Raw genomic sequence first — 57671 nt, 5'->3', positions numbered from 1 at the left:
TGATAAAGATAATAGACAATAAAAAGATATCTGAAAAGAGAGTTATTTTAAAGCACAGATTGATTATTCGTCAGTCCTGCATTTAAAGAAATGCACAAAAAAATTAAAAAAATAATTTAAAAGCTATTGATTATTTTTAAAAAAGATGTTACAATATATCTGTAAGCGGTTACAGATTGTGCTTATTGACAGTCTATTTTAGATTGGATGATATAAAAACTGTAGCTTTTATTTGTCGAGAAACTGTAAGCGGTTACAGTTATACTTTATTAAGCTTAAATTTGGTAAGTAATCAAGAAAAACACTAAAAATGTATTTTTTAATAAAATATTTGTTGCATCAATACTTGCTGAATTTAAGTTGAATTTTTGGTTTATGTATGGTAAGTGAAAGGTACTTATCTAGGAAAAACTAAAAGGGGGTGCTAGACAAAAAACTTCAATTGCAATTTTTTAATCATCATAAAATAAAAAAATAGGAGGAGCGTTTGTATGAAAAAAATATTGAGTTTATTAATTTCGACGATCTTAATAATTGCTTTAGTGACAGGATGTTCATCAAGCAATAACGGAAATAATAGCAAAACAAGTCAAAATGGAACACCTTCTAGTCAAAATAGCAAAATAACCATAACGGTGATGCAAAGCAAAACCGAAATACAGTCTGATCTTCAAACTATAATTGATGATTATAATAAATCACAAGATAAAGTAGAAGTAAAACTTTTAGGTACTTCAGGAGATAATTTTGCTACTGTATTACAATCGCAGTTTTCTGCGTCACCAGAAAAAGCACCTACGATATTTACTATTGCTGGACCAGATACTCCTAAATTTCAACCATATATGGCTGAAATAAAAGATTCAAAAGCTGCTGAAATGCTGGCAGATGGAGTAAAAGATGATGTTACTGTTGATGGTAAGTTATATGGTCTTCCTTCAGCGGTTGAAGGATATGGTTTGATTTACAATAAAAATTTATTTAAAGAAGCAAACATAGATCCTGCATCAATAACAAGCATCGATGCATTAGTAAATGCGTGTGAAAAATTGTCAAAATTAAATGGTGTTGTAAAACCTATTGCTTTTGCAAAAGAGACGTACTTCTCATTTATACATCCTTTTAACTGGGCTTTTGCAGTTGATCCAAATTACAAGACAGATATAGAGAAACTTGACAAAGGACAAATAACTATGAAAGACATACCGAGTGTAGTACAATGGATAAAAGATATGGATAAAATAAAACCATATACGAATAAGGCGCTTGATTCATACGATGATCAAGTGGCAGGATTTGCAAGCGGTAAATATGCTATGATACACCAAGGAGATTGGGTACAATCAGTTTTGGATCAAGATAAACCAAATTTTGAATATGGAATTATTCCATTCCCGACAGGTGGAAATACAAAATTAGCTGTTGGTACTGCTACTGCATGGCGTGTAAATAAATATGCAACACCAGAACAACAAAAAGCTGCAATTGAATTTTTGGATTGGTTGATTACAAGCGATAAAGGACAAGAATATTCTGCAGATACTTTGAAGTTTATTCCAGCATATAAAGGAGTAAAGGCTCCAAAGGCTCCACTGGCAGCGGAAGTTGCTCAGTATGTTGACAAAGGCCAAATTATTCCATGGGTGTACAACAATTATTTCCCTAACGGAATAGATGTTGATGGTTCTAATGTCATTCAAAAGTATTATGCTGGACTTATAAAAAATGACGATCAATTCTTATCAGAATTGACAAATGTTTGGGTTCAAGATGCTGGCAAGTAATTAGCTTATAGGACATACTTCTTTTGCACATGGGCGAGAAGTATGTCCTAATTTAAATCAATGTGTATACGATAGGAGTGAAAATATGAAAAAAAATAGCAATACAGTGACGTTTTGGCTATTTTTAATACCATCACTATTTATCTTTATAAATGTAGTAATAATTCCTTTTATATTAGGCATAATTTATTCTTTTACAGATTGGGATGGTTTTTCGTTTTTTGGTTCAAAATTTATAGCATTTAGCAACTATTTAAAGGTGTTTAGAGATCAGAATTTTTTAAGCGCATTTTTATTGACTTTTAAATATGCGATTATTATGGTGATAGTTTCAAATATAATTGGTTTCTCTTTAGCGCTTCTTGTTACAAGAAAAATGAAGACTAGAAACATTTTAAGATCGATTTTCTTTATGCCTAATTTAATAGGTGGCTTGATATTAGGATTTATATGGCAATTTATATTTACAAAACTGTTTGTTCAGTTGGGAACTGTGTTACACGCCTCAAATATATTCTTTAATTGGATAAATGATCCTAATATGGCCTTTTGGAGCATTGTGATTGTATCAGCATGGCAAATGTCAGGATACGTGATGATCATATACATTGCCGGGTTGGAAAGCATTAATCCAGACATAATCGAAGCATCTCTTATTGATGGTGCAGGACCTGTGAGAAGGCTATTTAACATCATACTACCACTTACTGTTCCTTCTTTTACCATAAGCCTTTTTATAACTTTGTCAAATTCATTTAAGCAATATGACACAAATTTATCGCTTACAAACGGCGGACCTTATGGTACGACAGAATTATTGACGATGAATATTGTGCAAACGGCATATAAGCACAATCAATATGCCATAGCTCAATCAAAAGCTGTTGTATTTTTTGTCGTAATCATGGTTATTACACTTGTACAGGTGTATTTAACAAAGAAAAGAGAGGTTGAGATGTGATGGAAAAAGCCAAGAAGAATATGACTATTTTAGAAATATTCGGTTGGGTATTGACACTATTTGTTATATTTCCTGTTTATATTATGATTATTAATTCTTTTAAAGATAGAAAAGAAATATTTACAAGTGAATTAAGTCTACCTAAGGCTTTAAATTTCACATATTATGTTCAAGCAATACAAAAGATGGACTTTTTGACTGCTTTAGGTAATTCTCTGTTTATTACAGTTACGAGTGTTGTGTTTATAATTGTATTGTCGTCAATGGCGGCATGGGTTCTTGAAAGAAATAAAACGACTATTTCCAATATTATATTTTATACATTGGTTGCGACAATGTTGATACCATTTCAATCTGTCATGATACCATTAGTGCAGTATTTAAGTAAATGGCAGATTCCGGGGACGAATTTTTCGCTGATTGATACGAGATATGGGCTTATTTTTATGAATATAGGCTTTGGCATAGGTATGTCTACATTTTTGTTTCATGGATTCATTAAAAATGTTCCGCTTGAAATGGAGGAAGCTGCAACAATTGATGGATGCAATAAATTTCAATTGTTTTGGAGAATAGTTTTTCCCAATCTTAAGCCTATTATTGTTACTGTAGCTATATTAAATGTTATATCACTTTGGAACGATTATTTGCTTCCGTCATTGGTTTTACGCAGTCCTAACCTTAGGACTATTCCGCTGTCGACGTTTTTCTTTTTTGGAGAGTTTACCATAGAGTGGAATTTGGCATTAGCAGGTTTAGTGCTGACGATAATACCGGTAATTATATTTTATCTGTTCTCACAGAAATACATTATTAAAGGTGTAATGGCTGGAGCAATAAAATAAGTTGTCGACTTTATTTAGAAAGCGTGGAGGTTCAGATGAAAAAATCAATATATCCTTATGATGCATGGAAAATAAGAGAAAGCAAATTCGACATAGAAACAAATTATCGAAATGAAACTATTTTTTCTTTAGGAAACGGTTATTTTGGTGTGAGGGGTACATTAGAAGAAGGTTACTCAGGCCCTAATGGCACATCGTTTAACGCAACATATATTAACGGATTTTATGAAATCTACGATATAAATTACGCAGAGGGTGGATATGGTTTTCCAAGTTACGGCGAAGCAATGGTAAATGTTGCTGATAGCAAAATTGTAAAATTGTTTGTAGATGATGAGCCATTTGACTTGTTAAAAGGCAACCTAATTGAATACGAAAGAATACTTGATATGAAGGAGGGTTTCACAGAAAGAAAGGTTGTTTGGGAGACTGAAAAAGGGAAAAAGCTGGAGATAACTGTAAAAAGATTAATTTCTTTTAAAAGGCAACATTTAGGTGTTATAGTTTTTAGATTTAGACCGTTAAACTTTAGTGGGAAGATAAAATTGATTTCCGAAGTTGATGGAAATATATATTACGGGAATGAGACAGATGACATGCGAGTAGGAAACAACATGAGAGGGAAAGTCGTAAATACCATTGACAGTCATATTGACGGATATATGGGATGGCTAATGCAAGCTACAAAAAGAAGTAAGCTAAAATACATTTGTTCTGTAAACCATGATGTAAAAACTGATTGCCATTATGAACTTAAAAATTACAAATCGGATGATAAAATAGGTTTTGAATTCTCTATTGATGCTGAAAAAGATAAAATTTTTCAGCTTGATAAGTTTGTTTCGTACTACACATCAAGAGAATGTTTAGAAGATAAGCTTGTTGATAGTTCGGTCCATGAGGTCATAAGTGCTAAATCGGATGGAGTAAATATCATCTTTAAGGAACAGTTTGATTATTTAAAAGAATTTTGGGCAGATGCAGATGTGGAAATAGATGGCGATATTTCTATGCAACAAGGCATAAGGTACAACGAATTTCAATTGCTTCAGTCTGTATCAAAAAATGATATTGCGAATATATGTGCAAAAGGTCTTACAGGTGAAGGTTATGAAGGACACTATTTTTGGGACTCTGATGTCTATATCATGCCATTTTTTCTCTACACAAAACCAGACATCGCTAAAAACTTTGTAATGTTTCGATACAATTTATTAGATGCGGCCAGAAAAAGGGCGAAGGAATTGGGATATAAAGGTGCCCTTTATCCCTGGAGGACGATAGATGGACCGGAATGTTCATCTTATTTTCCCGCTGGAACTGCTCAATATCACATAAACTCTGATATAGTTTTGGCTATAAAAAAATACGTTGATGCAACTTTAGATTACGAATTTTTGTACAAGTACGGTGCAGAAATTATTTTTGAAACTGCAAGACTTTGGATAAGCATAGGTGCATATATTCCTTTGAAAAATAATAAGTTTTGTTTGAATTGCGTAACAGGACCTGATGAATATACGGCATTGGTTGACAACAATGCGTATACAAACTATATGGCACAAATGAACTTAGAGTATGCATACTTTGTTGCCAAGGAGATGGCTAAAAAAGCTCCGGAATATTATGATAACATCAAAGAAAAGATTGGACTTACTGATGAAGAACTAAATGAATGGAATGACGCAGCACAGAACATGTATTTACCTTATTCGGGTGATTTTGGAATTATTCCACAAGATGATAGCTTTCTTTATAAAGAGAGATTAAATGCAAAGGATTTAGAAAGCGAAAAACCCTTGTTACTTCACAGACATTATCTAAATATATACAGATATCAGATATGTAAACAACCTGATGTACTATTGCTTATGTACCTAAGAAGAGAATTATTTAGCATTGATGAAATTAAAAGAAATTACGATTACTATGAGCCAATAACGACTCATGATTCATCGCTTTCACCAGCCATATTCAGCATTCTTGCAAATGAGATCGGATATTATGATAAAGCCTACGAATATTTTATGATGACGGCAAGAATGGATCTTGATGATTACAACGGGAATGTGAAAGATGGGATACACACTGCTTGCATGGCTGGTGCTTGGAGCGCAATCATAAGTGGATTTGGTGGAATGATGACATATCCTGATGGACTTCATTTTATGCCTAATATACCCAAAAGCTGGAAGTCATTATCGTACAACATTAGATATAAAAATTGTAAAATGCATGTAAGCATTACCCAAGAAAAAGCGTCATTTTCATTGATTAAAGGTGAGATGCTGAAAATTCACATTTACGATGAAGAAATAACGCTTTTGAAAGGCGACAAAGTTGAAAAAGAGGTGAAAAAAGTTGATAGACAAAAGTGTTAAGCATAAAGGCGTGATATTTGATTTAGATGGTGTGATTACGGATACTGCTGAATACCACTATTTGGCGTGGAAAAAGTTGGCTGATGAATTAAATGTATATTTTGACAGAGAAATAAATGAAAATTTGAAAGGTATTAGCAGAATTGAGTCGTTGGAGATAATTTTAAAGAAAAGCAATAATTTTTTTAGTGAAGAAGAAAAGTATTATTTGGCAGATAAAAAAAATGAATACTACAAAGAGATGATAAATAGAATGACACCTAAGGATTTACTTCCTGGTGTAGTAGACTTAATAAGAGAATTAAAAGATAGAGGAATAAAAATAGCTGTGGCTTCTGTAAGCAAAAATGCAAAAACCGTGCTTTCAAATCTTGGCCTCATTGAGACATTTGATTACATTGTGGATGCAGAAAAAATAAAAAATGGCAAACCAGATCCGGAAATTTTCTTAAACGCTGCCGCTGGAATTGACGTTGAACCTAAATTATGTATAGGAATAGAGGATTCTAAAGCTGGTATTGAAGCCATAAATAGGGCAGGAATGGTATCTATTGGAGTTGGCAATTATGAAACAGTGAAAGGGGCAGATATTGTCTTAAAGGACTTAAGCGATCCATTGCCAATATTAAACTTGCTATAAAATAGTAATAATAACCTCCCAAAGGAATAAATTTATTATAGATTCGTAGTTGGGAGGTTATTTTTTGTGAAACTATATTATATCAAAAAAAGCGTCATCATAAACTTGTTAGCGGTTTTTGTACTAGCATTTATATCTATTTTGTACACAAATTATGGTGTTCCACCTGTTATAAGTACATTATTAAATATAAATATGCAGCTTCCGATTTATAGCGTTGATATTCCTGACAAAAGGGTTGCTATATCGTTTGACGCATCATGGGGAAGTGATAAGACAGAAAGACTTTTGCAGATATTAAAAGATAAAAATGTAAAGGCCACGTTTTTTTTGACTGGGCTTTGGATTGATAAATATCCTGATCTTGTAAAAAAAATTTATGAAGAAGGTCATGATGTGGAAAACCACAGCAATACACATCCACACATGACGCAGTTAAGCGATTTAGAAATGACAAATGAGATAAAAGCTTGTGAGGAGAAACTTGTAAAGATCACTGGACAAAAGCCTTACTTATTTAGACCTCCATACGGCGACTACAACGATAAAGTCATTGAGACAGCAAAGAGTTTAGGATATTATACCATACAATGGGATGTAGATTCGCTTGATTGGAGAGGCCTTGACACCGAGGCGATAATAAATAGGGTATTGCCAAACGTTAAAAAAGGTTCCATCATCCTCTTTCACAATAATGGTCAATTTACACCTGAGGCGATACCGTACATTATTGATAAACTGAAAGAAAATGGATATCAAATAGTTCCTATAAGTCAGTTAATATATAAGGAAAATTACTATATTGATCATGAGGGCAGGCAACATAAAAAACAATAAAATTTTATTAAGTTATGCAATAATAATTGCAAAAAAATAAAATTAATGATATTATTTTGATAATGTTGAGAAAAATAATATCAATTTTTTTGCGATACTTTGTATTGAGGTTGGGTGGTTCAATGAAGTTTATTTATGTAAAACGATTAAATATTTTAATAAACCTGTCATAAATGCTCTTCTCTGTTAATATCTATATTTTAAGAAGATACACATGATGGAAGGGAGAGTAAACAGATGGCAGGTAATATATTGGGGAATAATATGGTTAATGTATCTGGTAAAATTGTAAGCGAATTGGAGTTTAGTCACGAGCTTTATGGGGAGCAGTTTTATAATTTTACGCTTGAAGTGCCAAGACTAAGTGACGCAAAAGATATGCTTCCGATTACTATTTCAAACAGACTATTTGAAGGCATAAATTTAACTCCAGGCACTAAAGTGAAAATAGAAGGACAACTTAGATCATACAATAGGCAATCGCCAAATGGTGGTAAAAATAGGCTGATATTGACTATTTTTGCAAGGGATATTATAGTCGTAGGTGATGATGAAAGCACTAAAAATCCTAATGAGATTTTTTTGGACGGATTTATATGTAAAGAGCCTGTTTATAGAACAACACCATTTGGGAGAGAAATATCAGATTTGCTTGTGGCTGTCAATAGACCATACAGCAAGTCAGACTATATTCCAGTAATCGCATGGGGAAGAAATGCCAGATTTTGCGAAAAGCTGAAAGTAGGCGATCGCATAAAATTGTGGGGAAGGGTACAAAGCAGAGAATATCAAAAAAAAGGAGATAATAACGAGATTATAACGAGAACAGCCTATGAAGTATCCATAACAAAAATGGAAAAAGTCAATAAAGAGGATTTGATTTTGACACAGCAATAGATATTTTACATACAAAAGGAGAGATTGTCGTTGAAAAACGGTTTGATTCAAATATACACAGGCGATGGGAAAGGCAAGACGACTGCTGCTATAGGCCTTGGCATAAGAGCTTTAGGCAGAGACTTTAAGGTATATATGGTTCAATTTTTAAAAGGGAGAGATACGGGAGAGCTTTATGTTTTAAAAAACATAGATAATTTCAAGGTTTTTAGATTTCAGTCAAGTGAAAAATTCTTCTTTCAGATGGATGAGAACGAAAAAAATGTACTTAGAGATGAGATGCATGAGGCTTATAAATTTATAGAAAATGTCATTAAAAATGAAGAGTGCGATATGCTTATATTAGATGAAATAATGGGGGTAATACAGAACAATATTTTTTCTGTGGAAGATGTGCTTAAACTCATGAAGGAAAAGCCAGATACAATGGAGATGATTTTAACAGGCAGAAATGCTCCTAAAGAGCTTATTGATAATGCAGATCTTGTGACAGAGATGAAGTTAGTTAAACATCCTTTTGAAAAAGGTATTTCTGCTAGATATGGAATAGAATTTTAAAACCCGGCTAAGCCGGGTTTTTTAACCTCTTAAATCGTCCAATAGTTTAGTTTTTTCTCTGGTCTTTTCGTCTTTGATTTTGACAATTTTAGCAGGGACGCCAGCTACGACGGTGTTTGGCGGTACGTCTTCTGTGACGACAGACCCTGCTGCTACAACAGCATCGTGACCAACTCTGACACCTTCTAGAAGGACGGCATTAGCTCCTATAAGCACATTATCTTCAACTATAACAGGTATACTGCTTGGTGGCTCCAGCACGCCTGCTATGACTGCACCAGCGCCAACATGGACATTTTTCCCGATTATTCCTCTTGCACCGATAACGGCATTCATGTCTATCATTGTATTTTCACCAATTTCAGCACCTATATTTATTATAGCACCCATCATGATTACTGCATTTTTTCCTATTTTTACTCTATCTCTTATGATAGCGCCTGGTTCGATACGGGCATTTAAGTCTTTTATATCAAGTAATGGTATTGCTGAATTTCGCCTATCGTATTCAAGGTGATAATCCTTAATCTTGTCTTTGTTTTCATCTAAAAGTTTTTTAACATCTTCTAATTCTCCCAAAATTATTTTAAAATTGTCAGTGCCAAAAACTTTAAATATCTTTTCGTCTACATCTATGTTTCCATTTATATAGGCTTTTACTGGTGTTGATTTTTTAGATTCCTTTATGAATTTTGCTATTTCATAAGGATTTGTCAATTCATCTTTTGAATTCAAAAGTCATCATCCTTTCTTGACAAGTGATTCCATGTCGTAAAGTCCAGGTTTTTGATTTATTAAAAACTTAGCTGCTAAAAGTGCGCCATTCCCAAATATTTCTCTCGATCTTGCAGAATGGCTGATTTTAATGATTTCGTCATGACCAGCGAAAATCACTTCATGTTCGCCTACTACGGTACCACCCCTTAACGCATGGATTCCTACTTCATTTTTATCTCGCTTATCTACATTTGAATGTCTTCCATACACATATTCCATTCTATCGCCTAAAACGCTGTTGATGGCATCTGCAATAAGCAAAGCTGTTCCGCTTGGCGAATCTTTTTTCATATTGTGGTGCATTTCAAGTATTTCTATGTCAAAATTATCACTTAAAACTTTTGCAGCTTCTTTGACTAAACTTATAAGTACATTGATGCCTAACGACATGTTAGCAGACCTAAACACGGGAATATGGTTAGATGCTTCTTTTAAAGAGTTAATTTCTTCTTCATCAAGCCCTGTTGTTGCAACGACAACAGGTAAATTTTTGATTACAGCGGCTTTTAACAATTGCGGCACAGCGGTGTGATATGAAAAATCTATCACTACATCGGCATCAACATCTACTTCATCAAGGCTTTTGTAGACGGGAAATCCGCATTGACACTGATTTTGATCGATTCCAGCAACAACTTCAAAGTCTTGATTCTGTGAAGCCATGCTTGCGATTACTTTGCCCATTTTTCCACAGCAACCATTTATTATCACTCTTATCATTAATACAGCCTCCTCATATCAGTCCAAATTCTTTTAACGTAGTTTTCAGTGCATTTAAATTCTTTTCGGACATATCGACTAAAGGAAGCCTCAATGGTCCGACATTGAAACCCATTAAATTCATTGCCGTCTTGACTGGAATTGGATTAGTTTCTATGAACATGACGCTATTTAAAGGATTTAATTCCAATTGCAACTTTCTTGCGGCTTCTATATCTCCATTCAAAAATAGCATTACCATTTCGTGTATTTTTTGAGGCACGATATTTGCGGTGACAGAAATTACACCTATGCCTCCTAATGAAAGTATCGGCACGACTTGATCATCGTTTCCTGAATATATTTCAAATTTATCGCCCATTATCCTGGCTATCTCAGCTATCTGAACTATATCGCTACTGGCCTCTTTTACACCAACAACATTGTCAACGTATTTGCATATTTCTAAGTATGTTTCTGGTTTCACGTTCATTCCTGTTCTACTTGGAACATTGTATATTATTATTGGCTTATCGACATTTTTGGCGATTTCCGTAAAATGTTTGACAAGTCCTGCTTGAGTAGTCTTATTGTAGTATGGTGTTATGACAAGCAGAGCATCAGCACCGACAGATGAAGCATATTTACTTAGTTCAATGCTGTGACGCGTATCATTGCTGCCAGTCCCAGCTATGACCGGGATGCGACCATTTACTTTATCAACTGCAAATTTAATTGTATCCATTCTTTCTTTATCTGTCATCGTTGACGATTCACCAGTTGTGCCACATATTATTATGGCATCTGTACCTTCTTTTATATGCCATTCTAAAAGTTCCTCTAACTTATTAAAATTAACTCCATCTTCAGTGAATGGGGTAACGAGGGCAACACCTGAACCTTTAAATACTGGCATTATTAACCATCCTTTCTCAGATCATAAAGACATCATTTAATCAAAAGCTCAGCAATTTGCACAGCATTAGATGCGGCGCCTTTTCTGATATTATCTGCAACAATCCACATATTTAATCCGCTGTATACTGTTTCATCACGTCTTAATCTACCCACAAATACTTCATCGTGACCTGTTGCGATTGTCGCAACTGGGTATATGTTGTTTTCTGGATCGTCCATTAAAACTACTCCAGGGGCATTTTTTAAAATGTTCTTTAAGTCTTCCATTTGATAAGGTTTTTCAAATTCAATATTGATGCTTTCACTGTGCGAATTCTTAACGGGCACTCTAACCGTCGTAGGTGATACCTTTATAGAATTGTCACCCATTATCTTTTTTGTCTCATTTATCATTTTAAGCTCCTCTTTTGTATATCCATCAGGTAAAAATACATCTATATGAGGAATACAGTTATTTGCTATAGGGTAAGGGAAACATTGATTTTTTTCGCCATTTAATGTTCTTTCAAGGTCATCAACGCCTTTTTTGCCTGCACCAGATACTGCTTGATATGTTGAGACGACAATTCTCCTGATTTTGTATCTGTCATGAAGGGGCTTTAGCGGGACTACCATTTGAATCGTTGAACAATTAGGATTTGCTATTATGCCTTTATTCCATTTAATATCTTGTGGATTTACTTCAGGAACTACCAGTGGTACATTATCATCCATTCGCCATGCGCTGGAGTTGTCAACGACTGTTACTCCTTTTTCTGCTGCTATAGGAGCGTACATTTTACTTACTGTAGCGCCTGCTGAAAATAATGCTATCTTTATATCTCTATCAAAGCTTTTTTCTGTCAATTCTTCTACAGTGTATTCATTTCCTTTAAATGTAAGCTTTTGGCCGGCAGTTCTTTTTGAGGCAAACAAATATAAATTGTCCACCGGGAAATTTCTCTCTTCTAAAACTTTAATGAACGTTCTTCCTACGAGGCCTGTTGCACCTACGATTGCTACATTGACTCCCATTATTATCCTCCTTAAAAATAAAAATTCAATGATATAGTGCAATAAAGTAATTTTGTTATTTAAAATATATCATTATTATTATATGAAGTCAATAAAATAAGGTTATACAAAAATAACCCCTAAAAGAGGTTATTTTTGTGACTTTGATGCTTTTTCAAGCGATTTAATGTCTGTCTCTAAAACGCTTGTTTTGATTTTAGTGATGGTTCCGTCTTTTGATTGTACAGCTTTTTCTAATTCGCTAAGACCTGCATCAAATTTATCTGAGGCGTTTTTAGCGTCTTTAGGTAGTTTTATCCTTATGTTTTTCCAAATCGCTTTTATCTCATCTATATCTTTTAATGCAATATCCCACTTGCCTAAAGATGAATTAAACTCAATGTCCCTGCTGTAAAATCTGAGCTTTTTAATGTCAGGAGGGGATGTCGTCTTAAAGTAATTTTCGATTTCAGGCACAAATTTGTAGACATTATTTGCAGCGATCATTGTATCATCTAATGATTTACTGGAAGACTTTGTCGTTAGAATATTTATCGCTGTGCTTACATTGTTCAGCAAATCGGTACTGGCTCCAGCTTTTGTAGCAATAGGGCTTAAAACATTCCAATTTGTATGTATATCTTTTACGGTTTTATCTATTGTGCTCCACGATTTTTCTTCTGGTGACTGTTTTTGCTGTTTTTTATTAGCACCTTTTTCATTAGATTTTCCGCCTCCTTGGCTTTTTGATGAACTTTGCTTTTTATCCTGAGGCGCTAATGTTGTGGTTGATTGTTGAGCGCTTTTGCCACTTTGGGATTCTTTAAGTTTTTTAGCTTCTTTTATTATTGTGTCGATGTCGCTTTCGATTTTGGCAAGCTCTTTCGGTGTAGACATTTTTTGAGTCGTGCTGGGTTTTTTCTGCGGAATGGGCTTTTTTTGTTTATTCTTGCAAGCAGAAAGCTGAAATACTGAAATAAATATCAATAATAGACAGACAATTTTACGATATTTTTTCATAGAATCACCTCAATAGATAGTATTGCCAGGATGTTTTAATTTAATGAACAGATAATTTTTTTAAAATTTGTAAGGTTGTAAATTTTTGTACTTGCATAAGAAAATTATGGTATAATATAATTATAACGTAGTAGCTAAAGGCTACATGAAAGGAGAGTGCGTATGTGGAATTATAAAATTAAAAAAGTGTCTGTTTTTTCTGTCTTTAAGTTCACATTGTTATACGGTGTTATAATTGGAGCTGTTTTAGGTTTAATTGGGGGTCTATTCGGGAGTATAGGAGATGCTAGATTCTTTGGTTTAGGTGTCTTTGGAGGACTCATATTTGGCATAATTTATGGGGTGATGCTGGCGCTAATTAGTGCTTTTGGGACATGGATTTTCAATCTCATATCTGGTGTTATAGATGGAATAGATATTGAGCTTGAAAAAAAGGACGAATGATATTGTTATGTTGAATTTCATGTGTTATAATTTTGTAAAGTCATACTTTTAGATGGGCAATGGTGTCCTCAATGAAGGAAGATAGAGTCCTTAATTGAGTACACCTATTTTTAATTTAAGGAGGATTGCTATGGGAAACAAATACAGTGCAGAAGACGTATTGAGGATTTCTAAAGAACGTGGTGTTGAGTTCATTCATTTGCAGTTTAGTGACATCTTTGGCGTCATGAAAAATGTCTCGATTCCTATTGAGGAGCTTGATAAGGCTTTAAATAACGAAATAATGTTTGACGGATCATCAATAGACGGATTCGTCAGAATCGAAGAATCTGATATGTATTTAAGGCCAGATACCGATACATTTGTAATATTCCCATGGAGGACAACAAGTGGTGTGGAGGCAAGGCTTATTTGTGATATATACAATCCTGATGGTACGCCTTTTGAAGGTGATCCAAGGTATATTCTTAAGAAAAATTTAGAAGAAGCAAAAAAATTAGGCTACACTATGAATGTGGGACCAGAATGTGAATTTTATCTGTTTTTGACAGATGAAAAAGGAAATCCTACTACAATCACTCAGGATGCAGCAGGATATTTTGATATGGCACCAGTTGATTTAGGAGAAAGCGCTCGAAAGGAAATGGTTTCTACACTAAAAGAAATGGGATTTGCAATAGAGGCATCACACCATGAAGTAGGACCGGGGCAGCATGAAATAGATTTTAAATATGATGATGCGCTTGCAACGGCAGATAATGTCATGACATTTAAAATGGTAGTAAGGATAATAGCGCAAAAGCACGGACTTCATGCGACGTTCATGCCTAAACCTGTGTACGGCATTGCAGGTTCTGGTATGCATTTGAATCAGTCACTCATGAAAAACAGTGAAAATGCTTTTTACGATCCAAGCGACCAGATGGGTCTTAGTAAAGATTGCTATTACTACATTGGAGGCCTTTTGAAACATGCAAAAGCATTAACATCTATAACAAATCCTACAGTAAATTCATACAAAAGGCTTGTATCAGGCTTTGAAGCTCCTGTATACATTGCGTGGTCCGGAAGAAATAGAAGTCCCCTCATACGGATACCTGCTAAAAGAGGAAATTCAACAAGGATAGAGCTTAGATCACCTGATCCTTCCAATAATCCGTACTTAGCATTAGCTTGTTCGTTAGCTGCAGGACTTGATGGCATAAAAAATAAGATAATGCCACCGCCATCTGTTGACAAAAATATTTATGAGATGGACGAAAATGAACTTAAAGAGTTAAACATAGAAAAATTGCCTGACTCTTTAGAAGAGGCTTTAGTCATTTTAGAAAAAGACGAAGTAATAAAAAATGCGTTAGGTGAACACATATACAACAAATATGTTGAGGCAAAATGGTCTGAGTGGGATTCCTACAGGACTTACGTCACAAGGTGGGAGATAGACCAATACCTTACTAAGTTTTAAGGTAGGTGTTTTCATGAGTCAGTGGCGCATCATAATTGCTGATAGCAATGACTACAGCAGAAGCACACTTAAAGGAATGCTTTTGTCCAGTGGACATCTGGTATATGAAGCGAGAGATGGTGGAAGCGCAGTTAGGCTGTCTCGCTCCTTGATGCCTGATCTTGTTTTGGTAGATATGGGTATTGTGGGAATGAATGCTTATGAAGTAGCGCATATAATAGATAGCGACAATGTAGCACCTGTCATATTGATGACGCAGACCATTCAAAGAGGCTTTATCGAGGAAGTAAAAAACTATTCGGTATTCGCTTATTTGCTAAAACCAATCGATAAAGCAGTGTTATTAAGTTTGACTGAATTTGTGATAGAAAATCACAAGAAATATTTGTCTTTAAAAAATGAAATAGAAAGTTTAAAGAAACAAATAGAAGCCCGCAAGAAAATAGAGAAAGCTAAAGGTCTTTTAATGAAAGTAAAAAAATTAGATGAAGATGAGGCTTACACACTGATGAGGAAGATGAGCATGGACTCAACTCTTCCTATGGAAGTCATAGCAGAGAGAATATTGACTAAATACTCGTAAAATAAGCTTAAGCACAAATATGTTTTTAATAGCAAAAAGGCTATAGGAGAATTCCTACAGCCTCTTTATTAAAATACATTAAGTTTTAGTTTTTTCCTTCTAACCCAATGCTTTAATACTTTTGAAAGCCAAGGCATTACATAGTAGTCGAGACCAAATGCTCTTCCAGCGCCGCCCATTATGGCTATGGCAGTTATGACGTACCACCAGTTGTTGAATGTCGCCATACCTGATAGGTAGAAATTAATATGAAGGAATATGGTTCCAAGTGCAGCAATAAACGTAAATAGTCCTACAACAAGCAAAAGACCAATGCCTATTTCAGACAATGTTATCACTGATTGGAAGAATACGGCGTGAGGGAATATAAATTTTTCCATAAACCATCCATACCATGCAGGTACATTTTGCATTGGAGCTGAAGACGCACCAGCGGATAATTTAACTGATGACAGCCATCCTTCTTGTATGTGCTGTATGCCACTTATTATCCACATTAAACCTAAGAAAACCCTCATAAGGGATAGCCAGAACATATTTGTAGTAACAGCTACATGGTTTTCAATTATGCTTAATTTGCCTTTATCAGGCACATCTATAAACTGATCTCTTATATATTGAGCACACATGCCGAGACCACTTAAGCCAAATAGATAATGCATATTTACAATGTGCTTCATAAATGTAGCTGGGTATCCGGAGAGTCCACCTATGCCAGATAGTTCGGCAATCGCAAACCTTCTTCCTACGGATACCATATTTCCGTGAAGATTTAGTTTAAGTTCTTTCTTTGGCGTATTTTTAATGGAAGCGGCAATATTGTATGCGGCGGCATCTGCAGACTGCAAAGCAGATTCAACCAAAGCAGGCATAGGTTTTCCGTCTTCTCCTACATATGAGGCACTGTCGCCGATAGCATATACGTACGGATTAGATGATTCCATGTATTTATTTACTACGATTCTTCCTTTTTTATCTGTATTAAGCCCAATATTGGCAACGAAGCTATTTCCTTGAATGCCGCCTGTCCAAATTAGCGTTTTTGTAGGAATTTTTTCTCCTGTTTTTAATGTTATACCATCTGGTGTAACGCTGGTGATCATGGAATTTGTCTTGACTTCTACCCCGTTTTTGTTGAGGAAATTTACTACTTTTTGAACTAAATTTTCTCTGCTGACTGTAGGTAAGATTTTAGGCAATGCTTCCACAAGAGATAGTTTAACTTCATTTCTTGGGATTTTGTATTCTTTACACAGCCTATTTACCCATTCCATGAGTTCACCTATCATTTCAACTCCGGTAAAACCGCCGCCACCGACTATGAATGTAAGCATTTTTGCTCTCTTTTGCTTGTCAGTTTCATATTGTGCCTTTTTAAACATTTCGCGAATGTGCTTGTTTATTTTTTCAGCGTCTTTTAAAGACCACAACGTGAAAGCGTGCTCTTTCATGCCAGGAATTCCAAAATAGGCTGGTTCACTTCCACAAGCTATTATAAGGTAATCATAATCGTATTCAGATGTTTCTGAATACAATTTCTTGTTTTCTATGTCAACTTTGGTTATTTCATCTTGTACAATCTTAACGCGTGTGTACTCCAATGCTTCTTTTAATGAAACTTTTACACCTTCAGGTTTTATCCTATTTCCAGCCACTTCATGTAGCTCTGTAAGGTATGTCTGACTATCATTTTTTTCGATAAGCGTTATTTCCACATCGTCGTTAAGCAAATATTTATCAAGTTTTTGTGCAGCGGTAGCTCCTCCGAATCCTCCGCCTAACACTATTACTTTAGCACCCATATAAAAACCTCCTGTTAAAATTATCTATCATCTTGATTATAGCATAATTATTTAACAAACAAAAATTTTACAGTAAATGATATCAGTTGATTAAATATAAAAAAACAAATATAATAAATTATGATGTGTTTTATAGGATTGGAGGGCATAAAACTGTCTGCTAAGAAAATTGTATATGTTTCTATATTGGTTTCACAAGCTTTAGTTTTGAATATAGTTGAAAGCTTTATTCCCGTTCCAATCCCTGTTCCAGGGATAAAGATCGGGCTTGCTAATATAGTTACTTTAGTAACGATATTGATGTTTGGATTTAAAGAATCCCTTATTGTGGTCATTCTGAGGACATTGTTGGCACAATTGCTTGTCGGAAATTTAACGTCATTTTTGTACAGTGTATCCGGTGGTATTTTGAGTGCATGTATTATGTTTTTTGTCTACAAGAGATACAGCAAATACTTTAGCTTAGTTGGTGTAAGTGTTTTTGGCTCTGTTGCCCACAATGTAGGTCAATTGTTTGTTGCGGCGTTAATTATAAACAATTTTCTTATATTCTCCTATTTACCTGTGCTTATGATTGCTGGAATCATAATGGGTGTCTTTACAGGACTTGTGGCTAATTATTTTAAAAAATACATCAAAAATGTTAAATACGATTCTAAGTGGTAGGTGTTTGTTTTGTTTGACAAATATGAGTTTGTAAAAGAAGATATGAAAAAGATAGATGAATTTATTTTGGCAAATGTCAAGACTAACTCTCCAACCATAAAAAAAGCGATTGACGATTTGGTTTTGTCTGGGGGCAAAAGGATAAGACCCCTTCTTGTCATCGCTATTGCCAGAATGGGCGAATACAGTGAGGAGAAAATCATTCCAATAGCAGCTTCTATAGAGATAATGCACATGGCCACGCTTATACATGACGATATCATTGATGATTCAAAGATGAGGCGTGGACAAAAATCGGTTCAAAGCAAATACGGTAAAGAAACAGCGGTTTTTACTGGCGATTTTTTATTTAGCCAAGCATTTAATTTGATAGCTGATATTATTTCAAAAGAAAATTTAAAATTAATTGCGAAGGGCGTTAAGGCTATTTGTGAGGGAGAGATTGAACAATTTGATAATAGATATAATCTGGATTTGAGCATTAAAAAATATCTAAAAAGAATTTATAGAAAAACTGCTTTATTATTTGCAATTAGCTGTGAATCTGGTGCATCGCAGGCAGGACTTCCAAAAGAAATGATAAGAGCTATGCGGCATTTTGGTTTAGAAATAGGTACGGCATTTCAGATTGTCGATGATATTCTTGATTACGAAGGTGTAGAAAGAGTTGTAGGAAAGCCTTTAGGCAGTGATCTATTAAACGGAATATACACATTGCCTCTTATCTATGCGCTTAAAACGGATCGCAAGAAGGTAATTAAGGGGATTTTGAGGAAGAGAGATTTAAGTAGAAGAGATGTAAACTGCATAATAAAGGAAGTAAAGTTGAGTGGCGGCATAGACTATGCAAAAGAACTTGCTCTCAAATATGTAAAAAAAGCTGTTAAGTATTTGGAAGTCATACCAGATTGTGAGCAGAAAAGCTTAATGATGGATATTGCTGATGATGTATTGAAGAGGAATCATTGATTTTTGATAAGCATGATAAAAGGACATTTTCAAAAAAATGTCCTTTTACTCGAATGTGCCTTTTTTTACGATTTCATGGAATTTAATCATAAATTGGCCTTTTGCTATGACTGATGAAATGTTTAAATTTTTGTCCAGAACTACCAAATCGGCATCAGAATTTTCTTTTATGCAGCCCTTTTTAGGGTATAGAAGAAGCACTTTGGCCACATTTTCAGTTATTATTTTTATGGCAGCTTCAAGTGGTAAGACACCATTTGCAATTATTTCTTTTAAATCTCTATAAAGCGTTAATGTACTGCCAACCATGACTTTAATAAGCTTTTTGTTTTCATCAAATACAGGTATGCTTCCGTTGCTGTCAGAGCTCATGGTCACGTTATCTAACGGAAGATTGTTTTCTACAATTTTTCTTACTGCATCTATTGGTTTAAGTGCAGTTTTGGAGTTTTCATCAGGTTTTATATCTGATGTTAAGTCGATACGGCCTCCCATCTTTAAAAATTCCATCGCTTGTGAAAAAAGATGACCATTTCTATTTACATGAGTTGGAATAAACTGTGTGACTGGTATTTCAGTATTTTTGACGATGTCTATAACAGGCGTAAGACCTCTTATGCCATCGCCAACGTGCAAATGTACAATTCCTGGTTTATTTCCTAAGAGCCCACCAACTCTGGCTTCTGCTGCAAGTTTTGTAAGATCTTCTTCTGTTGGCTGAGCTGATCTGTGATCAGAAATGGCAATTTCGCCAGTGCCTAACACTTTATCAATTATTGCTACGTCAGATCTGACGCTATTAGTAAGTGTTCTTGTAGGAAGCTCATAAGCACCTGTGTATATATACGTGGTAAGGCCTTCTTCATCCAATGCCCTTGCTTTTGCCAGCAATTCTGTCATGCTTCTTGTTATGCCATCTGCACCTAAAAGTCCCACAACTGTTGTGATTCCAGCTTTTGTGAGTTCTGTTAGCTTTATCTCAGGGGTTCTTGTTGCAGGACCTCCTTCGCCACCGCCGCCTGCAATATGCACATGTTGATCAATAAAACCAGGCAGAATTATATGCCCGCTTAAGTCGATGGTTGAAAGTTCGGGAAGATCTCTTATATGGATGTCTTTCGCTATTTTGACAATCCTTTCGTTACATGTAAGTAAGTCCATTTTGCCGATGTATTTTGGTGCATAAACTTCTGCGCCTTTTAATAATAAGAACATTTTTTTCACCTTCTATACAGTTTTTTTCTTGCAAATTAGTTTGTACAAAATCGTTATTATTTATGTTATCATTAAATTGTATCGAAACAAATTGAGAGGTGTTGAAGATGGTGAATTTTTCAGTAGATAAAAATAAGACTACTCCACTTTATATACAGATTTTTAATCAATTTAAAAAATATATTGAAAATGGCAGCATCCCACCAGGTTACAAGTTGCCAACCATACGTTCATTAGCTAAAGAGTTGGGTGTAAACAATGTTACTGTCATAAATGCGTATAGGCTACTTGAGGCAAACGGGTATATAGAAAAAAGAGTCGGCAGTGGAACGTATGTATCTGAGACTGTTAGACAATCAGAAATGCCTATCGAAGACATAAAAGCTTTGGAACATGGACAGATACTTGTAAATAAAAACATGATAAATTTTTCTTCATCGTCTCCAAACCCTGAGCTGTTTCCGGTTGAAGATTTTAAAGTAATTATAAACAAAGTTTTGGAGAGAGATGGTGGATACGCATTTGAATATCAAGATACAAAGGGATACATGCCACTTAGAAAAGTCATTGCAGAGTTCATAAAGAAAGATGAGGTAAGCATTGATTACGAAGATGTACAAATTATCTCAGGCGGACAACAGGGGATAGATGTTGTATCAAAAGCGTTGATAAATTTTGGTGATTGTGTTTTTGTTGAGTCACCTACGTATTCATGGGCCATAGCATCTTTTAAATCAAGAGGTGCTGAAATTGTGGATATAGAACTTGAAAATGATGGAATTAATGTATATATGTTGGAGGAGAAACTGAAGATTTTCAAACCAAAATTGATTTACACAATGCCGGTTTTTCAAAATCCAACAGGAATTTCGTACAGCGTGGAAAAGATGAAAAAACTCATCGAGATTGCATACAAGTATGATACTTATATTGTGGAAGACGATTTTTCAAATGAGTTAAACTTCAGCAATAATAAGCATTTGCCATTAAAAGCCTATGACAAATACGATAGGGTAATATATATAAAAAGTTTTTCTAAGATATATATGCCGGGATTGAGATTAGGGTTTATATTATCTCCTAAAAATCTTATAAATTCTTTTGCTGAAGCCAAATATGTTACAGATTTATCAACTTCCGGTTTGATGCAAAGAGCATTTGAGATCTATTTGAAAGAAGGAATGTGGAAAAAACATGTAGAAGTATTTAAAAATACCATGAAGAATAGGTTTGATGAGATGAAACGTCTTTTGGCTGACAATAGCTATTTTGAGATTAATATTCCAGATGGAGGGTTTTATTTTTGGATAAAATTGAAAGAAAATATTTCTTCAAAAATGATATATTTAAAATGTATTGAAAGAAATGTTTCTATTGTTCCAGGAAGTATATTCTTTTCTAATAAAATAGATGATTCGCATATAAGATTAAGCTACGCGTCGTGTGAAGTAGATAAAATAAGAAAAGGCATACTAACTATTGAAGAAGTCATTAAAGATATTGATGAGGCGGGAAATAGTGAATATATTCCAATCGTTTAAAAACGCTTTAACGCGTTTTTTTTTTGAATTAAAAAAAAGCAACTACAAATAATAAATATGCAAAAATAACTGAGGAGGAGGTAAAAATATGGCATTAACTCAAAAAGAACTTGGATATATTTCGGATGAACTTGCATCAGAGCAATTGATAATAAAGAAGTATCAGACGGCTGTGAATCAAGTGACAGATCCACAGCTTAAAAATGTGTTTCAAAAAAATATAAATGTGCATCAAAATCATTACAACTCTTTATTAAATTTATTGAAATAGGAGTGATATAGATGGGTAGAAAAAGTGCAAAGGTAAATACTACTGCCATGAATTCAGCAGCTATGCCGGATATGTCAGGTGGCAGTATTAGCAAACAGATAGATTCATATACAAATTCCAATTTAAAAAATGTGTCGACAAATGCTACTACAACTGGCAGCATAAATGCTACAGGTATGCCTAATGATTATTCGCCGGTAGGTAGCATAAGCAGGGCGATCGACAATACCACGATGCAGAATCTAAACAGTGCAAGCGGTAAGAATCAAGCTTATACAGCGAGTGTATCTCAAACTTCGCCGCTCACTGATAAAGACATAACTGCAGATTGTCTAAAGTCAGAAATATTGCTGCTACAATCTTACAACAGCGCTTGTATAGAAAGTGCAAATCAAAATGTATATTCCAGCATTAAGAATATACTAAATGAAGAACACGATGTCCACTATGAGATATTCAATTTGATGAAACAAAAAGGGTGGTATCCTGTAAGCAATGCAAATCAACAGGATATCGTTAATACCAGAAATATGTTTCAAGGATAAATGAGGCCTTTATGGGCCTCATTTACTTTTGTAGGAAATTTATACAGTTGAAGATATATGCTTGCCAATGTTATCATATATATTGAAAATGTACAAGGGGGATTTTGGCATGCATATAAAGAAATTTTTTGTTATGCTGATAGCAGCTTTTATAGTTTTATCTTTGTTTTTATTTAATTTCGCTAAGACCAGCGCGTCAGCAAGAATTGTATACGCTTATGCGACACATGATTACGATGCAGATAATAGTTCTTACGATTCTTTTATACAAAATGAATCAAACATCAATTATGTAATAACGTTTACTTATGGGATTGACGAAAATGGTAATCTAAATGGTACTGAAAATGATGTGATAAAAGATGAAGCAGTAAAAGACAACGTGACACCTCTTTTGCTTATTCACAACATGCGGGGAGGGACATTCGACAATAGCTTGATACATTCGGTTTTAACTAATGTATCTGCCAGAAATAATTTGATTGATAACATTGTAGGTGCAGTAAAAAGTGGAGGGTACAAAGGAGTTAATATTGATTTTGAAAATGTTGGATACAACGACAGACAAAACTACGACCAGTTTTTATCGGATTTGAAATCAAAATTGGCAGCAAGCAATTTGATGCTTACTGTTGCTATACCTGCTATGACTGCAGACAGCCCATCGAGTTTTTGGGCGGGAGGATTTGATTATGCGGCAATATCCAAAGTAGCTGATAAAATTATCATAATGGCTTACGATCAACATTGGTCTGGTGGAAGCAGCGGTCCGATTTGCTCGTTTGATTGGCTTCAAAATGTTACTAACTATGCTTTGTCTACAATTGATAAGGATAAAATAGTTATGGGGCTTCCGGCATATGGATATGATTGGTCTTCGGCTGGTACGACTTCTGTTACTGAAGATGATGTAAAAAATTTGATTGGCATGTACGGTGGCAATGCCTTATGGAATAATGTATATAAAGAACCGTACTATATTTATTACAAAAATGGAGTAAAGCATACAGTATGGTTTGAAAATTCCTACAGTTTTAAGCTAAAATTAGATTATCTTTCATCAGTGGGGATAAACAGCATATCTTTCTGGAGGCTTGGTTACGAAAGCCAGGATTTTTGGGCAGCTATTGAAGGCAATACAGTTGATTATTTTGGAGACATATTTGCAAGCTGGGCGAGGGATGATATCAACGATATGGCGATGCTTAAATATGTCTCCGGGTATGGTGATGGTACATATAGACCTAATAATTACATAACAAGAGCAGAATTTGTTACATTGCTTTTAAGAGTAATGGGAATTAGTGAAGAGCCTGGTGAAGGATTTTGGGATACGCAGCAGAGTTTTGCAAGAGATGCCATAGCGACAGCGAAAAAACTTGGAATAGTAAGTGGTTACGACGATGGCAGCTTTAGGCCTAATAACTACATAACAAGAGAAGAAATCGCTGCTATAATTGCTAAAGCTTACGGTTACAAGCCGTATTCTAGTAGTTCATTTATTGATATAAACGACAGCTTCGCTAAATACGATATCATCGCTTTGTCAAATAGGGGGATTATATCTGGATACGATACATATCACTTTATGCCAAAAAATTTTGCGACGCGGGCAGAAGCTACAGCGATACTTCATAGACTTCTAAAAAAATAAGGAGCTTTAGCTCCTTATTTTACATCTTTTTTCTTTTGTTGAGTTTCGGCATTCTTTTCTGCTTTTTTATTCATTTTGCATTTTCCATCAAATATTGCGCCTTCGTCAATAATGAGATTTTGAACCTCTATGTCACCGTATACTTTTCCAGTGGATGTTATCTGCACTTGATTTTTTATTGTAAGATTTCCGACTATCTCTCCTGAAACTGAAATATTGTCAGCTTTTACATCAGCTTCTATTTTTGAATTTTCACCGACAATTAAATTGCCTTCTACTTCAACTTTTCCAGTAACTAATCCGTCGATTCTCATAGTGCCCTGAGAAGAAATGTTTCCTTCTATTTTTGTGTTTTTGCCAATTATTGTATCGATCTTATCAGTATTTACATCAAATGTATTAGCATCTTTTCTTTGAAACATAGTACACCTCCTTTTGGGTTTTGGCAACTATCATACGTCACTTGGTAAGATATTTCATAGGATCGACTGGATTGCCATTTAGCCTTATTTCAAAATGCACGTGTGGCCCCGTGCTGCGACCTGTGCTACCTGATTTTGCTATGACATCACCCCTGTTTACAGTTTGTCCTACTCTTACTAACAGTTGAGAATTATGACCGTAAACAGAAGTGATTCCATAACCGTGATTTATCATGACTACATTTCCATATCCGGAAAGCCATCCTGCATAGGTTACAATGCCTTTGCCCGCCGCTTTAACAGGTGTACCGTATCCTACGGCAATGTCTATTCCAGGGTGAAACTCTGAGCTTTCTCCATAAGGGGATGTGCGACTTCCGAATGGTGATGTTATAGGTCCTACAACAGGATATGATGATGGCAGCGATGCGAGATAATCCAATCTTTTGCTTATATCATCTATCAGAGTTTTGTATTCATATGTTTTATTATCTATTTCGCTTGAAAGCTCATTTGTGGTTTTTTCATCTAAAGTTAAATCCCTTGAATCACGTGTTATGCCGCCACGGCTCGTTTCTGGTGAACTTAGTCCTACCATTCGCCTGACTTTTTGCTCTAACTCGTCAAGACTTTTCATCTTGTCACTTAACTTCTTGGCATTATCATTAAGCATGGCGATCTTTTTGCCTTGAGATTGGTTTAAGTCCTGCATTTCTGCTATTTTTTGATTTTTTTCTGCGATTATCTTGTCTTTTTCATGAACTGCGGCGTAAAGATATGCGTATTTTCCTGCAAAATAAAAAAAGGTTGAAAACAAGCCTATCAAAAGCACTACCGCTGCAAATATATAAGCTTTTAAAGCAGACCTTTTTATTTTAAAGCTTTTTATGTCTTTTTTAGAATTTGGTACAACCATGATATTTATGTACTCATCTTTATTTTTTATATGCATTTAATCCAGTAACACCTCCTTCATAAAATAGCCAATTAACTATATTCTACATAAAGTTCAAAATTCCTGCTATGATAATAAATTAACAATCAATTTGAGGGTTTTTAAAATTAGCGAAATATAGTTTTTTTGAATATTATGAGTACAAAATAAAAATTTCACAGGAGGTATTTGTATGGCGACGATTATATACCCACCTACTATTAATTTTAACTGGCTTTATCAGAGGCCACAGCAGCTATTGAGTCGTATGTCTGAAAGGAATTATACAGTTTACTACGTTAATAAATCTTTTGATGACAGCTACAATAGAGGAATAATAGAAGTAAGGAAAAATTTATACATTGTAAATGGTGTAGATATTGGTAGTGTAAAATTTAGAGAAATTCCTATAGTATGGATATCATATCCTCCAAATTACAATTTTCTAAAAATGTTCAAGAAAAAATATGTGATATTTGATTCTATAGATTATCCTTCAGAAGAATTTACAGAGTGGAAACTTAATTTTGAAGAAGTGCAGAAAGCTGCCAACATAGTATTTGCTTCATCTGAAAAACTATTTAATATAAATATTAAAGTCAATAAAAGGACATTTTTGCTGCCAAACGGTGCGGATTTTGATCATTTTAAGAAAGCAAGCAAAATTTTTTCAGAAAGACCTATTGATTTACCTGGTGATAAACCTATAGTTGGATATATAGGAGCATTGGCGACGTGGATAGATTGGGACTTAGTGGATTATATTGCTTTAAAATGTCCTGAGTATAATTTCGTGTACGTTGGTCCTAATTTGAATACAAAAAAAGTGCCTATTAGAAAGAATATTTTTTATTTGGGAGAGAAAAAATATGACGTCCTACCAAATTATTTACAGTATTTTGATGTGACTATAATTCCTTTTAAAGTTACAACAATGACTGAAGGTGCCGATCCAATAAAAATGTATGAATATTTAAGCACCGGAAAACAAATCGTTTCTTCCAAATTGCCATCTATCATAAAATGCGACGGCATTTACGCTGCCAATGATAAAGAAGAATTTGCATATTTGATAAAGAAAGCCATCGAAAATGTTAGCGTCGTGAAAAAAGAAAAGCTTATGGAAGTAGCGCGAGAAAATTCATGGGATAAAAGAGCAGAATACGCTGATAGAATTATAAGATATTATTTGATATGACCTGGCTTACAGGTCATACATAAGTAGATTCAATTTAACTTGTACATTTGTTGAAGGTTAATTTCGATAATAATCCTTGAGAAAAATATGATATAATTATTCAAAAGAGAAAAAAGGTAGATACTAAGATATTTAGGAGTTGTTAGCTTGAAAGGTATTTTACTTGGTATAATTTTATCTTTTATTACTGTTATTGTTAATATTGCCTTAAATGGAATACATTCTACGTATGTAAGTTACAGCAATTATTTTTTTATTGTCGGATGTATTGTGGGGCTTATTGGAGGTTTTTTGTACGTATCATATTGGTTTAACGATATGAGGACTATCAGTAGAATATTTAGAAACCTTGAACTTCCTGAAAAAAGATATGATTTTATTTATATGACACAATGGGGAAAAGTGCTATTGATGGCAGCCGCGTTTTTAATGTTTTTATCGCTTTTAATAGTCCTCCTATGCGAATAAAAAGGTACATTAAACTAATAATAATTATGTATTCGCTATTGGAGGTGTTTTTAATGGGGAAAAAAATAGCCGTTGAAAGAGAGCTTTCAAATGTAAAAAGATACCTTACTGGTAAAGGATATAATGTAGTAAATCTTGAGCAAGATAGCAATTTAAGCGGTATTAACGTCAATGATTATGATGCAATTGTAATAACAGGACAGCACAAAGACATGCTTGGATTTGAAAATACGTACACAAAATCGCCAATAATTGATGCAACTGGAATGACACCAGAAGACATAGAAAGTGCAATAAAAAGAAGTACAGGCGGTGATACAAATGGCTAACAGAGATCAGTTAAAAGCGGTAGGTGAAATGTGTCCTGATTTTAGCTATGATGATTCTTTAGGCAAGGCTTCAATGATGTCTATAGCAGACTCATCATCAAGAAGCTGTGAAATATGTACACATTGGGATGTAAAAAATCAAAAATGCAGGATAGACGTTTTTGATGATGTTCTTACAAGCCTTGATCAGACATAAATGATTAAAGAGAGGATTTGGCCTCTCTTTAATCATTTATGTGAATGAATCTATAAATAACCTTTTTATCCCATCCTAAATCAAATGGAACATGGTATCTGTCAGATGTATGTGTGTTTACAACAGGAATTCCGTAAGAATCAAAACCTGTTACAACGCCAAAATGAACAATTGTACCTTTTTCTTCATAGCAAATGAGATCACCCTTTTTAAGTTCCCGTATTGCTCCTGCAGGGTGTGAATCCGATGGTTTTACCATGTCTGTGTATGTACCTTGTGCAATTAGCCTTCCTTTTCCATTGTATATAAGGTAGTTAAAGAGTGCAGGAGCTTGTGCCCATGCTGTACTAGAGTCACGGCCATTAAAGTTCCAGACGTAGTCCATTTTTAGTCCACCGCCTTCATGCAAGACTTGTGAAGCGAAATTTGTGCAGTCGCCACCAACGCCATTATAATCTCTGTATTTTTTGTTGTATTCATAGTTATTTCCGCTACCCCATGCAGCACCAGCGTACGTATCAGCATACCTTACAGCGCCTTCTCTATCGTAATTTCCTTTTTTCTGATTTTGACTATCACCTGCAGGCGTAGTATTGGTTGGCGATATTTCTGTGGCTATTCCGTCAGCAGGGCTAATATCTATAAATGCTGAATCTTCATCTAATGGATCGTAGTACCAATCGCGGCGTATCACCCAGTTGCCGTTGATTTTAACCAACTGAATGGAATGTCGAATTCCCAGTCCCATGTAATTTATTAAATCGGGCTTTACATTGTACTCGTAGCCCATCTTCATCGTCTCTACCAAATAGAGCCATATAGACTGTTCGCCAACTTTTAAACTTTTGATTCTATAAATTGATTGTGATTCTACGAATTTAAGATTTCTTTTTTCAGACCATCCTTTTACGTAATCAATTCTTCTTTTTTCATGTTCAAGAGCCCATTTGCCATTTGTGTTAGCAACATCGTAATATTTTTCTATGTCTTTAATATTTCCGCTTAAAAGTACACTTCCTCTTGACTCAAAGAAAGCATCTAAAAAGGGCTTTATTTCTTCTTTGTTGTCTGCTACAGTAGATAATGTTTTATTGAAAAACAATATTCCCCAGATGCTTATGGCTATTAATAATAAAATAGGAATTGCTACTTTATGATACTTTTTAAATAGCAATAAATATCCCCTCCTGCCTATCATTTATAGTAAATAATATGTACAAATAAAATAAATAATTCTATGTAACATTCAATGTATTATCATTTTGTTTTAAATGTCCCTGTAGACTTTGAAGATAAATTTTATATAGATTTTTCACTTATATGTTGTAAAAGGTATGTTTTAAAAAGATGGTAATGTAATTGGATAAAGGGAAAAATTTTTGGATAAGGCAAACAACAAGATTGTTATTGAGAGAAATTTCAACTTAGAAAGAAAAAACTTAAATGATTTATTAAAGTAAATTATGCATAGGCACTAAAGACCTTTCTTGTCTTTAGAGAGATTATATTGAAATGAGAAGGTATTTGGAAAAAGTTTTTCCACGGTGTGAGATACATTGCTTTAAGTGATGGTTATTGATAAGTCAAATGGTTATGACGTACCATGAGGACGTATCATGAGATGGAATCCCAATTTTGCATTATAAAGGTTATAAAATTTTATAAAACTAAGAAGGAATTTTAAAATAAATGGAGAATATATTAAATATAAATTGTAAGAATTAAAAAATTTTAAGCAATAAACATTTATAAAATAATAATTTTTCTCGCTATTTTAAAATATAAGTATAGAGAAAATATGGAAGGTGCTTTTGGTGAAGAGTTTTAAAGAAATGTATGAGGCAGTTAAAGATTTGAATCCCAAGATCGTGGCTGTTGCACAAGCGGCTGATGTCGATGTGCTTTTAGCTGTGAAAGATGCTTACGAAAAAGGAATAATAAAAGCTGTTTTAGTAGGGGATAAGTCAGAGATAGAAAGACTTGCACTTTCTATTTCGATGCCTTTAAAAGATCATGAGATTATAGATGTAAAGGATGATGAGAAAGCTTGTAGAGCGGCAGCAAAACTTGTAAGTGATGGGCAAGCAGACATGATTATGAAGGGATTGGTGCCAACATCAGTAATATTAAAAGCCGTTTTAGACAAGGAATTTGATTTAAGGTCAGATAGATTACTAAGTCATGTAGCTGTTTTTGAATCTTCGTTTAATAGATTAATGCTTTTAAGCGATGCAGCGATGAACATATCACCTGATTTAAAAGCAAAGATTGATATAATATACAATGCAGCTTACGTGGCGAAAAAGTTATGTATACGCGATCCAAAGGTAGCTGTACTTGCTGCTGTAGAGATGGTAAATCCAGCTATGCAGGCGACGATTGATGCTGCAATTTTAGCAAAGATGAGCGATAGAGGTCAATTTAAAGGCATGATAGTAGATGGGCCGTTGGCATTAGATAACGCGCTTTCTATTGAGTCGGCTTATCACAAAGGTATAATTAGCACTGTTGCAGGTAATGCAGATATTCTCATCGTACCTGATATAGAAGCTGGCAATATGCTTTACAAGGCTATCACATTTATTGCAAATAAAAGGATAGCTGGAATAATCGTTGGAGCAAAAAAACCGGTTATTTTAACATCAAGATCTGACTCCAAAGAATCTAAATTTAATTCAATATTGCTTGCTTCAATTGTGGCATCAGATAAAAACATATAATTGCTTAAAATATTAATTAAGAGGAGTGATTTGTATGGAATTATTTAAAACAATGAGAGAGTTTGACTATGAAAACGTTGTATTGTGTTATGATAAAACATCTGATCTAAAAGCTGTGATAGCAATACATGATACAACATTGGGTCCTGCATTAGGTGGATGCAGGATGTGGACTTATGATACAGAGGAAGACGCGATAAATGATGCATTAAGGCTTGCAAGAGGCATGACTTACAAGAATGCGGCCGCTGGTCTAAATCTTGGTGGCGCAAAAACTGTTGTAATTGGAAATCCAAGAAAGGATAAAAGTGAAGCATTATTTAGAAGCTTAGGCAGGTTTATAGAGGGGCTTAATGGAAGGTATATAACCGCCGAAGATGTTGGGACAAATATGAAAGACATGGATTATATAAGTATGGAGACAAATTATGTTGCGGGACTTGCTGAGAAAAGTGGTGATCCGTCTCCTTTTACAGCATACGGGGTGTTTAGAGGCATTCAAGCAGCTTGTGAAGAAGTATTTGGAACTACTGAATTAAGCGGTAAAACAGTTGCTATTCAAGGTGTTGGGAATGTTGGATATAATTTAGCAAAATACTTGCATGATGTGGGAACAAGATTAATAATCACAGATATTTTTGAAGATAATGTAAAAAGAGCCGTCAGTGAATTTAATGCTGAGTATGTAAAACCTGATGATATATACGGTGTTGATTGTGACATATTTGCACCATGTGCACTTGGTGCTGTAATAAATGATGAGACAATACCGCATCTAAAATGTAAAATTGTCGCAGGGTCTTCAAACAATCAATTGAAGGAAGAAAAACATGGAGAAATCCTACAAGAAAAAGGAATACTCTATGTACCTGATTTTATTATCAATGCAGGTGGTGTCATAAATGTAGCTGAGGAATTACATCCATCTGGTTATAACAAAGAACGGGCAATGAGAAAAGTTTCTATGGTATATGACAATGTAAAAAAAGTCATACAAAAATCAAAGCAAGAAAATATTCCAACTTGTATTGCTGCCGATATGGTAGCTGAAGAAAGAATTAAAACTATAGCGGGAATTAGAGATAATTTCATAAAAAAAGTTTAAGCTTATGGAGGGAATTCCTTTGCTTTTAATCCTTGCAATAAATCCTGGTTCTACATCAACAAAGATTTCAGTTTTTGAAGATAAAAAAGCTTTGTTTACAGAAACATTGAGACATAGCGTTTCTGAGCTTAGTCAATATAAAACTATATTTGAACAGTTGGAATTTAGAGAAAATGCTATTTTAGAAATGCTTCATAGAAAGAATTTTTCCATGGAAAAATTGAATGCAATTGTCGGAAGAGGCGGTCTATTAAAGCCGATAAAAAGTGGTACTTACATTGTAAACGAAAGAATGATATCAGATTTAAAAGAAGCTAAAAGAGGTGAACATGCCTCAAACCTTGGAGGAATTATTGCATACGAATTAGCTAAAAATCACGGTATACCTGCATTTATAGTTGATCCAGTTGTCGTAGATGAATTAGACGATGTCGCCAGAATAACGGGAATGCCTGAAATCCAAAAATCCAGCATATTTCATGCATTAAATCAAAAAGCCATTGGAAGGCGTTTATCTTCTGATTTAAAAAAGAAATACGAGGATGTCAACCTTATAATTGCACATTTAGGCGGAGGAATTTCGGTTGGAGCTCATAGACATGGTTATGTAATAGATGTAAATGATGCTTTAAATGGGGAGGGGCCATTTTCACCTGAAAGAGCAGGAGGACTTCCGTCATTGGAACTTGTGAGATTGTGCTACAGTGGCAAATATACTCTTGAAGAAATGAAAAAGAAGATATTGGGTGGTGGCGGTTTAGTAGCACATTTTAATACAAATGACGTAAAAGAAGTATACAGAATGATAGAAAATGGCAATAAGAGTGCGGAATTGATACTTGATGCAATGGCGTATAAGACAGCAAAAGAGATTGGAGCGATGGCTGTAGCTTTAAACGACAAAGTTGATGCTATAGGAATTACAGGTGGTATAGCATACAATGAAGATTTTGTAAAGCGCATTTCAAGTAGAGTTAATTTTATAGCTCCTGTGTATGTTTATCCAGGAGAAGATGAGATGCAAGCACTTGCCGAAGGAGCGTACCGTGTCTTAAGTGGAGAAGAAGAAGCAAAAGTGTATGAATAAGGTAATATAAAATATGATGGAGATGATGAAATTGAAGCAAGTCATATTTAATGAAAACTTGTGCAAAAGCTGTGAACTATGCGTTGAAGCATGCCCAAGACACATAATAGAAATGGACAAAGACAAATTAAACATAAAAGGATACCACCCAGCCATGATAAAAGAAGAAAATATAGAAAAATGCATAAGCTGCGGATTTTGTGCAATAATGTGCCCAGACACAGTCATAACAGTTATAAAATAAGAGGGGGATAGATATGGCAAAAGTACTCATGAAAGGAAATGAAGCGCTGGCTGAAGCTGCAATACAAGCCGGGTGCAGGCATTATTTCGGATATCCAATAACACCACAAAACGAAGTAACAGCGTACATGGCAAAAAGAATGCCGGAAGTAGGAGGAGTATTCTTACAAGCAGAAAGCGAAGTATCAGCAATAAACATGGTATACGGAGCAGGAGGAGCAGGAGCAAGAGTCCTTATAACATCATCAAGCCCAGGGATAAGCCTAATGCAAGAAGGAATATCATATATAGCAGGGGCAGAAGTACCATGCGTAATAGCCAACATAATGAGAGGCGGACCAGGCTTAGGAGGAATACAGCCATCCCAATCAGACTACTTTCAAGCCACAAAAGGCGGAGGACATGGAGACTACAAACTCATAGTCTTGGCACCATCAACAATACAAGAAATGGCAGAACTAGTACAACAAGCATTCCACATAGCTGACAAATACAGAAACCCTGTAATGATATTAGGAGACGGCATGTTAGGGCAAATGATGGAACCAGTAGACTTTGACATGCTAAAAAAAGAAGAAAACAAAATAGAAGAAAAACCATGGGCCACAACAGGCATGGGAATGAGAAACAAAAGAAACATCATAAACTCATTAGAATTAGACCCACAAATATTAGAAAAACACAACATAGAAATATTCAAAAAATACGAAAAAGCAGCAAAAGAAGAAGTGCGATATGAAATGACAAACTGCGAAGAAGCAGAAATAATACTAGTAGCATACGGCACGATAGCAAGAGTCGCCAAAAACGTAATCGAACTAGCAAAAAGAGAAAACATCAAAGTAGGCTTAATAAGGCCAATATCACTGTGGCCATTTCCAGAAGAACCATTCAAAAAAACAAAAGACCACGTAAAAGCCTATTTAACAATAGAAATGAGCATGGGACAGATGGTAGAAGACGTAAAACTAGCAGTCAACGGACAAAAAGAAGTCCACTTTTATGGAAGAGTAGGAGGAATGGTACCAGAACCCATGGCCATATTAGAAGAAATCAAGAAAATAAGGGGGAAAAAATAATGGCAGTAGTATTTCAAAAAACAAAAGGACTAACAGACACACCATTTCACTACTGTCCAGGATGTACACATGGCATAGTCCACAGACTTGTAGCAGAAGCAATGGAAGAATTAGGAGTATTAGACAAAGCAATAGGTGTAGCACCAGTAGGATGCGCCGTATTCGCCTACGAATACTTCAACTGCGACATGCAAGAAGCAGCCCATGGAAGAGCACCAGCAGTAGCAACAGGCATAAAAAGAGTACACCCAGACAAAATAGTATTCACATACCAAGGAGATGGAGACTTAGCAGCAATAGGAACAGCAGAAACAGTACACGCAGCAGCAAGAGGAGAAAACATAACAGTAATATTCATAAACAACGCCATATACGGCATGACAGGAGGCCAAATGGCACCAACATCGCTGATAGGGCAAGAAACCCTCACAACCCCGTACGGAAGAAAACCAGAAACAAACGGATATCCCATAAAAATGTGTGAAATGCTATCAACATTAGAAGGAGCAGCATACATCGAAAGAGTATCAGTGTACGACGTAAAACACGTATTAAACGCCAAAAAAGCAATCAAAAACGCATTCAAAGCCCAAATAAACAAAAAAGGCTTTTCAATGATAGAAGTCCTGTCAAGCTGTCCAACAAACTGGGGTATGTCACCGAATGAAGCATTAAAATGGATAAAAGACAAGATGGAGCAATACTATCCATTAGGTGTATACAAAAACACCTTGGAGGAGGAAAAATAAAATGAATGAAAAGATAATATTTGCAGGATTTGGTGGACAGGGCATCATGTCGATGGGGCTTATAATGTCATACGCAGGAATGATGGATGGGAAAAACGTATCGTGGCTGCCGTCGTATGGACCAGAGATGAGAGGAGGCACAGCCAACTGCCATGTTACCATATCTGATGAACCAGTAGGCTCCCCCATAATAAACGAGGCAACTGTAGTTGTTGCAATGAATAGGCCTTCTTTAGAAAAGTATGAAAAATATGTTGTGCCTGGTGGAAAGCTTTTTATAAATACATCGCTAATTAAAGAGAAAGCGAAAAGAAAGGATATAGAAGTTTACGAAATTGCAGCAAATGACATTGCCAATGAATTAGGGAATTTAAAGATTGCCAATATGGTGATTTTAGGAGCTCTAATAAAAGCAACGAATATTACAAAAATTGAATCTACATTAAAGGCACTTGTAGAAGTTTTAGGACCAAGTAAAGAGCATCTTGTGTCAATAAATGAAAAAGCCTTAGAAAAAGGAGCAGAACTTATAGATGCTTTAAGTAAGAAATAAACACTATATTATGAATGAAAGAAATGCAGTGAAAATATTCATGAAGCATATTTTGCATTTTTGAAGGATTTTTGAAATGTCTGTCGAATATAATAAAAGTGGAAAACGATGTATCGCTTTGTGAAGAGTTTAAAAATCACAGTAGGCCATTTTATTGCTTCATACTATTAAAATATTTTAATATAAGTTAAAATGTTGAAGGAGGTGGTTATGGCAATAAAAGCTTAAATAAATTATTTAAACTATAACACGAAAGGAGAAAGGATATGGCCAGTGGAAAAGCTGAATATGGAAGAAAGTTATCAGATGGCGCTTATGGTGGTATAAGTGGAGATAAGTATGTGCCATTTGTTCCAGCAGAAGAGGTTCTTCCTGAATCTACGTTTTTAAGTTTAGTTATAGGTGTGATATTTGCGATTGTTTTTGCGGCAGCTAATACTTATTTAGGTCTTAAAACTGGAATGACTATAAGTGCAGCGATTCCTGCTGCTGTTTTGTCTACTGGTATATTAAAGACGATTTTTAGGAGAAATAGCATATTAGAAGCTAATATGGCTACAGCAATAGCTGCGACAGGTGAAAGCGTTGCTGCTGGACTTTTGTTTTCTTTTCCAGCTATAGCTATTTGGGGCTTTAAAAATGAGTTTACACTTGAAAGAATAATATTTGCGGTATTAATCGGTGGATTATTTGGCGTATTATTTGTCGTACCTTTAAGAAGGTATTTGACGGTTGAAGAACACGGAAAACTTCTATATCCTGAAGGAATGGCAGCTTCTGAAGTCCTTGTAACAAGCAATCAAGGTGGTTCAGGATTTATGACAGTTTTGTCTGGTATGCTTACAGGTGGCATATACAAATTATTATCAGGTGGTTTTTCTATATGGTCAGAAGAGCCTGCATGGAATCTAAATTGGTTTAAGGGTACGCAAGTTGGAATAAACGTGTTAGCATCATTGTTAGGAGTTGGCTTCATAGTTGGAATAGAGATTTCTTCATACATGCTGGCAGGTGGTATATTGGCATGGCTTGGTCTTATACCATTGATAAAATTTTTTGGAGATGGTCTTACAAGTCCAATATATCCAGCCACAACACTTATAAAAGATATGTCAGCTTCTCAAATATGGGGCAGCTATATAAGGTATATAGGTGCTGGTGGAGTATTGGCAGGAGGGTTCATTACTTTATTCAAAACATTCCCTACACTTATAAAGGCATTTAAAGACTCACTATCAGGATTTGGAGCTAGTGCAAAAGAACAAAAAAGGACTGACAGCGATATATCGATAAATATAGTGATTATCGGGGCGATTTTCTTATTCCTCTTAACATGGCTTCTTCCAATATTTAAGATGACATTTATAGGAAGCCTTTTGACTATATTATTTTCCTTCTTCTTCGCTGTTGTCTCAGCAAGAATGACAGGAATTGTGGGTGAATCCAATAACCCAGTGTCAGGCATGACAATAGCTACATTGCTTGTTGTTACGTCTATTTTAAAGCTTACAGGTATTGTCGGAGATAGTGGCATGATATTGGCAATTACTATAGGAGGCATAGTTTGTATTGCAGCAGCAACAGCAGGATGCAATGCGCAGTCTCTAAAGACATGTTACATTATAGGTGGATCGCCTAAAAAGGTAGAGACATATCTTTACACAGGAATAGTTGCATCATCAATTTTTGCAGGATTAGTGCTTATTATGCTTAATAATTCTTACGGAATTGGTTCACAAGCTGTAGCTGCTCCACAGGCTACGATAATGTCTATGGTCGTAAAAGGAATAATGACAGGACATCTTCCGTGGATATTAATTTTAGCAGGAGTATTTATGGGAATAATGATTGAATTGATGCATATTCCGGTGCTGCCATTTGCACTTGGACTTTATTTGCCATTTGAGTTAAGTGCAGCAGTAATGGTTGGAGGTATTATCAGATGGATAATTGACAGAAAATACAAGAATGACGAAAAACTGTACAAAGAAAAGACTGAAAAAGGCATATTGATTTCTTCGGGGTTAGTCGCTGGAGATGCTTTAATGGGATTAGTAATTGCTATATTTGCAGGACTTAAAATAAATATAGGATTTGGTGCAAATTGGATTACAAATAGTGGAGCACTTGCTTCATGGATTTCACTTTTGATGTTTGTATTATTAGGAATTTATTTATACGGATACACGGTCAGGGATAACAAAAAGATCAATTGAAATATGTACAATTTAAGGGTGATTTGAATACTGGCTAAAAATATTTCTAATCCGGCGGTTTTAATAAGCTGTCGGATTAGAATGATTTTAATAAATTATTATTACAAAGGAGCGATCACAATGATAATCGGAGTACCAAAAGAAATAAAAGAAGAAGAAGGAAGAGTTGCTATTACACCTGCTGGTGTTCATGCGTTTTGCAGTAAAGGCCATAGAGTATTAATAGAAAACAATGCTGGTTTAATCAGTGGAATAACTAATGAAGAGTATAAGAAGGCTGGAGCTGAAATTCTTAACACGGCTGAAGATGTTTTTAATGAATCTGATATGATATTAAAAGTCAAAGAACCGCAACCTTCCGAGTACAACTATTTTAAAGAAGGGCAGATCTTATTTACCTATTTGCATTTAGCTCCAGATAAACAGCAAACAGAAGCACTTTTAAAGAAAAAAGTAGTAGGTATAGCCTATGAAACAGTGCAGACAGATGATGGAATGTTACCGCTATTAAGTCCTATGAGTGAAGTGGCGGGTAGATTGTCAGTGACGATAGGTGCTTATTTACTGCTTAGCAAAAATAATGGCAGGGGAGTCCTTTTAAGTGGCGTTCCAGGTGTTGAAAAGGCAAATGTTGTCATAGTCGGCGGTGGAACGGTAGGACTAAATGCAGCAAAGATTGCCGTTGGAATGGGAGCTAATGTTACAATACTTGATGTAAATGCTTCAAGGCTTGAATACTTAGATGACATTTTTGGAGGAAAAGTAACGACTCTTATGTCAAACAGTTATAATATAGCTAAATGTACTGAAGAAGCTGATTTAGTAATAGGAGCAGTGCTTATTCCGGGGGCAAAGACACCAAAAATAATAACAGAAGAAATGGTAAAGAATATGAGAAAGGGATCTGTAATAGTCGATGTAGCTATAGACCAAGGTGGTTCTGTTGAAACGATGGACAGAATAACATCTCATGACAATCCTTATTTTATAAAATACGATGTAGTGCATTATTCTGTTCCAAATATACCTGGTGTTGTGCCAAGAACATCTACATTTGCATTGACAAATGTGACTTTGCCATATGCATTGCAGATTGCTGACAAAGGTTATAAGAAAGCGCTGTTAGAAAACAAATCGCTTATGAGAGGGCTTAATGTAATAAATGGTCATGTGACGTATAAAGCAGTAGCAGAAGCTCACGGATTCGAATATGTGGATCCAAAAGAAATATTGTCAGAATAAATGGCTATTAAAGGTAATAATATGGTTGGAAAGGATATATGACAAATATTCTATATCCTTTCCTAACAATTGCATCAAAATTTAAATTAAAATTACATCCAATTATTTTTATTTATCTTCTTTTTGTCTAAAAAATTATTGAAATTTTCTATTATAAATTATTCAAACGATACCATAACAGAATTTTATGCTGCAAATACAAAACAATAATTTCAGGTATTTATACAGAAAATTGCATAAATTAAAATTAATAATTCAATTTGAAATAGTATTGCAATTACCTGTTAAAGGTATTATAATTTAGTTAGATTAAAAAAATTTAATAAATAAAATAAAAGTTTAATCAAATAGGAAGGAGTGCTATTATGAATGATGAATCAAAGAAAAAGCTGACACTGGTGCCTTTAATTTTAATGATCTTTACTTCTGTTTTTGGATTTAACAATATGCCAAGAGCTTTTTATCTTATGGGATACAGCGCAATACCGTGGTACATCATATCAGGTATAACATTTTTCTTGCCTTATGCGTTTATGATGGCGGAATTTGGAGCTGCATTTAAAGAAGAAAGTGGCGGAATATATACGTGGATGGAAAGATCGGTTGGTCCTAAATACGCCTTTGTAGGTACTTTTATGTGGTATGCTTCATATGTTGTATGGATGGTCAGCATTTGTTCAACAATTTTTATAAATATCTCTAATATAATTTTTGGCACAGACAAAACCTCATCTCTCAGATTGTTTGGACTAAATTCGACTCAAGTTATTGGATTATTAGGTATATTGCTTATCATATTAATTACGTATGTAGCGAGTAAAGGTTTAAATTGGGTTTCGAAAATTGCTTCAATCGGTGGAACATCGGTATTAGCCATAAACGTCATATTCTTACTTGGCTCGATTGTTGTATTGATAGCGAATGGAGGAAAACTAGCGGAACCAATTACATCGCTTAAATCGTTTGCAATATCGCCAAATCCGTCCTATTTGTCACCGATTGCAGTTTTGTCATTCATAGTATTTGCGATATTTGCGTATGGAGGAACAGAGGTAGTTGGTGGCGTCGTAGATCAAACGGAAAATGCAGAGAAGACATTTCCTAAAGGAGTATTGTTTTCAGCTATAATAATTGCAATCGGGTATTCTTTGGGAATATTCTTAGTTGGCATATTTACAAAATGGAATAGTGTTTTAGCATCTAACAATGTCAATATGGCAAATGCCCAGTATGTGATCATGAATAACTTTGGATATCAAATTGGATTAAGCTTAGGTGCAAGCAAAAGCACAGCAATAATCATTGGCAATTGGTCTGCTAGAATAGTAGCACTATCTGTATTCTTATCATTAATGGGTGCATTTTTTACACTTAGCTATGCTCCATTAAGACAATTGATTGAAGGTACACCTGCAGAATTGTGGCCTGGGAAAACAGCAGAAATAGATGATAAAGGTGTTCCAAAATATGCTATGTGGATACAATGTTTGCTAGTTGCAGTTATGTTGTTCCTTATATCATTTGGAGGAGACATAGCAAAAGTTTTCTTTGCTCGCATAGTTCTAATGACGAATGTAGCAATGACATTGCCATATGTATTTTTGTGCTTAGCATATCCGTCATTTAAAAATAACAAAAAGATCAATAGACCATTTGAGATCTTTAAAAGTAGAACATCTGTAATAATTGCAACTGTATTAACGTCAGTCACAGTAGGATTTGCAAATATTTTCACTATAATCGAACCTGCATTTTCAAAAGATATAGCTTCAACACTTTGGATGATTGCTGGACCATTGTTTTTCACAATTGTAGCTTTACTAATGTTTAGAAGATATGAGAAAAGTAAGAATGTAGTTAAAGACAATCCTGTAAAAGAAACTTAAGAATATTCAAATAGTATATAAAACATATCATAAATCCTGTAATAACAGGTTTATGATATGTTTTATGCAAATATATGATGCAAAAATTACAGTATTTAAAAATTTGATGGATAAATTACAACATAATAATTCTTTTTCTTATGAGAGGAGATTTAATAATATGAAAAGCGAATGTTTAAATCCATTGACAAATGCTCAGAAGGAGATAGAAAATGCTTGTAAATTGCTAAAAGTTAGCGATTCTGCTTATCAAATATTAAAAGAGCCTATAAGATTTTTGGAAGTATCAATACCAGTAAGGATGGATGACGGTACGATAAGGATTTTCAAAGGCTATAGGGCACAACATAATGATGCTGTTGGTCCAACAAAGGGAGGAATTAGATTTCATCAAGATGTAAATATTGATGAGGTAAAGGCACTTTCAATTTGGATGAGTTTTAAATGTAGCGTTGTAGGTATTCCGTTTGGAGGGGCTAAAGGAGGAGTAATAGTAGATCCAAATACATTATCTAAAAGTGAGTTAGAAAGATTAAGCAGAGGTTATATAAGGGAAATATATAGTATCGTTGGGCCTGATAAAGATATACCAGCACCAGATGTAAATACAAACGAGCAAATCATGGCATGGATGATGGACGAATACAGTAAATTGTCTGGGAAAAATAGTCCTGGAATTATAACAGGAAAGCCGATTATATGCGGAGGTTCTCTTGGAAGAACACAGGCTACTGGTTATGGTGTAGCATTGATGGCTTATGAAGCAACAAAGTATTTAAATTTGGATATAAAGAATTGTACTGTAAGCATTCAAGGGTTTGGCAATGTAGGCAGTTATTCAGCTCTCAATTTACATAAACTTGGTGCAAAGATTATAGCAGTGTCTGATTCAAAAGGTGGTATCTATAAAGAAGGTGGAATAGATATCAATGCATTAATTGAATATGTAAAAGAAAATGGAAGTGTGGCAGGGTTTGATGATGCAGAACAAATAACTAACGATAAAATATTTGAGCTCGAGGCAGATATATTTGTACCGGCAGCCTTGGAAAATCAGATAACTACAGATATTGCAAGATCAATAAAGACTAAGATAATATGTGAAGGAGCAAATGGACCCACAACGCCTGAAGCAGATAAAATTTTATATGAAAGAGGTATATTTGTAGTTCCGGATATATTAGCAAATGCAGGTGGTGTGACAGTTTCGTATTTTGAATGGGTACAAAATTTAGACAATTATTATTGGACACTGGAGGAAGTCGAAGATAGGCAGCGAATGATTATGATAGAGGCATTTAAAAAAGTTTACGAAACTTCAAATGACTATAAAGTAGACATGCGAACAGGTGCATATATTACATCTCTAAATAGAATATATAAAGCCATGGAAATGCGTGGCTGGGTATGATGAGCCATATTTTATAATTGCAATGTCGATGGGGGTAAGTTTCAAATGAAAGATGAAGATTGTATAGGCAAGATAAAGGAAGAAAGCAGTAAATGGCTATATCATTGCGTTGACGAAGTAAAAGAAAGATATCCAGAACGAAAAGAAAAGTTTATGACTCTATCAGGGATAGAAATAAAAAACATATATACGCCTTATAATATAGTTGATTTGGACTATTTAAATGATTTAGGTTTTCCGGGTCAATATCCATTTACGCGTGGTGTTCAGCCAACCATGTACAGAGGAAGGTTTTGGACAATGAGGCAGTATGCAGGATTCGGTACTGCAGAAGAATCAAATGCCAGGTATAAATATCTACTTTCGCAAGGACAGACAGGGTTAAGCATAGCATTTGATCTGCCAACACAGATAGGATATGATTCAGATCATCCTATGGCTGAGGGTGAAGTAGGCAAAGTAGGTGTTGCTGTAGATTCCCTTTTGGACTTGGAGGTTTTGTTTAACGGAATACCCCTTGATAAAGTCAGCACTTCCATGACCATAAATGCTCCTGCAGCAGTTCTTTTGGCAATGTACATTGTTGTCGCAGAAAAGCAAGGGGTTTCTTTAGATAGATTAGAAGGAACTATTCAGAACGATATATTAAAAGAATACATTGCTCGAGGGACGTATATTTTCCCCATTGAACCTTCATTAAGGCTTACAACAGACATATTTAAATATTGTTCCAAATACATTCCTAAATGGAATACAATAAGCATAAGTGGATATCACATAAGGGAAGCGGGAGCTACGGCAGTACAAGAAATAGCTTTTACATTGGCAAACGGAATAGAATACGTGAATGCAGCATTAAAAGCTGGACTTGATGTTGACGAATTTGCTCCAAGGCTTTCATTTTTCTTTAGCGCTCACAATGATTTATTAGAAGAAGTGGCTAAATTCAGAGCTGCCAGAAGGATGTGGGCTAGAATAATGAAAGAAAGATTCAATGCTAAAAATCCTAAATCAATGATGCTTAGGTTTCATACACAGACTGGGGGTTCTACGCTAACTGCTCAGCAACCTGACAATAATATTGTAAGAGTTACACTGCAGGCATTAGCCGCAGTGTTAGGAGGAACTCAATCACTTCATACGAATAGCCGCGATGAAGCTTTGGCGTTGCCATCAGAAGACTCAGTTAAGATTGCATTAAGGACTCAGCAGATAATAGCATACGAAAGCGGTGTATGTGATACACCTGATCCACTGGCAGGCAGTTACTATGTAGAGCATTTAACAAATCAAATAGAGGAGAAAGCCTTACAATACATAAAAAAAATTGATGAACTTGGCGGTGCTGCCTGTGCAGTAAAGAGTGGATTTATTCAAAAGGAAATACAGGACAGTGCATATAGATACCAAAAAGAAATTGAAAAAGGTGAAAGGATTATAGTAGGCTTGAACAAGTTTAAAACTGAAGAAAAATATCATGGCAATTTGCTTAAGGTTGAGCCTAAAGTTGGGGAGATGCAAAAAGAAAAATTAAAAAAACTTAAAACTGAAAGAGATAATGAGGAAGTAAAGAGAATATTATCAGAGCTTAAAGAAGCGGCTTGCGGTCAAGAAAACCTTATGCCAAAAATAATAGATGCAGTTAGAGCGTATGCAACACTTGGCGAGATATGCGATGTGCTACGGTCTGTGTTTGGAGAATACAGAGAGAACATAATCTTGTAAGGGGTGAGAAAATGAAAAGGCCGATTAGAGTTCTTGTGGCTAAGCCAGGTCTTGATGGACATGACAGAGGTGCAAAGGTAATTGCAAGGGCATTTAAGGATGCTGGCATGGAAGTCATATATACAGGATTGAGGCAGACACCCGAACAGATTGTAGAAGCAGCAATTCAAGAAGATGTTGATGTCATTGCATTGAGCATATTGTCAGGTGCTCATAATACGTTATTTCCTAAAATAATGAATCTGCTGAAGTGTAGAGGGGCGGAAGATATCATTGTAATTGCTGGCGGCATAATTCCCGATGATGACATACCATTTTTAAAATCAGTAGGCATAAAAGAAATATTTACACCAGGCACACCAACATCAAAAGCTGTTGAATATGTAATAGAAAATGTGAAAATCTAAGCCTAATGGAAAGAGGCCTAAAAATGCGAGAGGTTGATTTAGAAAATTTATTATTAAAAAGGGACAAAAGAGCCATAGCTAAAGCAATAACCATGGCAGAAAATGGTGATGCAAGAGTTTACGAGATAATCAAAAATCTTTACACCAATACTGGGAAAGCTTATATAATTGGTATTACAGGACCTCCGGGTGTAGGGAAAAGCACTCTTACAAATGAAATAGCAAAATTTCTTCTAAAAGAAAATAATTCAGTAGGAATTCTTGCAGTAGACCCTACTAGCTTTTTCTCAGGCGGTGCCATACTGGGAGACAGGGTTAGGATGAGCGATATAGCGTTAGATGAAAATGTCTATATGAGGAGCATGGGGACGAGAGGCAAGCTTGGTGGATTGGCGAAAGCAACAAGGGCATCGATTCACATATTGGATATTGTTGGTATGGATTATATCATTGTGGAGACATCTGGAGTAGGCCAATCAGAAATTGACATCGTGAAGACTTCTGATACAAATGTAATGGTTTTATCACCGGGTATGGGTGATGACATACAAGCGATTAAGTCTGGGATAATGGAGATTGGCGATATATTTGTAGTCAATAAATCAGATAGAGACGGAGCTGATAAAACAGCAGCAGAAATTAATTTCATGCTTGATCTAAATAGTAAATCAAATTGGAGGCCACCAGTACTAGAGGTTTCTGCACTGTATAGAAAAGGCTGTGATACGCTTCTTTACAAAATAAAAGAGCATCGCCATTATCTTGAAAAAACAGGTGGTCTTAAAGAAAGGAGACTTAAAAATTTAGAGTGGGAGATTTTAGAAATAATAATTGATAATATTATGAATGATTTAAGTGAGAAAATAAGTCAGAAAAATATCAATGAATTGATTAATACGGCATATGCTGGACTGACAAATCCATATATGATTGCAGAAAGCATATATAAAAGTCTCAAGGAGGGCTTCAAATGATAAAAAAAGTTGATCATATAGGAATAGCAGTAAAAAGCATAGAAGAAGCATCTAAGTTTTATGAAGGTGTTTTAGGCCAGAAAATTAGTGGAATTGAAACTTTAAGTTCTGAAAATTTAAAAACCGCTTTTATCCAAATTGGAGATGTTGAGATAGAACTATTAGAGGCTACATCATCTGATAGTCCTGTAGCAAAATTTATTGAAAAAAAGGGAGAAGGAATCCAGCATATAGCTTTAGAAGTCGATGATATTAAAGAGTCTTTAGAAGAATTAAAATCTAAAGGCGTCAGATTAATCGATGAAGTACCTAAGACTGGTGCAGAAGGTTCAAAGATAGCATTCGTCCATCCTAAAAGCACTAATGGCGTGTTATTAGAGCTGTGTCAGAAGTGACATGATTTAAATTTGTAAGTTAAGGGGGATAGGCAATTGGTAGGAAATACAGTTACAGGTGCAATTTATTTATCTATGCTAGATATGATTTTATTAATAGTATTTCTCTTTTTGATTGATGGCATATTAAGGCTATTTCCTTTTTTAAATAAAATATCTAAATATTTAAAAAGTAGGAGATAAAACATGATCATCGTAGATATTATAGAAGATATGTTTAAATCAACAGGTTTAGTGCATTTGACATTTGGAAATATAATTTTAATAGCTTTAGGAATAGCTTTTATTTCGCTTTCTATTATTAAAAAATACGAACCATATCTCTTGCTTCCGATAGGGTTTGGATGCATTGTAGCAAACATACCCTCTACTAATTTGCTTTTACCAAATGGGCTTATAGGTATATTTTACCTTGGTGTTAAAAAGATTATATATCCGCCACTTATATTTTTAGGTGTTGGAGCTATGACTGACTTTGGACCAATGATTGCAAATCCCAGCCTTGTAATACTTGGTGCATTTGCTCATATAGGAATATTTATCGCATTGATAGGGGCGAAAATTTTAGGGTTTTCCATACATCAATCAGCGGCTATAGGAATAATAGGGGGGGCAGATGGACCTATGGCAATTTATGTAACACAAAAACTTGCACCTAATCTAATGGCACAAATATCTGTTGCAGCATATTCATATATGGCATTGATGCCGCTTATTCAACCGCCTATTATGAAACTGTTAACTACAAAAGAGGAAAGAAAAATTATTATGAAACAGCCGAGAGAAGTTTCAAAGACGGAAAAGATTGTTTTTCCAATTGTTATTACCGTATTGATAGATGTGCTATTGCCACCAATTGCACCTCTTATTACTATGATGATGTTGGGAAACTTATTAAAAGAGTCGGGTGTCGTCGATAGATTGGCTAAAACTGCCAGTGGAGAATTGATGAATGTCATAACAATGCTATTAGGCATATCTATTGGTTCAACAATGAAAGCGGATACTTTTCTTACTATTAAGACTTTAGAAATAATAGTTTTAGGGCTTGTTGCGTTTATGACAGGAACGGCTGGTGGCATTTTAGGAGCAAAACTTTTAAACAAATTATCTGGAGGAAAGATAAATCCTCTAATAGGGTCGGCAGGTATTGCTTCTGTCCCTATAGCGGCTCGCGTTTCACACTACGTTGCTATTAAAGAAAATCCATATAATTTTTTAATCATGTTTGCAATGGGGCCAAACTTAGCAGGCGTTTTCGGCACTGCCATAGCAGGTGGAATGATGTTGACCATCTTAGGAGTTCATTAAATCTTATTCATACTGACAATAGATTGGATTTCGATAAGTTTAGAAAGGATAAATTCATTCGATTTTCGAAGGTGATATTGTGAAAAATAAAAAAATATGTATAACCGAAAGCTGGTGCAAAGGGTGTGGAATTTGTGTAGAATTTTGCCCTGCAAATGCTTTAACCATGAAAGATAATAAAGTTTTTTTAAAGATCCCAGAAAAGTGTACATCCTGTGGCCTATGTGAACTAAGATGCCCAGATTATGCAATTTATTTAGAGGTGATAGATGATGACGGTAAAATTGATGCAAGGAAATGAAGCGGTTGTAAATGCTGCAATAAAGGCAGGCCTAAACTTTTTTGCAGGTTATCCAATCACTCCTTCTACAGAAATCGCAGAGCTTTGCTCAGAAAAGCTTCCATTAATCGGGGGCAAGTTTATACAAATGGAAGATGAATTAAGCAGTATGGCTGCTGTAATCGGTGCATCATTAGCAGGAGCAAAAGCTATGACAGCCACGTCTGGTCCAGGATTTTCACTTAAACAGGAGAATATTGGGTTTGCATCGATGGCAGAGATCCCATGTGTCATTGTTGATGTGCAGAGATGTGGACCCAGCACAGGTATGCCAACAATGCCATCACAAGGCGATGTAATGCAGGCAAGATGGGGAACCCATGGAGATCATCCCATAATAGTCATGTCGCCGTCATCAGTAAAAGAGGCGTACGAAATAACGATTAAAGCATTTAATCTTACATATAAATACAGGACACCTGTGATTTTACTGTTGGACGAAGTTATAGGCCATCTTAGAGAAAGAATCGAAATCGAGGATGTACAACATGTCACAAATGAGAAATTTGATTTACCTGATATAAATGAATATATTCCTTATAAAAATGTATTAAATGGCGTTGCACCGTTTATACCATTCGGTCTGGGGTATAAATATCATGTTACCGGACTTGCCCATGATGAAAAAGGATATCCTACAAATAACACTGATGTAAACGAAAAACTTATGGTGAGGCTTTTAGGTAAGATTGAAAACAATACAGATGATATCTGCATTTACGATGAGAATATAAAGCAAAACAGCGATGTTCTTATTGTTTCTTACGGTTCTTCTGCAAGAGCGTGTAAAGAGTCAATAAAAATGCTTGGCGAATCGGGGATTAATGTATCTTTTTTTAAGCCAATAACAATCTGGCCTTTTCCAGAAATACATTTTAAGAAAATAAGCGAAAAATTCAAATATATTTTTGTAGTTGAAATGAACAATGGACAACTTTATTTGGAGATTGACCGTTTAATTAAAGGTTTTGGGAAAGTGATTAAAATAAATAAATTTAATGGAGAATATTTGACACCACAATATATATATGAAAAGGTAAAGGAGTCTTTATGATGGCATCTGAACTCATTGAAAAATATTATAGAACCGATACATTGCCTACTATATGGTGTCCAGGATGTGGCAATGGCATAATAACATCAGCAATTGTAAGAGCAATTGATAATTTAAACTTAGATCGAGATAAAATCTGTATTGTATCTGGAATTGGATGTTCATCGAGAGCTTCAGGATATCTTGATTTTAATACGCTTCACGCGACACATGGAAGGGCATTGGCATTTGCCACTGGCATAAAGGTGGCTAATCCATCTCTTACAGTTATAGTCATTACTGGCGATGGAGATTGTGCTGCTATAGGTGGCAATCATTTTATCCACGCATGCAGACGAAATATAGATTTAACTACAATAATGTTCAATAATAACATCTATGGTATGACAGGTGGGCAGTATTCTCCATCTACACCATCTATGGATAAATCTACTACGACACCATATGGGAACATAGATAGAGATTTCGATATGTGTGAACTTGCAATAGCCGCAGGAGCCACATATGTCGCCAGAAGCACGTCTTACCATGTACAGCAATTAATCAAATTGATAGAAAAAGGAATTATGCATAGAGGGTTTTCATTTATTGAAGCTATTAGTATGTGCCCTACGTATTATGGAAGAAAGAACAAGAAAGGCGATGCTAAAGAGATGCTAAAGTGGCAAAAAGAGCACGCTGTTTTAATCAATAACGCAAAAAAAATTTCTGAAGAAGAGCTTTCAGATAAATTCTTAATAGGAGAATTTTTAAACATAGATGAACCGGAATTTACTGAAAAATATTATAAAATGATTAATTTATTGAAGGTGAATAATGATGATAACTAAGTTTGAGATGAGATTTGCGGGTACAGGAGGACAAGGAATAATTTTAGCAGGCATAATATTGGCAGAAGCTGCATTATTAGATGGAAAGAACAGTGTTGAGACACAATCGTATGGCCCTGAAGCGAGAGGCGGTGCAAGTAAGTCTGAAGTAATAATCAGCGATGATATTATAGATTACCCTAAAGTGCAAAAACCAGATATATTAGCGGTGCTGTCTCAAAAAGCATACATTATGTACAAAAATGATTTAAAAAGCGATGGAATTGTAGTAGCTGACAATTCAATTATTGCAAATGACAATGCAGTGAACAAAGTCTTTTTACTACCTATAATAGAAACTGCCAAGAACGATGTCGGAAGCCTCTTCACTGCAAATATAGTTTTGCTTGGGGCTGTTGCTGAGCTGACCAGAATAGTATCAAAAGAGTCACTTCTAAAAGCTATTATTCAAAAAGTCCCAAAAGATACAGTGAAATTAAATGAGAAGGCTCTTGAAGCGGGCTATAGTATTGCTGGCAATGTTTTGATTAAAATTGGATGAATTGAGTCAATTTTCATGTTCCTGTTTGGATTAAAGAACTATGCCTCTAAATGTGCTATTTTTATCCAGTATATGATATAATATATTTAAATTTGAATTTACTTGCAAGATGGAGTGATTATATGGCTAAAATCTTGGTTTGTGATGATGAAAGATCTATATTAAATATGTTAAAAATGGTATTAGAAAAAGAAAAATATGAAGTGATATGTGCCGAAAATGGGAAAGATGTTATTGAAGTATTAAAAAAACAGATACCAGATTTAATAATATTAGATGTCATGTTGCCTGATGAAAGCGGATTTGATATTCTAAAAAAAATTGTGCCTCTTTATAAAGTTCCTATCATAATGTTGACAGCTAAAAATGATATTGTTGACAAGGTGATTGGTTTAGAATTTGGAGCAGATGATTATGTCACAAAACCTTTTGATACGCGTGAGCTTATTGCTAGGGTAAAGGCTCTGCTAAGAAGAATTGAAGAAGTAAAAGCAAATAAAAACTTTTGTACTTTTGGAGATTTGATTGTTAATTTTGATCAAGGAATTGTAAAAAAGAGAGGAAAAATTATAAATCTTACTCCAAAAGAATTTGTTCTTTTAAAAGTATTAATAGATGCAAAGGGAAATGTTTTAACAAGAGAAGAACTTCTTGATAAAGTATGGGGATATGATTATTATGGCGATACTAGAGTCGTAGATATACATATATTAAGACTTAGAAAAAAGATTGAAGACGACACGCAAAGTCCTAGATATATTCGAACTGTTTATGGTTTTGGATATAAGTTTGATATGGAGAATAATTTATAAAAATTTATTAAATAGTAGTAAAAATGATATTGAAATGTAATAAAAATGAAACAACTGGGAGTTATAATTGAGTAAATAAAATGATTTTTAATTATTGGAGGTGTAAATATGAAAAAGATATTATTGCTTTCATTAGCAATAGTAATGCTAAGCTTTTTGTTTACAACATCTACTATAAATGCAGAAAATATAACTGATATGGATCAAATATCAGTGGCAAAAGGTCAGATTAATACCTATTTGTACGCTTTAAATCATTCTTTGGTAGACGATACAATTCAAAAAAATATACGAGATCTTGTTGATAATTCAAACTTAACCCTTTTAAATTATATAACTGGACGTCATAGTATATATTCTGAATGGGCTAAAAACAATAATGTTAAATTTACAAATGTTTCCGTAAATATTGATAATGGCAATATTAAGTATGATAAGGGAAAAATATATGCTAATTTATCTACGACGACTGCTGTCACATATGAATATATGAGTGGGAAAGGTTCTGGGGTACCCAATACATTCAAATTTAGTGAGATACATAGCTTAGTCTTAGAAAATAAAAATGGAGTATATAAAGTAATAGAGGACAATTTTTATGATCCATTAAGACCAGATTTATCTGAGGATCACGTCAATAGGAAAGTATTCGATTATAATATAGATAATAATATTGCAAGTAATGCTTTAATGAATCAAAAATCTATAATTCCAAATAGTTATAAAACAGTATATTATCAAACAGCGGCAGCTGCAGCATATGCAGATAAATGGACAGATAATAGTGGTAGTAGCGGTACGACACATAATCCTAATTATAATTATTATCCAAATAATGATTGTGCTAATTTTGTTTCACAATGTATGGGTGATAGTAATGCTGGAAATCTTCCGACTGATGGTACGTGGTATCCTTATTCATTAGCTTGGATAAATGCTGATTCATTATATAATTATATTGTCAATAATAGGGGATGGTTAAGAGCTTATAGTACCTCTACTTCATATTTAGATAGCTATGCAAAACAAATGAAAGTTGGCGATTTAGTATTTTATAGGTGGTCAACATCTGGATCTACAAAAGACCATGTATCTATAGTTGTTGCTTTTGATTCTGCAGGAAATCCATTAGTTGATGCGCATACAAATAATAGATGGCATTATCCTTGGAGTTTATATTCGTCTAATACGACTTTCTGGTTAGTTGGAGTCAATGCATCTGTAACAGTTCCCCAAAATCAATAATCATTTGGAGAAAGAGTATATAAGACGAGATAGTATTTGAACAAATCTCGTCTTATATTTAATGTTTATCAAGATTATGGAAGCATTGATATGCATTGAGGTCCTTTGAAGATCGTGAGAATCTGAGAATGAGTGAGATATTAAAAGAAAATCAAAGATTATAGAGGGAGGTATTTATGTGAGATATATAAAATTGCTTATAGCATTGTTTATTCTGTCAGTTTGTTTCTTCGTTTTGGCAGCATGTAATAATTTGAAAAATGGAGATATTGAACAGGTGAAAATTAATAAAGAAGCTTCAATAAATTTGACAGTTGAGGATGAAAACGCAACTAAAGTAATTTATAATTTTTATAAATTAGTAGTAGAAAAGAAAACTGATGAATATATGAGTTTATATACAGACCAGATGAGGAATTTATTAAAAGAGCAAAATGTGAAAGATGACACAAAATATATAAAGAGTGCAAATATAGAGGGTATAGAGTTTTTAAAAGATATGCCTCAAGAAAGAGGGACACAAGAATACAAAGTAAAAATAAATCTTCAATATGAAAATGTTCCTGATGATTTAAAAGCTGTTGCCGTTTCCGGAGAAAGGATGTTATTTATCACATTAAAACTTGAAAATAAAGAATGGAAGATAGCCTCAATTGGAACTGGTCCATAGGTGATAGTTAATGAAAATTAGAACGAAGATATTAATATGTTATGTTAGTGCTTTTTCGGTTATTATATTATTAATAGGGTATTTTATGTTCGTTACAATAACTAATTACATTATTATGAGCACAGTAAATAATATGGTTGATAATTTAAATAAAGAAATAAACATTATAGTTGATAATAATAAAAATATAGATCCTAAAATATTGATTGAAAAATATGCTGATACTATAGCTTCTAGTTTATGTATGAACAATTATTTTGTGAAGTTATATAATGGTAAGTCATTAATCAGCCATTTGCATTATGAAGTTGATGATGAAAATAGTAAAATAGACGAAATTGTCAAAATTGCTTTAAAAGGTAAAGAGGCATATAAAGTTAAAAAAAATTTATTGTATGTCTCACTTCCAATAAAGTTTGGAAACGAGATTATTGGAGCAGTAGAATATATACATCCATTAACTAATGAATTAAATAGCATAAATTTTATCAAATTGATTTTTGAGATATTTGGATTTATATCAATTTTTATTATTTTACTTATTAGTATTTATATATCATATATTATAACAAAACCAATTAAGCATCTTGATTGTGCTGCAAGAAAATTCTTGAAAGGAAATTATGAAATATTGCCTGTTAAAACAAAGGATGAGATTGGTAATTTCACAAGGACTTTTAACCAAATGACCAAGACGATTTCACAGCAAATGGATGATATACTTTTTGAAAAAAATAAGTTAGAAAGTGTTTTATCTGCTCTTAACGAAGGTGTTATAGCATTTGATGATAAAGAGGATATTGTATTTAAAAATCAAAAAGTAGATGAATTGATTAGTGATGTAACATACGATTATATTTTGGATATTGTTAATAAAACGTATAAAAATAAGCACATAATTGAGGAAATACCGACAAATGACAAAATATTGAACATTGAGAGCTTTTTATGCGATGGTTATTGTACTGTTGTAATTAGAGATGTTACTTTAGATAAAGAGCTGATAGAAAAACAAAAGAAATTTGTTTCAAACATTTCGCATGAGCTAAAATCTCCTTTAACTGCCATTTTGGGTTTTATACAAATATTAAAAGAAGAAAAAGAATATAATCAAGTGATACTAAACTATATTGAAAGTGAAACAATTAAATTAAAAGAGCTTGTTTTAGATATTCTTGAGGTATCAAAACTTCAATCATATGAGTTAAAACTTCAAAAAAAGACTATAAATTTAAGCTGGTTGCTATTGAAAATATGTGAAAACATAAATTTAAAGGCCTTAAAATTTAACATATCAATAAATACAAATATTCAAGATGGAATAAGTTTAATTGCCGATGAAGATAAGATTTCTCAAGCGATAGTTAATCTTCTTGACAATGCAATAAAGTATTCAAATCCTCATAATCAAATTGATGTATCATTGTACAAAAATTTTAATCGAGAAATCTCAATTAAAGTAAAAGACAATGGTATCGGAATTCCGGAAAATGAAATTCGTCATATTTTTGATAGGTTTTATAGAGCAAAGAATGCTTTATCAATAGGTGGAAATGGATTAGGCCTGACAATTGTTAAAGAGATTATTGAAAAGCATGGTGGTAGAATAGAAGTTGCGAGCAAAATTGACAAGGGACAACTTTTACGATAATACTACCTCAACAAGATTTAGCAGGATTGGGAGTTTGAATCCTGCTAAATTTTCTTTGTATCGATCCAATTGTATACACGTTTATTTACTTCATCCCATTTGACATTGTTCATGAAAGCGTCAATGTATCCCTTTTTGTCTGTCCCATAATCTATGAAATATGCATGTTCGTAAGTGTCGATTATTAAAAGTGGAGTCGATCTTGAAATGACGCCATGATTGTGAAGATCCTGCAAATAATTGTGAAGCTTTAAGTCAATTGGGTCAAAGCAAAGAACTGTCCAGCCCCTTGACGATAGTGCACATGCTTTAAAGTCGTTAAGCCAGTTTTCATAAGAACCGAAATCGCATGTTATCATAGAAGCAATTATTCCTGTTGCAGGACCACCTGTTCCACCAAGGTTTTCGAAGTAAAGCTCGTGCAGTTTTACGCCATCTAATGCATATGTTTCTTCCAGCTTAAGCTCTCTATATTCACTGTATGTTGCATTTGCTTTTTCTCTATCAGATGTGGTTAATTTCTCCCAAATTTCATTTGTCTTCGATACATATCCTTCATACAATTTATAATGCTCTTGCAACGTCTTTTGTGATATGCCGTTTAATACCAAGTTATACTTTTTAGGTATCAACCTTTTCAATTATCTTACCTCCCGTTAAACTTTTTCTGCCAATATTATATGATTTTGAAGTATACTGTGATACAATAAATTAAAACATGATATGAGTTGGAGGTGTTTTACTTGGATATAAATGAAATAAAGATTGAGACGAAGGAAGTCATTGAAGAGCTTTTAGATATAGCCGATGTAAGAAGTGGAGGACTTTTTGTATTAGGTGGTAGCACAAGTGAGGTCATAGGTCGAAAAGTTGGAACGTCAGGAAGCCTTGATATAGCGAAAGCGATTGTGGACCCGATATTGGAATCTGTAAAGAAGAGAAATTTGTATTTGGCTGTACAAGGATGCGAACATTTAAATAGGGCCCTTCTTGTGGAAGAAGAGGCTATGATAAAGTACAATCTTGATGAAGTATCTGTGATCCCTCAGGTACATGCAGGTGGTTCATTGCAGACTTATTCTTACAGCGTATTTGAAAGACCAGTTATGGTGGAGAGCTTGAAGGGATTAGGACATGCGGGTCTTGACATAGGACTTGTATTAATTGGTATGCACTTAAGGCCTGTAGTTGTTCCAGTTAGGTTAAAGCACAGTAAAATAGGCGATGCTACGATAGTGGCTGCTAAGACGCGGCCTAAGTTAATCGGTGGAGAACGGGCAATATATAAAAAGCAATAATTGTTGTGATAGTAGAGGTATTTCTGGCATCTGGGATGTTTGTACATGAAGCAAGTGTATTTATAGTCACGTTAAATGCCATGAGACTTATGAAGTATAAAGGGCGCTTATCTGAGGCGCCCTTTATGGTTATTTTTCTATTCTCAAATATCTTACTAATATTGATGCTGTTTCAGCTCTTGTGAGATCGCCGTTTGGATTAAAGTATCCATTGTTGCCTTTCATTAAATTAAGTCCATAGGCAATTGCCACGTATCCTTTTAAAGAACTGTCTATGCTATTGGCATCTTTTAAGAAATCTAATGTGTAGATGCCATTTATGTCGGCAACATATTTTAATCCAAGGCTTCTAACGATAAATTTTGCTGCATCTTGTCGAGTTACTTTAGAATCAGGTGTTTTCTCGCTTTCTGTGATGATTTTGTTGTTAATTGCTACGTTGTAGTAATTATCGTAGTTTTCATCATCGTTTGAGCTAAGAGGTATTATTATGTTGTTTGGCTGAAGCGATTTTACAAGCATCTTTATAAAATCTTTTTGCAGTATATAGTCATTTGGCATGTACTTGCCATCTTTTCCATCTACTATGCCATACTGTAATAGAAGTAGTATGTCTTTCTCTGCCCAATTTCCAGCTATATCTGTAAATTGGGTACTTTTATCCTTTTCGATTGGGTTTCCTGAGAAATCGACATAAGCTCCTGTCTTTGCATCTATTAATCCATTGAAGTTGTTCACTTGATACACAAGTTTTACATCTTGTGGAGGCGTATCGTATACTTTGTCTGGTGGGTAGTAGATGATGTAAGTAAGCTGCAAGTCGCTATTTTTAAACAAAGAGTCGTATGCGTCGTCAAGGCTTATTATGTTTTTACTGTCTGGCAAATTTACATTTATCCAGCTATAATTGTATGATACTATGTCACCAGTGTACTTATTGACGCCTATATATATGGAATCAAAAGGACATTGTATGCCATTTGCCATATATACGTAATTAAATGACATATACGGCGAATTATCATAAGGAGATGTTGGAACGTCTTGATATTCAATTTGGTTGAATTTATCCGGTTGTACTTTGCTTAAGTATTCTTCAGCTATGTTTTTTAGCTGTTCTTTCGTGTACTTCGGCGTTTTTCCTTGAATGTTATTTTCACTGCTGTCGCTTCTTGTAAATGTCATTAGTTCACCTGTTGTAGCATCTACTGAAGCCGATACATAATTGTAATTGCTTCCATCAGAGTAAGACCAACTAAAATCCCAAATTGCACTGTCATAATTTGAACTATTTTTGAAAAGATTGGAAGATGTAAGGTTGTACTGAGATCCTATTGTAAATGGAAGTTTTTCTTTTACCATTTGAATAGCCTTGTCTTTTGAGATGTATTTTGAAATGTCGTCTACAGCTTTTTGTTCTTCAGGGGACAAAACTGATTGCGAATTAGCCGATTTTGTAGACATTCCACCAGTGCCACCAATCATGGGTCCGTAATAGTTTTGAGGCAAGACTGTACCGCTTATGGCATCAATAGGCTGGTTGTTTACAAGTGCGTAAACTAATATTGCCTGCGGTTTTGGGTCATTGTTTCCATAAACATCTTTGTAGACCACATTGTACTGCAATCTAAGGCTGTTGTTGCTTTTGTATATTTCTATTGCTTTATCTTTTGAAATGGCTAATTTGGGATCAGGGAAGTTGTAATTGTCATTCCACGTCAAGTAGTAAGACTGAACTTCTAAAGTGTTTTTGTTTACTTCTATAGTTATGTGATTTCCTTCAAATGTGATTCCATTTACCACTTGTGCAAAATTGAAAGAATATGCGTTGCTGTAGGCGATTTTTGGGCTTAGACCCAGGTAATCGTCGCTTTCCTGCTCTTTCGTTTCTTTAAACTTTTCTGGGATAACCTTGTTTAAAAAGTCGACTGCCACTTTTTTGGCATCGTCTCTTGAGTATTTAGGTATTACGCTGTTTGAACCGCTGTTAGGCTTATAAAAGTTGTAGCCTGTTATCTCGCCTGTATCAGCATTTACGTTTACTGTGATAGTGCTGTTTGTGCTGGATGTCCATGTTAAATACCATGTCTTATTGCCATCGCCTTCATAGTAGTT

General features: G+C 34.5%; 60 protein-coding genes (2 of these 60 only partly in view). 48 read left to right on the top strand and 12 right to left on the bottom strand.

The genetic code is table 11. The features are described 5' to 3' along the window. The 9 genes from THEXY_RS08500 to THEXY_RS08460 form a co-directional block, all read left to right on the top strand. On the top strand, positions 1–86 hold the end of the coding sequence (locus THEXY_RS08500; RefSeq protein ID WP_041592105.1) for a LacI family DNA-binding transcriptional regulator. The gene continues 916 nt to the left of window position 1, outside the view; 86 of the gene's 1002 nt are visible here — the last part of the coding sequence; its start codon lies beyond the left edge, outside the window; the stop codon is at positions 84–86. Between the two features lie 405 nt (positions 87–491). After that, positions 492–1784 carry an ABC transporter substrate-binding protein gene (locus tag THEXY_RS08495; protein WP_013788431.1) on the top strand — a complete coding sequence of 431 codons (1293 nt, stop codon included), beginning with the start codon at positions 492–494 and terminating at the stop codon, positions 1782–1784. Between the two features lie 85 nt (positions 1785–1869). Continuing rightward, positions 1870–2745, top strand: a complete 876-nt coding sequence (locus tag THEXY_RS08490) for a carbohydrate ABC transporter permease (protein ID WP_013788430.1) — start codon at positions 1870–1872, stop codon at positions 2743–2745. Next, on the top strand, positions 2745–3590 hold the full coding sequence (locus tag THEXY_RS08485; protein WP_013788429.1) for a carbohydrate ABC transporter permease: 846 nt from the start codon (positions 2745–2747) through the stop codon (positions 3588–3590). Before THEXY_RS08490 ends, THEXY_RS08485 begins: the two co-directional genes overlap by 1 nt. 35 nt (positions 3591–3625) lie before the next feature. Next, positions 3626–5971, top strand: coding sequence for a glycoside hydrolase family 65 protein (locus tag THEXY_RS08480; RefSeq protein WP_013788428.1), 2346 nt, complete (start codon positions 3626–3628; stop codon positions 5969–5971). Further along, complete coding sequence (gene pgmB / locus THEXY_RS08475; RefSeq protein WP_013788427.1) at positions 5952–6611, top strand: beta-phosphoglucomutase; 660 nt, start codon at positions 5952–5954, stop codon at positions 6609–6611. Before THEXY_RS08480 ends, pgmB begins: the two co-directional genes overlap by 20 nt. 66 nt (positions 6612–6677) lie before the next feature. Further along, positions 6678–7448, top strand: a complete 771-nt coding sequence (locus THEXY_RS08470) for a polysaccharide deacetylase family protein (protein WP_013788426.1) — start codon at positions 6678–6680, stop codon at positions 7446–7448. Positions 7449–7685: 237 nt separating this feature from the next. Then, entirely contained in the window at positions 7686–8345 is a 660-nt protein-coding gene (locus THEXY_RS08465) for a single-stranded DNA-binding protein (RefSeq protein ID WP_013788425.1), read from the top strand. A gap of 30 nt (positions 8346–8375) precedes the next feature. Next, the gene (locus tag THEXY_RS08460) at positions 8376–8903 is read left to right on the top strand and encodes a cob(I)yrinic acid a,c-diamide adenosyltransferase (RefSeq protein WP_013788424.1); all 528 of its coding nucleotides are present in this window, start codon (positions 8376–8378) and stop codon (positions 8901–8903) included. Positions 8904–8924: 21 nt separating this feature from the next. On the opposite strand, the gene dapD is transcribed toward THEXY_RS08460, so the two are convergent. The 5 genes from dapD to THEXY_RS08435 all read right to left on the bottom strand — a co-directional run bounded on the left by dapD (position 8925) and on the right by THEXY_RS08435 (position 13310). Continuing rightward, complete coding sequence (gene dapD, locus THEXY_RS08455; protein ID WP_013788423.1) at positions 8925–9638, bottom strand: 2,3,4,5-tetrahydropyridine-2,6-dicarboxylate N-acetyltransferase; 714 nt, start codon at positions 9636–9638, stop codon at positions 8925–8927. 6 nt (positions 9639–9644) lie between these two features. Then, a complete protein-coding gene (gene dapB / locus THEXY_RS08450) occupies positions 9645–10400 on the bottom strand; it encodes a 4-hydroxy-tetrahydrodipicolinate reductase (RefSeq protein WP_013788422.1) in 756 nt (251 codons plus the stop codon). A 13-nt stretch (positions 10401–10413) separates the two neighbouring features. Then, the gene (gene dapA, locus THEXY_RS08445) at positions 10414–11295 is read right to left on the bottom strand and encodes a 4-hydroxy-tetrahydrodipicolinate synthase (protein ID WP_013788421.1); all 882 of its coding nucleotides are present in this window, start codon (positions 11293–11295) and stop codon (positions 10414–10416) included. Positions 11296–11327: 32 nt separating this feature from the next. Further along, entirely contained in the window at positions 11328–12311 is a 984-nt protein-coding gene (locus tag THEXY_RS08440; protein WP_013788420.1) for an aspartate-semialdehyde dehydrogenase, read from the bottom strand. A 129-nt stretch (positions 12312–12440) separates the two neighbouring features. Continuing rightward, positions 12441–13310, bottom strand: a complete 870-nt coding sequence (locus tag THEXY_RS08435; protein WP_013788419.1) for a hypothetical protein — start codon at positions 13308–13310, stop codon at positions 12441–12443. A gap of 162 nt (positions 13311–13472) precedes the next feature. Here THEXY_RS08435 and THEXY_RS08430 point away from each other — a divergent pair, with 162 nt between their 5' ends. The 3 genes from THEXY_RS08430 to THEXY_RS08420 all read left to right on the top strand — a co-directional run bounded on the left by THEXY_RS08430 (position 13473) and on the right by THEXY_RS08420 (position 15802). Continuing rightward, complete coding sequence (locus THEXY_RS08430; protein WP_013788418.1) at positions 13473–13754, top strand: hypothetical protein; 282 nt, start codon at positions 13473–13475, stop codon at positions 13752–13754. 130 nt (positions 13755–13884) lie between these two features. Continuing rightward, positions 13885–15219, top strand: coding sequence for a type I glutamate--ammonia ligase (gene glnA / locus THEXY_RS08425; RefSeq protein ID WP_013788417.1), 1335 nt, complete (start codon positions 13885–13887; stop codon positions 15217–15219). Positions 15220–15232: 13 nt separating this feature from the next. After that, positions 15233–15802 carry an ANTAR domain-containing response regulator gene (locus THEXY_RS08420; protein ID WP_013788416.1) on the top strand — a complete coding sequence of 190 codons (570 nt, stop codon included), beginning with the start codon at positions 15233–15235 and terminating at the stop codon, positions 15800–15802. 68 nt (positions 15803–15870) lie between these two features. Here the strand turns inward: THEXY_RS08420 and THEXY_RS08415 are convergent, their stop codons facing one another. Further along, complete coding sequence (locus THEXY_RS08415; RefSeq protein WP_013788415.1) at positions 15871–17604, bottom strand: FAD-dependent oxidoreductase; 1734 nt, start codon at positions 17602–17604, stop codon at positions 15871–15873. 138 nt (positions 17605–17742) lie between these two features. Here THEXY_RS08415 and THEXY_RS08410 point away from each other — a divergent pair, with 138 nt between their 5' ends. Further along, the gene (locus tag THEXY_RS08410; protein WP_230197572.1) at positions 17743–18270 is read left to right on the top strand and encodes a Gx transporter family protein; all 528 of its coding nucleotides are present in this window, start codon (positions 17743–17745) and stop codon (positions 18268–18270) included. 9 nt (positions 18271–18279) lie between these two features. Beyond that, positions 18280–19239, top strand: coding sequence for a polyprenyl synthetase family protein (locus tag THEXY_RS08405; protein WP_013788413.1), 960 nt, complete (start codon positions 18280–18282; stop codon positions 19237–19239). A 45-nt stretch (positions 19240–19284) separates the two neighbouring features. Here the strand turns inward: THEXY_RS08405 and iadA are convergent, their stop codons facing one another. Continuing rightward, positions 19285–20454 (bottom strand): beta-aspartyl-peptidase, encoded by a 1170-nt coding sequence (gene iadA / locus THEXY_RS08400; RefSeq protein WP_013788412.1) that lies wholly within the window; start codon positions 20452–20454, stop codon positions 19285–19287. A 107-nt stretch (positions 20455–20561) separates the two neighbouring features. Here iadA and pdxR point away from each other — a divergent pair, with 107 nt between their 5' ends. The 4 genes from pdxR to THEXY_RS08380 all read left to right on the top strand — a co-directional run bounded on the left by pdxR (position 20562) and on the right by THEXY_RS08380 (position 24465). Continuing rightward, positions 20562–21995 (top strand): MocR-like pyridoxine biosynthesis transcription factor PdxR, encoded by a 1434-nt coding sequence (gene pdxR, locus THEXY_RS08395; protein WP_013788411.1) that lies wholly within the window; start codon positions 20562–20564, stop codon positions 21993–21995. 88 nt (positions 21996–22083) lie between these two features. After that, the gene (locus tag THEXY_RS08390; protein ID WP_013788410.1) at positions 22084–22266 is read left to right on the top strand and encodes a spore coat protein; all 183 of its coding nucleotides are present in this window, start codon (positions 22084–22086) and stop codon (positions 22264–22266) included. An 11-nt stretch (positions 22267–22277) separates the two neighbouring features. Further along, positions 22278–22811 carry a spore coat protein gene (locus tag THEXY_RS08385; protein WP_013788409.1) on the top strand — a complete coding sequence of 178 codons (534 nt, stop codon included), beginning with the start codon at positions 22278–22280 and terminating at the stop codon, positions 22809–22811. A 109-nt stretch (positions 22812–22920) separates the two neighbouring features. Further along, on the top strand, positions 22921–24465 hold the full coding sequence (locus THEXY_RS08380; protein WP_013788408.1) for an S-layer homology domain-containing protein: 1545 nt from the start codon (positions 22921–22923) through the stop codon (positions 24463–24465). A 14-nt stretch (positions 24466–24479) separates the two neighbouring features. On the opposite strand, the gene THEXY_RS08375 is transcribed toward THEXY_RS08380, so the two are convergent. Together THEXY_RS08375 and THEXY_RS08370 are read right to left on the bottom strand one after the other, a co-directional pair. Then, positions 24480–24887 (bottom strand): bactofilin family protein, encoded by a 408-nt coding sequence (locus THEXY_RS08375; RefSeq protein ID WP_013788407.1) that lies wholly within the window; start codon positions 24885–24887, stop codon positions 24480–24482. A 37-nt stretch (positions 24888–24924) separates the two neighbouring features. Next, positions 24925–25839 (bottom strand): M23 family metallopeptidase, encoded by a 915-nt coding sequence (locus THEXY_RS08370; RefSeq protein WP_013788406.1) that lies wholly within the window; start codon positions 25837–25839, stop codon positions 24925–24927. Positions 25840–26014: 175 nt separating this feature from the next. On the opposite strand from THEXY_RS08370, the gene THEXY_RS08365 reads away from it, so the two are divergent. The 4 genes from THEXY_RS08365 (at position 26015) to THEXY_RS08350 (ending at position 28012) form a co-directional block, all read left to right on the top strand. Next, positions 26015–27019, top strand: a complete 1005-nt coding sequence (locus tag THEXY_RS08365; RefSeq protein ID WP_013788405.1) for a glycosyltransferase — start codon at positions 26015–26017, stop codon at positions 27017–27019. A gap of 147 nt (positions 27020–27166) precedes the next feature. Then, the gene (locus tag THEXY_RS08360) at positions 27167–27487 is read left to right on the top strand and encodes a hypothetical protein (protein WP_013788404.1); all 321 of its coding nucleotides are present in this window, start codon (positions 27167–27169) and stop codon (positions 27485–27487) included. Positions 27488–27540: 53 nt separating this feature from the next. Next, positions 27541–27816, top strand: a complete 276-nt coding sequence (locus tag THEXY_RS08355; protein ID WP_013788403.1) for a YkuS family protein — start codon at positions 27541–27543, stop codon at positions 27814–27816. Next, positions 27809–28012 (top strand): hypothetical protein, encoded by a 204-nt coding sequence (locus THEXY_RS08350; RefSeq protein ID WP_013788402.1) that lies wholly within the window; start codon positions 27809–27811, stop codon positions 28010–28012. The genes THEXY_RS08355 and THEXY_RS08350 overlap by 8 nt, the downstream gene beginning before the upstream one ends. A gap of 28 nt (positions 28013–28040) precedes the next feature. Here the strand turns inward: THEXY_RS08350 and THEXY_RS08345 are convergent, their stop codons facing one another. Next, on the bottom strand, positions 28041–29186 hold the full coding sequence (locus tag THEXY_RS08345; protein ID WP_013788401.1) for an amidase domain-containing protein: 1146 nt from the start codon (positions 29184–29186) through the stop codon (positions 28041–28043). A 640-nt stretch (positions 29187–29826) separates the two neighbouring features. On the opposite strand from THEXY_RS08345, the gene ptb reads away from it, so the two are divergent. The 25 genes from ptb (at position 29827) to THEXY_RS08225 (ending at position 54258) form a co-directional block, all read left to right on the top strand. Continuing rightward, positions 29827–30732, top strand: a complete 906-nt coding sequence (ptb, locus tag THEXY_RS08340; protein ID WP_013788400.1) for a phosphate butyryltransferase — start codon at positions 29827–29829, stop codon at positions 30730–30732. Positions 30733–30766: 34 nt separating this feature from the next. Beyond that, positions 30767–31837, top strand: coding sequence for a Glu/Leu/Phe/Val family dehydrogenase (locus THEXY_RS08335; RefSeq protein ID WP_013788399.1), 1071 nt, complete (start codon positions 30767–30769; stop codon positions 31835–31837). A gap of 13 nt (positions 31838–31850) precedes the next feature. Further along, a complete protein-coding gene (buk, locus tag THEXY_RS08330; RefSeq protein WP_230197671.1) occupies positions 31851–32924 on the top strand; it encodes a butyrate kinase in 1074 nt (357 codons plus the stop codon). Positions 32925–32955: 31 nt separating this feature from the next. Next, positions 32956–33168: a 4Fe-4S binding protein gene (locus THEXY_RS08325; protein WP_041592174.1), complete on the top strand. Its 213-nt coding sequence runs from the start codon at positions 32956–32958 to the stop codon at positions 33166–33168. 13 nt (positions 33169–33181) lie between these two features. After that, entirely contained in the window at positions 33182–34246 is a 1065-nt protein-coding gene (locus THEXY_RS08320) for a 3-methyl-2-oxobutanoate dehydrogenase subunit VorB (RefSeq protein WP_013787197.1), read from the top strand. Continuing rightward, entirely contained in the window at positions 34246–34995 is a 750-nt protein-coding gene (locus tag THEXY_RS08315; protein WP_013788396.1) for a thiamine pyrophosphate-dependent enzyme, read from the top strand. Before THEXY_RS08320 ends, THEXY_RS08315 begins: the two co-directional genes overlap by 1 nt. A gap of 1 nt (position 34996) precedes the next feature. Continuing rightward, positions 34997–35548 carry a 2-oxoacid:ferredoxin oxidoreductase subunit gamma family protein gene (locus THEXY_RS08310; RefSeq protein ID WP_013788395.1) on the top strand — a complete coding sequence of 184 codons (552 nt, stop codon included), beginning with the start codon at positions 34997–34999 and terminating at the stop codon, positions 35546–35548. 266 nt (positions 35549–35814) lie between these two features. Beyond that, positions 35815–37764: an OPT family oligopeptide transporter gene (locus THEXY_RS08305; RefSeq protein WP_013788394.1), complete on the top strand. Its 1950-nt coding sequence runs from the start codon at positions 35815–35817 to the stop codon at positions 37762–37764. Positions 37765–37884: 120 nt separating this feature from the next. Continuing rightward, the gene (gene ald, locus THEXY_RS08300) at positions 37885–39006 is read left to right on the top strand and encodes an alanine dehydrogenase (protein ID WP_013788393.1); all 1122 of its coding nucleotides are present in this window, start codon (positions 37885–37887) and stop codon (positions 39004–39006) included. A gap of 365 nt (positions 39007–39371) precedes the next feature. After that, on the top strand, positions 39372–40892 hold the full coding sequence (gene yjeM / locus THEXY_RS08295; RefSeq protein WP_013788392.1) for a glutamate/gamma-aminobutyrate family transporter YjeM: 1521 nt from the start codon (positions 39372–39374) through the stop codon (positions 40890–40892). A gap of 160 nt (positions 40893–41052) precedes the next feature. Further along, a complete protein-coding gene (locus THEXY_RS08290) occupies positions 41053–42303 on the top strand; it encodes a Glu/Leu/Phe/Val family dehydrogenase (RefSeq protein WP_013788391.1) in 1251 nt (416 codons plus the stop codon). A 45-nt stretch (positions 42304–42348) separates the two neighbouring features. Further along, entirely contained in the window at positions 42349–44028 is a 1680-nt protein-coding gene (locus tag THEXY_RS08285; RefSeq protein WP_013788390.1) for an acyl-CoA mutase large subunit family protein, read from the top strand. A gap of 11 nt (positions 44029–44039) precedes the next feature. Further along, positions 44040–44435, top strand: a complete 396-nt coding sequence (gene icmB / locus THEXY_RS08280) for a coenzyme B12-dependent isobutyryl CoA mutase small subunit (RefSeq protein ID WP_013788389.1) — start codon at positions 44040–44042, stop codon at positions 44433–44435. Between the two features lie 23 nt (positions 44436–44458). Further along, a complete protein-coding gene (gene meaB, locus THEXY_RS08275) occupies positions 44459–45409 on the top strand; it encodes a methylmalonyl Co-A mutase-associated GTPase MeaB (RefSeq protein WP_013788388.1) in 951 nt (316 codons plus the stop codon). Beyond that, positions 45406–45804, top strand: a complete 399-nt coding sequence (gene mce, locus THEXY_RS08270) for a methylmalonyl-CoA epimerase (RefSeq protein WP_013788387.1) — start codon at positions 45406–45408, stop codon at positions 45802–45804. Before meaB ends, mce begins: the two co-directional genes overlap by 4 nt. Before the next feature lie 36 nt (positions 45805–45840). After that, on the top strand, positions 45841–45987 hold the full coding sequence (locus tag THEXY_RS12645; protein WP_013788386.1) for a hypothetical protein: 147 nt from the start codon (positions 45841–45843) through the stop codon (positions 45985–45987). A 3-nt stretch (positions 45988–45990) separates the two neighbouring features. Next, a complete protein-coding gene (locus THEXY_RS08265; protein ID WP_013788385.1) occupies positions 45991–47115 on the top strand; it encodes a sodium ion-translocating decarboxylase subunit beta in 1125 nt (374 codons plus the stop codon). 76 nt (positions 47116–47191) lie between these two features. Then, positions 47192–47416 (top strand): ATP-binding protein, encoded by a 225-nt coding sequence (locus tag THEXY_RS08260; protein ID WP_041592101.1) that lies wholly within the window; start codon positions 47192–47194, stop codon positions 47414–47416. Next, positions 47385–48509 (top strand): 2-oxoacid:acceptor oxidoreductase subunit alpha, encoded by a 1125-nt coding sequence (locus THEXY_RS08255; protein WP_013788383.1) that lies wholly within the window; start codon positions 47385–47387, stop codon positions 48507–48509. The genes THEXY_RS08260 and THEXY_RS08255 overlap by 32 nt, the downstream gene beginning before the upstream one ends. Continuing rightward, complete coding sequence (locus tag THEXY_RS08250; protein WP_041592100.1) at positions 48509–49339, top strand: 2-oxoacid:ferredoxin oxidoreductase subunit beta; 831 nt, start codon at positions 48509–48511, stop codon at positions 49337–49339. The genes THEXY_RS08255 and THEXY_RS08250 overlap by 1 nt, the downstream gene beginning before the upstream one ends. Beyond that, the gene (locus tag THEXY_RS08245) at positions 49326–49880 is read left to right on the top strand and encodes a 2-oxoacid:acceptor oxidoreductase family protein (protein WP_013788381.1); all 555 of its coding nucleotides are present in this window, start codon (positions 49326–49328) and stop codon (positions 49878–49880) included. The genes THEXY_RS08250 and THEXY_RS08245 overlap by 14 nt, the downstream gene beginning before the upstream one ends. A 122-nt stretch (positions 49881–50002) precedes the next feature. After that, positions 50003–50692: a response regulator transcription factor gene (locus THEXY_RS08240; protein ID WP_013788380.1), complete on the top strand. Its 690-nt coding sequence runs from the start codon at positions 50003–50005 to the stop codon at positions 50690–50692. Positions 50693–50800: 108 nt separating this feature from the next. Further along, the gene (locus THEXY_RS08235; protein ID WP_013788379.1) at positions 50801–51937 is read left to right on the top strand and encodes an amidase domain-containing protein; all 1137 of its coding nucleotides are present in this window, start codon (positions 50801–50803) and stop codon (positions 51935–51937) included. A 178-nt stretch (positions 51938–52115) separates the two neighbouring features. After that, positions 52116–52607 (top strand): hypothetical protein, encoded by a 492-nt coding sequence (locus THEXY_RS08230; protein ID WP_013788378.1) that lies wholly within the window; start codon positions 52116–52118, stop codon positions 52605–52607. Between the two features lie 85 nt (positions 52608–52692). Continuing rightward, positions 52693–54258: an ATP-binding protein gene (locus THEXY_RS08225; protein WP_195890933.1), complete on the top strand. Its 1566-nt coding sequence runs from the start codon at positions 52693–52695 to the stop codon at positions 54256–54258. A gap of 44 nt (positions 54259–54302) precedes the next feature. Here THEXY_RS08225 and THEXY_RS08220 read toward each other — a convergent pair whose 3' ends face one another. Beyond that, on the bottom strand, positions 54303–54899 hold the full coding sequence (locus THEXY_RS08220; protein ID WP_013788376.1) for a superoxide dismutase: 597 nt from the start codon (positions 54897–54899) through the stop codon (positions 54303–54305). Between the two features lie 102 nt (positions 54900–55001). On the opposite strand from THEXY_RS08220, the gene THEXY_RS08215 reads away from it, so the two are divergent. After that, positions 55002–55556, top strand: a complete 555-nt coding sequence (locus tag THEXY_RS08215) for a TIGR01440 family protein (protein WP_013788375.1) — start codon at positions 55002–55004, stop codon at positions 55554–55556. A gap of 129 nt (positions 55557–55685) precedes the next feature. Here THEXY_RS08215 and THEXY_RS08210 read toward each other — a convergent pair whose 3' ends face one another. After that, on the bottom strand, positions 55686–57671 hold the 3' portion of the coding sequence (locus THEXY_RS08210; RefSeq protein ID WP_013788374.1) for an S-layer homology domain-containing protein. 165 nt of this gene lie beyond the right edge of the window; 1986 of the gene's 2151 nt are visible here — the last part of the coding sequence; its start codon lies off the right edge, out of view; it ends in the stop codon at positions 55686–55688.

The sequence above is a fragment of the Thermoanaerobacterium xylanolyticum LX-11 genome, assembly GCF_000189775.2.
Taxonomy (GTDB): Bacteria; Bacillota; Thermoanaerobacteria; order Thermoanaerobacterales; family Thermoanaerobacteraceae; genus Thermoanaerobacterium; species Thermoanaerobacterium thermosulfurigenes.
The sequence above is the reverse complement of the archived record's forward strand: the minus strand, read 5'-3'. Positions and strand labels throughout refer to the sequence as shown.

Bases quoted from the DNA above. Each gene is read 5' to 3' on its own strand.
- THEXY_RS08495 (WP_013788431.1), top strand. From the start codon at position 492: ATGAAAAAAATATTGAGTTTATTAATTTCGACGATCTTAATAATTGCT.
- THEXY_RS08490 (WP_013788430.1), top strand. From the start codon at position 1,870: ATGAAAAAAAATAGCAATACAGTGACGTTTTGGCTATTTTTAATACCA.
- THEXY_RS08485 (WP_013788429.1), top strand. From the start codon at position 2,745: ATGGAAAAAGCCAAGAAGAATATGACTATTTTAGAAATATTCGGTTGG.
- THEXY_RS08480 (WP_013788428.1), top strand. From the start codon at position 3,626: ATGAAAAAATCAATATATCCTTATGATGCATGGAAAATAAGAGAAAGC.
- THEXY_RS08465 (WP_013788425.1), top strand. From the start codon at position 7,686: ATGGCAGGTAATATATTGGGGAATAATATGGTTAATGTATCTGGTAAA.
- dapB (WP_013788422.1), bottom strand. From the start codon at position 10,400: ATGATAAGAGTGATAATAAATGGTTGCTGTGGAAAAATGGGCAAAGTA.
- dapA (WP_013788421.1), bottom strand. From the start codon at position 11,295: ATGCCAGTATTTAAAGGTTCAGGTGTTGCCCTCGTTACCCCATTCACT.
- THEXY_RS08440 (WP_013788420.1), bottom strand. From the start codon at position 12,311: ATGGGAGTCAATGTAGCAATCGTAGGTGCAACAGGCCTCGTAGGAAGA.
- THEXY_RS08435 (WP_013788419.1), bottom strand. From the start codon at position 13,310: ATGAAAAAATATCGTAAAATTGTCTGTCTATTATTGATATTTATTTCA.
- THEXY_RS08430 (WP_013788418.1), top strand. From the start codon at position 13,473: ATGTGGAATTATAAAATTAAAAAAGTGTCTGTTTTTTCTGTCTTTAAG.
- glnA (WP_013788417.1), top strand. From the start codon at position 13,885: ATGGGAAACAAATACAGTGCAGAAGACGTATTGAGGATTTCTAAAGAA.
- THEXY_RS08420 (WP_013788416.1), top strand. From the start codon at position 15,233: ATGAGTCAGTGGCGCATCATAATTGCTGATAGCAATGACTACAGCAGA.
- THEXY_RS08415 (WP_013788415.1), bottom strand. From the start codon at position 17,604: ATGGGTGCTAAAGTAATAGTGTTAGGCGGAGGATTCGGAGGAGCTACC.
- iadA (WP_013788412.1), bottom strand. From the start codon at position 20,454: ATGTTCTTATTATTAAAAGGCGCAGAAGTTTATGCACCAAAATACATC.
- pdxR (WP_013788411.1), top strand. From the start codon at position 20,562: ATGGTGAATTTTTCAGTAGATAAAAATAAGACTACTCCACTTTATATA.
- THEXY_RS08390 (WP_013788410.1), top strand. From the start codon at position 22,084: ATGGCATTAACTCAAAAAGAACTTGGATATATTTCGGATGAACTTGCA.
- THEXY_RS08385 (WP_013788409.1), top strand. From the start codon at position 22,278: ATGGGTAGAAAAAGTGCAAAGGTAAATACTACTGCCATGAATTCAGCA.
- THEXY_RS08380 (WP_013788408.1), top strand. From the start codon at position 22,921: ATGCATATAAAGAAATTTTTTGTTATGCTGATAGCAGCTTTTATAGTT.
- THEXY_RS08375 (WP_013788407.1), bottom strand. From the start codon at position 24,887: ATGTTTCAAAGAAAAGATGCTAATACATTTGATGTAAATACTGATAAG.
- THEXY_RS08370 (WP_013788406.1), bottom strand. From the start codon at position 25,839: ATGCATATAAAAAATAAAGATGAGTACATAAATATCATGGTTGTACCA.
- THEXY_RS08365 (WP_013788405.1), top strand. From the start codon at position 26,015: ATGGCGACGATTATATACCCACCTACTATTAATTTTAACTGGCTTTAT.
- THEXY_RS08355 (WP_013788403.1), top strand. From the start codon at position 27,541: ATGGGGAAAAAAATAGCCGTTGAAAGAGAGCTTTCAAATGTAAAAAGA.
- THEXY_RS08350 (WP_013788402.1), top strand. From the start codon at position 27,809: ATGGCTAACAGAGATCAGTTAAAAGCGGTAGGTGAAATGTGTCCTGAT.
- THEXY_RS08335 (WP_013788399.1), top strand. From the start codon at position 30,767: ATGGAATTATTTAAAACAATGAGAGAGTTTGACTATGAAAACGTTGTA.
- THEXY_RS08320 (WP_013787197.1), top strand. From the start codon at position 33,182: ATGGCAAAAGTACTCATGAAAGGAAATGAAGCGCTGGCTGAAGCTGCA.
- THEXY_RS08315 (WP_013788396.1), top strand. From the start codon at position 34,246: ATGGCAGTAGTATTTCAAAAAACAAAAGGACTAACAGACACACCATTT.
- THEXY_RS08310 (WP_013788395.1), top strand. From the start codon at position 34,997: ATGAATGAAAAGATAATATTTGCAGGATTTGGTGGACAGGGCATCATG.
- THEXY_RS08305 (WP_013788394.1), top strand. From the start codon at position 35,815: ATGGCCAGTGGAAAAGCTGAATATGGAAGAAAGTTATCAGATGGCGCT.
- ald (WP_013788393.1), top strand. From the start codon at position 37,885: ATGATAATCGGAGTACCAAAAGAAATAAAAGAAGAAGAAGGAAGAGTT.
- yjeM (WP_013788392.1), top strand. From the start codon at position 39,372: ATGAATGATGAATCAAAGAAAAAGCTGACACTGGTGCCTTTAATTTTA.
- THEXY_RS08290 (WP_013788391.1), top strand. From the start codon at position 41,053: ATGAAAAGCGAATGTTTAAATCCATTGACAAATGCTCAGAAGGAGATA.
- THEXY_RS08285 (WP_013788390.1), top strand. From the start codon at position 42,349: ATGAAAGATGAAGATTGTATAGGCAAGATAAAGGAAGAAAGCAGTAAA.
- icmB (WP_013788389.1), top strand. From the start codon at position 44,040: ATGAAAAGGCCGATTAGAGTTCTTGTGGCTAAGCCAGGTCTTGATGGA.
- meaB (WP_013788388.1), top strand. From the start codon at position 44,459: ATGCGAGAGGTTGATTTAGAAAATTTATTATTAAAAAGGGACAAAAGA.
- mce (WP_013788387.1), top strand. From the start codon at position 45,406: ATGATAAAAAAAGTTGATCATATAGGAATAGCAGTAAAAAGCATAGAA.
- THEXY_RS08265 (WP_013788385.1), top strand. From the start codon at position 45,991: ATGATCATCGTAGATATTATAGAAGATATGTTTAAATCAACAGGTTTA.
- THEXY_RS08255 (WP_013788383.1), top strand. From the start codon at position 47,385: ATGATGACGGTAAAATTGATGCAAGGAAATGAAGCGGTTGTAAATGCT.
- THEXY_RS08250 (WP_041592100.1), top strand. From the start codon at position 48,509: ATGGCATCTGAACTCATTGAAAAATATTATAGAACCGATACATTGCCT.
- THEXY_RS08245 (WP_013788381.1), top strand. From the start codon at position 49,326: ATGATGATAACTAAGTTTGAGATGAGATTTGCGGGTACAGGAGGACAA.
- THEXY_RS08240 (WP_013788380.1), top strand. From the start codon at position 50,003: ATGGCTAAAATCTTGGTTTGTGATGATGAAAGATCTATATTAAATATG.
- THEXY_RS08235 (WP_013788379.1), top strand. From the start codon at position 50,801: ATGAAAAAGATATTATTGCTTTCATTAGCAATAGTAATGCTAAGCTTT.
- THEXY_RS08225 (WP_195890933.1), top strand. From the start codon at position 52,693: ATGTTCGTTACAATAACTAATTACATTATTATGAGCACAGTAAATAAT.